At 70.1% G+C, this 52,970-nt stretch carries 58 protein-coding genes (2 of these 58 only partly in view); 28 read left to right on the plus strand and 30 right to left on the minus strand.

What is annotated here, in order from left to right:
- Both AC1D2H_RS25560 and AC1D2H_RS25565 read left to right on the plus strand, forming a co-directional pair.
- Positions 1 to 785 carry the final stretch of a hypothetical protein gene (locus AC1D2H_RS25560; protein ID WP_478012844.1) on the plus strand. It extends 829 nt beyond the left edge of the window, so only the last 785 of its 1,614 coding nucleotides appear in the window; its start codon lies beyond the left edge, outside the window; it ends in the stop codon at positions 783 to 785.
- A gap of 19 nt (positions 786 to 804) precedes the next feature.
- Positions 805 to 1,500 (plus strand): DUF6683 family protein, encoded by a 696-nt coding sequence (locus AC1D2H_RS25565; RefSeq protein ID WP_477936517.1) that lies wholly within the window; start codon positions 805 to 807, stop codon positions 1,498 to 1,500.
- On the opposite strand, the gene AC1D2H_RS25570 is transcribed toward AC1D2H_RS25565, so the two are convergent.
- The 6 genes from AC1D2H_RS25570 to AC1D2H_RS25595 all read right to left on the minus strand — a co-directional run bounded on the left by AC1D2H_RS25570 (position 1,497) and on the right by AC1D2H_RS25595 (position 7,227).
- A complete protein-coding gene (locus tag AC1D2H_RS25570) occupies positions 1,497 to 2,297 on the minus strand; it encodes a hypothetical protein (protein ID WP_477936515.1) in 801 nt (266 codons plus the stop codon). The two genes, AC1D2H_RS25565 and AC1D2H_RS25570, sit on opposite strands and share 4 nt — an antisense overlap.
- Position 2,298: 1 nt before the next feature.
- Complete coding sequence (locus AC1D2H_RS25575) at positions 2,299 to 3,912, minus strand: TIGR02594 family protein (RefSeq protein ID WP_478012845.1); 1,614 nt, start codon at positions 3,910 to 3,912, stop codon at positions 2,299 to 2,301.
- A 126-nt stretch (positions 3,913 to 4,038) separates the two neighbouring features.
- Positions 4,039 to 4,599 carry a hypothetical protein gene (locus AC1D2H_RS25580; protein WP_478012846.1) on the minus strand — a complete coding sequence of 187 codons (561 nt, stop codon included), beginning with the start codon at positions 4,597 to 4,599 and terminating at the stop codon, positions 4,039 to 4,041.
- Positions 4,600 to 4,604: 5 nt separating this feature from the next.
- Positions 4,605 to 5,258 (minus strand): hypothetical protein, encoded by a 654-nt coding sequence (locus AC1D2H_RS25585; protein WP_477936510.1) that lies wholly within the window; start codon positions 5,256 to 5,258, stop codon positions 4,605 to 4,607.
- 64 nt (positions 5,259 to 5,322) lie between these two features.
- On the minus strand, positions 5,323 to 6,441 hold the full coding sequence (locus AC1D2H_RS25590; protein WP_478012847.1) for a hypothetical protein: 1,119 nt from the start codon (positions 6,439 to 6,441) through the stop codon (positions 5,323 to 5,325).
- 12 nt (positions 6,442 to 6,453) lie between these two features.
- Positions 6,454 to 7,227: a DUF1521 domain-containing protein gene (locus AC1D2H_RS25595; protein ID WP_477936506.1), complete on the minus strand. Its 774-nt coding sequence runs from the start codon at positions 7,225 to 7,227 to the stop codon at positions 6,454 to 6,456.
- Between the two features lie 133 nt (positions 7,228 to 7,360).
- On the opposite strand from AC1D2H_RS25595, the gene AC1D2H_RS25600 reads away from it, so the two are divergent.
- The gene (locus AC1D2H_RS25600) at positions 7,361 to 7,882 is read left to right on the plus strand and encodes a DUF1697 domain-containing protein (protein WP_478012848.1); all 522 of its coding nucleotides are present in this window, start codon (positions 7,361 to 7,363) and stop codon (positions 7,880 to 7,882) included.
- An 11-nt stretch (positions 7,883 to 7,893) separates the two neighbouring features.
- Positions 7,894 to 8,301, plus strand: coding sequence for a VOC family protein (locus tag AC1D2H_RS25605; protein ID WP_478012849.1), 408 nt, complete (start codon positions 7,894 to 7,896; stop codon positions 8,299 to 8,301).
- 10 nt (positions 8,302 to 8,311) lie between these two features.
- Here the strand turns inward: AC1D2H_RS25605 and AC1D2H_RS25610 are convergent, their stop codons facing one another.
- Together AC1D2H_RS25610 and AC1D2H_RS25615 are read right to left on the minus strand one after the other, a co-directional pair.
- Positions 8,312 to 9,613 (minus strand): ABC transporter ATP-binding protein, encoded by a 1,302-nt coding sequence (locus AC1D2H_RS25610; protein ID WP_478012886.1) that lies wholly within the window; start codon positions 9,611 to 9,613, stop codon positions 8,312 to 8,314.
- Entirely contained in the window at positions 9,610 to 11,337 is a 1,728-nt protein-coding gene (locus AC1D2H_RS25615) for an ABC transporter permease (RefSeq protein WP_478012850.1), read from the minus strand. The genes AC1D2H_RS25610 and AC1D2H_RS25615 overlap by 4 nt, the downstream gene beginning before the upstream one ends.
- Positions 11,338 to 11,621: 284 nt before the next feature.
- On the opposite strand from AC1D2H_RS25615, the gene AC1D2H_RS25620 reads away from it, so the two are divergent.
- Positions 11,622 to 11,834 carry a hypothetical protein gene (locus AC1D2H_RS25620; RefSeq protein ID WP_477936494.1) on the plus strand — a complete coding sequence of 71 codons (213 nt, stop codon included), beginning with the start codon at positions 11,622 to 11,624 and terminating at the stop codon, positions 11,832 to 11,834.
- Between the two features lie 93 nt (positions 11,835 to 11,927).
- Here AC1D2H_RS25620 and ribA read toward each other — a convergent pair whose 3' ends face one another.
- Entirely contained in the window at positions 11,928 to 12,533 is a 606-nt protein-coding gene (ribA, locus tag AC1D2H_RS25625) for a GTP cyclohydrolase II (RefSeq protein ID WP_478012851.1), read from the minus strand.
- A 95-nt stretch (positions 12,534 to 12,628) separates the two neighbouring features.
- Between ribA and AC1D2H_RS25630 the strand changes: the two genes are divergently transcribed.
- Complete coding sequence (locus tag AC1D2H_RS25630) at positions 12,629 to 13,324, plus strand: dienelactone hydrolase family protein (RefSeq protein WP_478012852.1); 696 nt, start codon at positions 12,629 to 12,631, stop codon at positions 13,322 to 13,324.
- Between the two features lie 30 nt (positions 13,325 to 13,354).
- On the opposite strand, the gene AC1D2H_RS25635 is transcribed toward AC1D2H_RS25630, so the two are convergent.
- The gene (locus AC1D2H_RS25635; protein ID WP_478012853.1) at positions 13,355 to 13,885 is read right to left on the minus strand and encodes a hypothetical protein; all 531 of its coding nucleotides are present in this window, start codon (positions 13,883 to 13,885) and stop codon (positions 13,355 to 13,357) included.
- Positions 13,886 to 13,946: 61 nt separating this feature from the next.
- The gene (locus tag AC1D2H_RS25640) at positions 13,947 to 17,057 is read right to left on the minus strand and encodes a ligand-binding sensor domain-containing protein (RefSeq protein WP_478012854.1); all 3,111 of its coding nucleotides are present in this window, start codon (positions 17,055 to 17,057) and stop codon (positions 13,947 to 13,949) included.
- A gap of 130 nt (positions 17,058 to 17,187) precedes the next feature.
- On the opposite strand from AC1D2H_RS25640, the gene AC1D2H_RS25645 reads away from it, so the two are divergent.
- Both AC1D2H_RS25645 and AC1D2H_RS25650 read left to right on the plus strand, forming a co-directional pair.
- Positions 17,188 to 17,634: a GFA family protein gene (locus AC1D2H_RS25645; RefSeq protein WP_478012855.1), complete on the plus strand. Its 447-nt coding sequence runs from the start codon at positions 17,188 to 17,190 to the stop codon at positions 17,632 to 17,634.
- Positions 17,635 to 17,898: 264 nt separating this feature from the next.
- Positions 17,899 to 18,234 (plus strand): DUF3592 domain-containing protein, encoded by a 336-nt coding sequence (locus AC1D2H_RS25650; RefSeq protein ID WP_477936483.1) that lies wholly within the window; start codon positions 17,899 to 17,901, stop codon positions 18,232 to 18,234.
- A gap of 30 nt (positions 18,235 to 18,264) precedes the next feature.
- On the opposite strand, the gene AC1D2H_RS25655 is transcribed toward AC1D2H_RS25650, so the two are convergent.
- A complete protein-coding gene (locus AC1D2H_RS25655) occupies positions 18,265 to 18,735 on the minus strand; it encodes an Lrp/AsnC ligand binding domain-containing protein (protein WP_119039690.1) in 471 nt (156 codons plus the stop codon).
- An 89-nt stretch (positions 18,736 to 18,824) separates the two neighbouring features.
- Here AC1D2H_RS25655 and putA point away from each other — a divergent pair, with 89 nt between their 5' ends.
- From putA to AC1D2H_RS25670, 3 genes are all read left to right on the plus strand, one after another.
- Positions 18,825 to 22,382 (plus strand): bifunctional proline dehydrogenase/L-glutamate gamma-semialdehyde dehydrogenase PutA, encoded by a 3,558-nt coding sequence (gene putA / locus AC1D2H_RS25660; RefSeq protein ID WP_478012856.1) that lies wholly within the window; start codon positions 18,825 to 18,827, stop codon positions 22,380 to 22,382.
- A 65-nt stretch (positions 22,383 to 22,447) separates the two neighbouring features.
- Positions 22,448 to 23,347 (plus strand): hypothetical protein, encoded by a 900-nt coding sequence (locus AC1D2H_RS25665; RefSeq protein WP_478012857.1) that lies wholly within the window; start codon positions 22,448 to 22,450, stop codon positions 23,345 to 23,347.
- Between the two features lie 84 nt (positions 23,348 to 23,431).
- Positions 23,432 to 23,794, plus strand: a complete 363-nt coding sequence (locus AC1D2H_RS25670; RefSeq protein WP_477936477.1) for a hypothetical protein — start codon at positions 23,432 to 23,434, stop codon at positions 23,792 to 23,794.
- Here the strand turns inward: AC1D2H_RS25670 and AC1D2H_RS25675 are convergent.
- The 4 genes from AC1D2H_RS25675 to AC1D2H_RS25690 form a co-directional block, all read right to left on the minus strand.
- Positions 23,785 to 24,207, minus strand: a complete 423-nt coding sequence (locus AC1D2H_RS25675) for a hypothetical protein (RefSeq protein WP_478012858.1) — start codon at positions 24,205 to 24,207, stop codon at positions 23,785 to 23,787. The two genes, AC1D2H_RS25670 and AC1D2H_RS25675, sit on opposite strands and share 10 nt — an antisense overlap.
- Positions 24,200 to 24,487 (minus strand): hypothetical protein, encoded by a 288-nt coding sequence (locus AC1D2H_RS25680; RefSeq protein ID WP_478012859.1) that lies wholly within the window; start codon positions 24,485 to 24,487, stop codon positions 24,200 to 24,202. Before AC1D2H_RS25680 ends, AC1D2H_RS25675 begins: the two co-directional genes overlap by 8 nt.
- 4 nt (positions 24,488 to 24,491) lie before the next feature.
- A complete protein-coding gene (locus tag AC1D2H_RS25685) occupies positions 24,492 to 24,818 on the minus strand; it encodes a YbjQ family protein (RefSeq protein ID WP_478012860.1) in 327 nt (108 codons plus the stop codon).
- A 74-nt stretch (positions 24,819 to 24,892) separates the two neighbouring features.
- Positions 24,893 to 25,438 carry a GNAT family N-acetyltransferase gene (locus tag AC1D2H_RS25690; RefSeq protein WP_478012861.1) on the minus strand — a complete coding sequence of 182 codons (546 nt, stop codon included), beginning with the start codon at positions 25,436 to 25,438 and terminating at the stop codon, positions 24,893 to 24,895.
- A 43-nt stretch (positions 25,439 to 25,481) separates the two neighbouring features.
- On the opposite strand from AC1D2H_RS25690, the gene AC1D2H_RS25695 reads away from it, so the two are divergent.
- Positions 25,482 to 25,661, plus strand: a complete 180-nt coding sequence (locus AC1D2H_RS25695; protein ID WP_477936467.1) for an oxidoreductase-like domain-containing protein — start codon at positions 25,482 to 25,484, stop codon at positions 25,659 to 25,661.
- Here AC1D2H_RS25695 and AC1D2H_RS25700 read toward each other — a convergent pair.
- Complete coding sequence (locus tag AC1D2H_RS25700) at positions 25,658 to 26,485, minus strand: hypothetical protein (RefSeq protein WP_478012862.1); 828 nt, start codon at positions 26,483 to 26,485, stop codon at positions 25,658 to 25,660. The two genes, AC1D2H_RS25695 and AC1D2H_RS25700, sit on opposite strands and share 4 nt — an antisense overlap.
- Positions 26,486 to 26,555: 70 nt before the next feature.
- On the opposite strand from AC1D2H_RS25700, the gene AC1D2H_RS25705 reads away from it, so the two are divergent.
- The 4 genes from AC1D2H_RS25705 (at position 26,556) to AC1D2H_RS25720 (ending at position 29,660) form a co-directional block, all read left to right on the plus strand.
- Positions 26,556 to 26,834, plus strand: coding sequence for a DUF2277 domain-containing protein (locus AC1D2H_RS25705; RefSeq protein WP_477936463.1), 279 nt, complete (start codon positions 26,556 to 26,558; stop codon positions 26,832 to 26,834).
- A gap of 44 nt (positions 26,835 to 26,878) precedes the next feature.
- Positions 26,879 to 27,274, plus strand: coding sequence for an MAPEG family protein (locus AC1D2H_RS25710; RefSeq protein ID WP_478012863.1), 396 nt, complete (start codon positions 26,879 to 26,881; stop codon positions 27,272 to 27,274).
- Between the two features lie 52 nt (positions 27,275 to 27,326).
- On the plus strand, positions 27,327 to 27,752 hold the full coding sequence (locus AC1D2H_RS25715) for a hypothetical protein (RefSeq protein ID WP_477936459.1): 426 nt from the start codon (positions 27,327 to 27,329) through the stop codon (positions 27,750 to 27,752).
- Between the two features lie 72 nt (positions 27,753 to 27,824).
- Positions 27,825 to 29,660, plus strand: a complete 1,836-nt coding sequence (locus AC1D2H_RS25720; protein WP_478012887.1) for an ABC transporter ATP-binding protein — start codon at positions 27,825 to 27,827, stop codon at positions 29,658 to 29,660.
- Between the two features lie 7 nt (positions 29,661 to 29,667).
- Here AC1D2H_RS25720 and AC1D2H_RS25725 read toward each other — a convergent pair whose 3' ends face one another.
- Positions 29,668 to 30,669, minus strand: a complete 1,002-nt coding sequence (locus AC1D2H_RS25725) for a DUF1444 domain-containing protein (protein ID WP_478012864.1) — start codon at positions 30,667 to 30,669, stop codon at positions 29,668 to 29,670.
- Between the two features lie 50 nt (positions 30,670 to 30,719).
- Positions 30,720 to 31,742 (minus strand): alpha/beta hydrolase, encoded by a 1,023-nt coding sequence (locus tag AC1D2H_RS25730; RefSeq protein ID WP_478012865.1) that lies wholly within the window; start codon positions 31,740 to 31,742, stop codon positions 30,720 to 30,722.
- 81 nt (positions 31,743 to 31,823) lie between these two features.
- Between AC1D2H_RS25730 and proC the strand changes: the two genes are divergently transcribed.
- The 8 genes from proC to AC1D2H_RS25770 all read left to right on the plus strand — a co-directional run bounded on the left by proC (position 31,824) and on the right by AC1D2H_RS25770 (position 39,659).
- Positions 31,824 to 32,636: a pyrroline-5-carboxylate reductase gene (proC, locus tag AC1D2H_RS25735; protein WP_478012866.1), complete on the plus strand. Its 813-nt coding sequence runs from the start codon at positions 31,824 to 31,826 to the stop codon at positions 32,634 to 32,636.
- Positions 32,637 to 33,179 (plus strand): chorismate--pyruvate lyase family protein, encoded by a 543-nt coding sequence (locus tag AC1D2H_RS25740; protein WP_478012867.1) that lies wholly within the window; start codon positions 32,637 to 32,639, stop codon positions 33,177 to 33,179. It begins immediately after the preceding gene.
- Between the two features lie 30 nt (positions 33,180 to 33,209).
- A complete protein-coding gene (locus AC1D2H_RS25745; RefSeq protein WP_478012868.1) occupies positions 33,210 to 34,814 on the plus strand; it encodes a DUF2330 domain-containing protein in 1,605 nt (534 codons plus the stop codon).
- On the plus strand, positions 34,787 to 35,659 hold the full coding sequence (locus AC1D2H_RS25750) for an RnfABCDGE type electron transport complex subunit D (protein WP_478012869.1): 873 nt from the start codon (positions 34,787 to 34,789) through the stop codon (positions 35,657 to 35,659). The genes AC1D2H_RS25745 and AC1D2H_RS25750 overlap by 28 nt, the downstream gene beginning before the upstream one ends.
- Positions 35,660 to 35,819: 160 nt before the next feature.
- Entirely contained in the window at positions 35,820 to 36,368 is a 549-nt protein-coding gene (locus AC1D2H_RS25755) for a hypothetical protein (RefSeq protein WP_477936556.1), read from the plus strand.
- An 84-nt stretch (positions 36,369 to 36,452) separates the two neighbouring features.
- A complete protein-coding gene (locus AC1D2H_RS25760) occupies positions 36,453 to 37,604 on the plus strand; it encodes an HPP family protein (protein ID WP_478012870.1) in 1,152 nt (383 codons plus the stop codon).
- Positions 37,594 to 38,625, plus strand: a complete 1,032-nt coding sequence (locus tag AC1D2H_RS25765; protein ID WP_478012871.1) for a Gfo/Idh/MocA family protein — start codon at positions 37,594 to 37,596, stop codon at positions 38,623 to 38,625. Before AC1D2H_RS25760 ends, AC1D2H_RS25765 begins: the two co-directional genes overlap by 11 nt.
- Positions 38,626 to 38,636: 11 nt before the next feature.
- The gene (locus AC1D2H_RS25770) at positions 38,637 to 39,659 is read left to right on the plus strand and encodes a Gfo/Idh/MocA family protein (protein ID WP_478012872.1); all 1,023 of its coding nucleotides are present in this window, start codon (positions 38,637 to 38,639) and stop codon (positions 39,657 to 39,659) included.
- On the opposite strand, the gene AC1D2H_RS25775 is transcribed toward AC1D2H_RS25770, so the two are convergent.
- The 3 genes from AC1D2H_RS25775 to ubiA all read right to left on the minus strand — a co-directional run bounded on the left by AC1D2H_RS25775 (position 39,656) and on the right by ubiA (position 43,044).
- Positions 39,656 to 41,281 (minus strand): S41 family peptidase, encoded by a 1,626-nt coding sequence (locus AC1D2H_RS25775; protein WP_478012873.1) that lies wholly within the window; start codon positions 41,279 to 41,281, stop codon positions 39,656 to 39,658. The two genes, AC1D2H_RS25770 and AC1D2H_RS25775, sit on opposite strands and share 4 nt — an antisense overlap.
- A gap of 78 nt (positions 41,282 to 41,359) precedes the next feature.
- On the minus strand, positions 41,360 to 42,136 hold the full coding sequence (locus tag AC1D2H_RS25780; RefSeq protein ID WP_478012874.1) for a substrate-binding periplasmic protein: 777 nt from the start codon (positions 42,134 to 42,136) through the stop codon (positions 41,360 to 41,362).
- Between the two features lie 2 nt (positions 42,137 to 42,138).
- The gene (gene ubiA, locus AC1D2H_RS25785) at positions 42,139 to 43,044 is read right to left on the minus strand and encodes a 4-hydroxybenzoate octaprenyltransferase (RefSeq protein WP_477936568.1); all 906 of its coding nucleotides are present in this window, start codon (positions 43,042 to 43,044) and stop codon (positions 42,139 to 42,141) included.
- A 130-nt stretch (positions 43,045 to 43,174) separates the two neighbouring features.
- Between ubiA and AC1D2H_RS25790 the strand changes: the two genes are divergently transcribed.
- From AC1D2H_RS25790 to AC1D2H_RS25805, 4 genes are all read left to right on the plus strand, one after another.
- Positions 43,175 to 43,549, plus strand: coding sequence for a nuclear transport factor 2 family protein (locus tag AC1D2H_RS25790; RefSeq protein ID WP_477936569.1), 375 nt, complete (start codon positions 43,175 to 43,177; stop codon positions 43,547 to 43,549).
- Entirely contained in the window at positions 43,549 to 43,902 is a 354-nt protein-coding gene (locus AC1D2H_RS25795; RefSeq protein ID WP_478012875.1) for a hypothetical protein, read from the plus strand. The genes AC1D2H_RS25790 and AC1D2H_RS25795 overlap by 1 nt, the downstream gene beginning before the upstream one ends.
- A 51-nt stretch (positions 43,903 to 43,953) precedes the next feature.
- Positions 43,954 to 44,430, plus strand: a complete 477-nt coding sequence (locus AC1D2H_RS25800) for a hypothetical protein (RefSeq protein WP_478012876.1) — start codon at positions 43,954 to 43,956, stop codon at positions 44,428 to 44,430.
- 84 nt (positions 44,431 to 44,514) lie between these two features.
- Entirely contained in the window at positions 44,515 to 45,219 is a 705-nt protein-coding gene (locus AC1D2H_RS25805) for a glutathione binding-like protein (RefSeq protein ID WP_478012877.1), read from the plus strand.
- Between the two features lie 156 nt (positions 45,220 to 45,375).
- On the opposite strand, the gene AC1D2H_RS25810 is transcribed toward AC1D2H_RS25805, so the two are convergent.
- From AC1D2H_RS25810 to AC1D2H_RS25845, 8 genes are all read right to left on the minus strand, one after another.
- Positions 45,376 to 46,719 carry an aminotransferase class I/II-fold pyridoxal phosphate-dependent enzyme gene (locus AC1D2H_RS25810; RefSeq protein ID WP_477936577.1) on the minus strand — a complete coding sequence of 448 codons (1,344 nt, stop codon included), beginning with the start codon at positions 46,717 to 46,719 and terminating at the stop codon, positions 45,376 to 45,378.
- Positions 46,720 to 46,959: 240 nt separating this feature from the next.
- A complete protein-coding gene (locus AC1D2H_RS25815; protein WP_478012878.1) occupies positions 46,960 to 48,114 on the minus strand; it encodes a helix-turn-helix transcriptional regulator in 1,155 nt (384 codons plus the stop codon).
- A gap of 172 nt (positions 48,115 to 48,286) precedes the next feature.
- The gene (locus tag AC1D2H_RS25820) at positions 48,287 to 48,742 is read right to left on the minus strand and encodes a hypothetical protein (protein ID WP_477936581.1); all 456 of its coding nucleotides are present in this window, start codon (positions 48,740 to 48,742) and stop codon (positions 48,287 to 48,289) included.
- A gap of 10 nt (positions 48,743 to 48,752) precedes the next feature.
- Positions 48,753 to 49,634, minus strand: coding sequence for a DUF2145 domain-containing protein (locus tag AC1D2H_RS25825; RefSeq protein WP_478012879.1), 882 nt, complete (start codon positions 49,632 to 49,634; stop codon positions 48,753 to 48,755).
- A complete protein-coding gene (locus tag AC1D2H_RS25830) occupies positions 49,631 to 50,068 on the minus strand; it encodes a hypothetical protein (RefSeq protein ID WP_477936585.1) in 438 nt (145 codons plus the stop codon). Before AC1D2H_RS25830 ends, AC1D2H_RS25825 begins: the two co-directional genes overlap by 4 nt.
- A 58-nt stretch (positions 50,069 to 50,126) precedes the next feature.
- On the minus strand, positions 50,127 to 50,534 hold the full coding sequence (gene cueR, locus AC1D2H_RS25835) for a Cu(I)-responsive transcriptional regulator (RefSeq protein WP_477936587.1): 408 nt from the start codon (positions 50,532 to 50,534) through the stop codon (positions 50,127 to 50,129).
- On the minus strand, positions 50,531 to 52,696 hold the full coding sequence (locus AC1D2H_RS25840) for a heavy metal translocating P-type ATPase (protein ID WP_478012880.1): 2,166 nt from the start codon (positions 52,694 to 52,696) through the stop codon (positions 50,531 to 50,533). Before AC1D2H_RS25840 ends, cueR begins: the two co-directional genes overlap by 4 nt.
- Positions 52,697 to 52,796: 100 nt before the next feature.
- Positions 52,797 to 52,970 carry the 3' end of an MBL fold metallo-hydrolase gene (locus AC1D2H_RS25845; protein ID WP_478012881.1) on the minus strand. The gene runs 720 nt beyond the window's last position, so 174 of the gene's 894 nt are visible here — the last part of the coding sequence; its start codon lies beyond the right edge, outside the window; its stop codon occupies positions 52,797 to 52,799.

Consider the following 52,970-nt stretch of genomic DNA (forward strand, 5'->3'; position numbering starts at 1 on the left):
CGCTGGAGCGCAAGGAGGTCCTGCTGCAGCGGGTGCTGAAGGCGCCTGGGCAGGGCTTGCCCGAGAAGGACCTGGCGGCTGTCGTCATCCATGGCGAGAGCAACTTCAACAACGRCACGCACTGGGACGAAGACGTGCGCTTCCTGCTGCGCGACGGCACGGTCTACCGCCGCACCGAGATGCCGCCCGACCAGCTCAACGTCGCCGCGTCGCGCCAGCTCGAGCCGCAGCGCTGGGGTCGCTGGCGCGCCAACGGCAAGGGCTATGAGATGCAGGCCCAGGACGACAACGGCCGCCCCGCCGGCGACTGGAAGGCCGAGAAGCATCACGCCGTCAGGCCCTGGCCCAAGGACACGCGGCTGGAGGGCAGTTTCAGCCGCGGCAGCTTCAGCGGCAGCCTGGTGCTGGGCGGCACCTCGGCCACGCGCACCATCCGCTTCACGCGCGACGGCCGCTTCGAGCGCAGCCACAGCTCGTTTTCCGGCTCGGGCACGCTGGCCGCCACGCTGAACAACACCAACATCGCCGCATCGTCGTATGGCGACGGCAAAGGCAGCAGCAGCACCGGCGGCGGCGCGGTGGGCACGCCCTTCGGTACGGCTGGCGCGGTCAGCTCGCGCAAGCAGGACGACGGCGCCAGCCGCCGCGGCCGCTACCAGCTCAGCGGCCATGTGCTGCTGCTGGACTACGACGACGGCCACCAGGAGCGTCTGCTCAGCTTCCCGGTGCACGACGACAACAAGACCGTCTATGTGGGCAGCGGCAGCCTCAGCCTCGACAAATGAACTTCAGGAGATTCAAGTGATGCAACTTTCCCGCACCGTCGTCCTTGCGCTCGCCTGCGTCGCCGCTCCGGCGCTGGCCCAGGTCGCGCCTTCGCTCAGCCTGGCCGACCAGATGCGCGGCATGCTGGGCAAGCCCGCCGCGACCCCGGGCGCGCCCGCCTTCAGCCCCGCGCCGGCGGTCACCTCGGCCAGTGCCCTCGCTGCCCTCAATGCGCCCATCGTCGTCAACGGGCCGGCCCAGGTCCGCCAGTCCGCCACCGAGCTGGCGCAGCGCTTCCCAGCCCAGCACCGTGGCGCGATGACCAAGGCCTACGAGGAATCCTTCGTGTTCTGGCAGAAGCTGGAAACCCAGCTCGGCCTGACGCCCAACGACGTCGCCGCCGGCGTGGCCGCCTTCATCGCCGGCAACTACAGCGCCTTCATGCAGCAGCAGGTGCCGGACGAGGACTTCAAGTCACTGATCCTGCAGATGCAGGGCATGCTGGCGCGCAACCCCGCCTTCACGCAGAGCAGCCCGGCGGCCAGGCGCTCGATGTTCGAGCAGCTCGCCATGGTGGGCACCTTCATGGTCGTTTACCGCGAGCACCTCAACCGCCAGCCCAACGCCAACGAGGAGATCAATTTCCGCAATGCCGCCAAGGCCAACCTGGAAGTGGCGCTGGGGCTGCCGGTGGAGCGCATCCAGATCGGCCGCCAGGGGCTGGTTGCGCGCTAGCGTTCGGGACAGCTGGAAAAGACGTCGCGGCTGGCGTTGAAGCCGGCCATGCGCCAACCCTGCGGCGTCCATTTCAGGTCCATCGCGCCGGCAAAGTCGATGCGCGCCTCGCCCTTGCGCGACAGCGGCGGCATGTCCAGGCGTGGCGGCGTGTCGCCGGCGATCATGTCGCGGATCTCCAGGCGCTGCGTCGTCGCCGTGATGCGCGGCAGGCAACGCGCCGCGCGGCGCATGACCGACGCAGGCGCCTTGACGATGTCGGGCCCCTCAACGAACTCCAGTTGCGGCAGCGACAGCTGTTGCAGCAGCTCGCCGTCGCCGCGGGCCAGCGCATCGCGCAGCTGGCGCCAGAACTGCGCGAAGGCACCGTCGCGGTCCACCGACGTGGTGCAGCCCTTGGCGGTGGGCGTGAGGGTTGCCGTGGCCGGGATCTTCAGCGCGCCGCAAGCGGCCGGTTCGAAGGCAAGGGTGTAGCCCTCGCTGCCGGCGCGCTTCACGTTCACGCGCTGCTGCTGGCCCAGGGTCTCGTCCTTCCACTCGAAGCGCCAGGTGCCGTCTGCCTGTGCGGTCGGCGCGGCGGCGCTGGAAAAGTCGCATTCACGCGCGCCTGCGGCGATGCTGAAGCTGACCTGCAAAGGAGCGCCCACGGCGTCGCGGCTGAGGCGGAAGCGATGGATGCCGTCGGGGGTGCAGACGAGCTGCGTGGGCGGCGCTGGCAACGCCTGTGCTGCGAGCGGGAACACCAGTGCGAGGAAGGCGAGACGCATGGCCGGCATCATCGCCCAGGGGTCGGGCATTTCAAGGTGCGCGACGCACGCCGATGGCGGACGAGAGCGAACGATCTGAATAGGTCACGCCGTCATAGTTCTCGCCGCGCACGCCCTGGTTGCCGCCGACGACGCGCACCAGGCCGTTGTCCAGCACCTCCGACACGATGGCCACATGGCCCTGGGCAGGGTTGTTGCCGCGCGGGAAGACGATGACGTCGCCCGGCTTCACATGCGCCGCATCCTTGGGCACGGCCTGGCCCCAACTCAGCCAGCTGCGCGCCGCGGCGCTGTTCGTGCCGCGCACGCCGGCCTGCTGCATCGTCCAGTTGACGAAGGACGAGCACCAGGAGGTCTCGTCGTTCCCGGCCTTGAGGCTGGTGGCCTGGTGGTATTCGATGACGCGCGGGTTGTCGCGGCCGCCGCGGATCTCGTGGGTGCCGAGCTCGCCGCGGGCGATCTGCAGATGGCGCGGCACGCCGCCGGTCGCTGCGGACGCAGCGGCCACGGCAGCAGGCGCCTGCGCCAGCAAGCCCTGGCGCTGCAGCGCGCCTTCGACGGCATTCGTGCGGCGCAGCTGATCGGCGCGGATGACGGCTTGCACCTGGGCCTCCGTGGGTGCGCGGCCGTGCTGCTGGCGCTGCGCGATGTTGGCGAAGCCGCTGCCGGCCAGGCCGCCGCTGTCCAGGCGAAATCGCTGGCCGGTCGAAGCGTTGACGAAGCTGCGAAACCGCAGGTTGGCGATATGGGCCACGTCCAGGGGCTGGCCGCGCAGCGTCTCGAGTTGGCCGACGAAGCGCCCGGCCGCGCTGGGCGACTGGTTGAACAGGTCCAGATAGGCCGAGGCGAGGCGGGCGTCGGCGGGGTCGAGTCCGGCGCGGCGTGCGGCGGCTTCGTAGGCGGGGAGATGGTCGCGCAGGGTCTGCAGCTGGCGCCGGTCCGCGTCGGCGGGGCTGGAGGCTGCGTGCTGGTAGGAGAAGGAGCCTCGGTTGTGGGCCGCATTGCCCGGGTCGGTGTGGCCGCCATAGGCTGCCGTGAAGCCGCCATCCGGCCGGCGTGTGCCCTCGGCGGTGCCGATGACGATGGCCGCGGCGGCGTTGGACGCCAGGGCCGGGTTGGTGAACTGCTGCAGATCGAGCCAGGCCTGGCGATGCCCGGCAATGGGAGCTGCCGCCTCCTGGGTCGCCCGGTCCGCTTCAAGGCGCACGCCGAATCGCACGGCGGATTCACCCGTCCCCTGCGGCGCCGGCTTGGGACGGTGGATCAAGTCGCCGATATGCAGCAGGTCGGGGTCCTGGCCACGGCCGTGGCCGGCATGGGCGCCGAGCTTGCCGGCGTTGAACTGCGGGTTGGCGGCCAGCAGCTCCTTCACGCTGACGCCCCAGCGGTCGGCGATGCCGGCCAGGGTTTCGCCGGCGACGACCTGGTGCTCGCGCTCCAGGCCCGGCGTGGCAACGGGAATGACGAGCTGCTGGCCGACCTGCAGCCGGTCGGGGTCGTGGGCACCGCGGCCCATGCGGCCGTCGGCCTGGGCCGCGTCCATGTGATTGGCGCGCATCAGGGCCTCGGCCGACACGCCGTGGCGTTGGGCGATGCCGGTGACGGTGTCGCCGCTCTGGACGCGATAGTTCTGCACTGCGCTCATGGGGATGTCCTTCACCGCCGACGCCGGCGGGTTGACGCCCATTTCAGACGCAACGCGCGCCTCGCGCCAGCTGCGGCTGCCCGCAATTCGGGGCAGCCGCAGCTAGGGTTGGCCGCAGGCGCCGCCTCAGGTGAACATGCCGGTTGCGGACATGTGCAGCCGCCAATGCGCGTCAGCCAGCCAGTTCGATCGGCGGGCGCCGCGCAGGGCGCCGTCGGCCTGCATGCCGCGGGCCCAGGACAGCATCTCGCGGCGGGCCTCGTCGGCATCGCCGCCAAACAGCTGCTGCGTGAAGATCCAGAAATCCGCGTCGCTGAAGACCTCGGGCGCCGGGCTGCGCAGCAGCACCCGGGCCTGGGTCCAGGGCGTGGCCAAGAAGGGCCGTTCGGGGTCGAAGAGATTCTGGGGATAGGACGGACCGTCATGCCCCTGGGGCTCGCCGCGGGCATCGCCCAGGTGCGCGGCGAAGAAGGCTTTGTCCCGCTGGCGGCGCTCGCGTGCCCAGCCGGGCCGCCACCAGCGCGCGGCGGGCCGCCACGGCCAGAGCTGGTCGGGCCAGATCGGGGCTGCGTCCAGGCGGGCGGGTGCCAGCAGTGCGCGCCGCTGGGCCTCGGGGCAGCCCGGCCAGGCGCGTTGCAGCGCGGCTTGCAGTTCGGGCGGCAGGGCCTGCAGGTCCAGGTCGGGCACGACGCTCAGTTGGCGTGGTAGCCGCCGGCGATCGCGTCGGCGACCATCGTGGTCCAGGGGTCGAGGTGAACGAAGTCCACCGAGTCCGGGAAGCGGTGGGCGGCGAAGAGCAGGGCCTCGGGGTCCAGCACGGCCTCGCGGGTCTCGGGCGTCGGGTGCTTGAGATCGGCCAGCAGCACGACGCGGCGTGCCGTGGCCATGTCGTCGGCGAGATCGGTGGCGTCCAGGTTCAGTCCCCAGTGCCAGTCGGGGTTGCCGTGGCGGATGGCCTCGCCCAGGCTGGTGCCCAGGTCGCCCAGCAGGCTGTTGACGATGAAGGGGCCGCTGCGAGTGCAGTCCGGCCAGGGCTTGTGCCGGGGCAGGCGGCTGAAGGCCGGCAGCTGCGGCCAGTGGGCCTTGGCCCAGGTGTTCAAGGCCTTGGCGTAGGCGGTGCCGTGCAGGGCCTGCGGGTCGGGGCCCTGGTGGGCGACCAGCCAGTCGCGCAGCTGCCGCTGGCGCTCGCCCAGCGTGGCCTCGAACCAGTCCAGGTTGGCCTGGGCCTGGCTTTCGCTCAACGCGCGGCCGGAGCCCGTATGCGGCAGCTCCCAGGCGGGGTAGTCGCTCAGGTCCCAGGGGGCTGCTTGGTCGCCGGCAAGCCAGCGCTGGATCAGGTTCAGCATGGTCACTCGCGCAAACGAAGATGGGCGGCCTCTTGCGGCCGCCCATCAGGAACAGGCCGAAAGCTTAGAACCAGCCTTTTACCGTATCGAAGACGCCGCGCCCGGCCGCATCGCCGGCGAGGGCGCCGCCGATGCCACCGATGATGCCGCCCACCACGGTGCCGACACCCGGGAAGATGGCCGTGCCGATGGCGGCCCCCGCCGCTGCCCCGCCCCAGCCGCCCAGCGCGCCGCCGGTGATGCCGGACGCCGTGCGCCCGGTGTTCTCGCCAATGCGGCCGCCGTCGGCCTGGTAGGCCTGGCCCAGCGAGATGGCGTCCAGCACGAGGCCGACCGGCCGCGCCACCTTGCCCACGCCTTCGAGCACGCGGCCGGAGCCGCGCAGCATGCGGTTGGCGCCCAGCGCCTCGGCATCGCGCGCCACCTGGCCGCGGATCTCGCTGTCCAGGCCGGTGCGGCCGACCTTGGACTCCACCTCGATGCGCTGGCGCATGCGCGGGTCGGTGGCGGTCGGCTCGGCCACCACGTCCACGCGGCGCGCGCCGCCCAGCACCGGCACCTCGGTGCGCGCCGGCACGCCGGCCGCGCGGAAGCGGTCGGCGATGGCGTCGCGCGCCAGGGCGCCGTTGGTGTTGTTGGCCACGGCCGAGCGCACGCCCGAGCTGCTCGTCAGCGAGCCGGGCGGCGACGGGTGCACGGTATGGGCCACGTCGATGCCGTTGGCGTTCAGCAGCTCGGTCAGCCCGCGCGTGAAGCCGCCCTTGCCCGTCCACGCGCTGGTGGTCGCTTCCCAGCGCTTGACCAGGATGGGGTTGTCGGTCAACAGCTGGCTGCCCTGCCGCGCCCAGGTCTGGCCGGCGGCCCAGAGGCCACCGGGCGCATGGTCGGGCACGAGGCTGAAGGGCTGGGCCGGCTGCTCGCGAGCGGCCTGCAGCAGGTCCTGGTGGTAGTGGGCGACGTCGCCCGGGTGGCCCGACGCCAGCAAGTGCTGCTCGATGGCGGCATGGGCCGCCTCGGCGCTCTGCGGGTCGCTGCGGCGCGCGTCCACCACCCAGTGCGCGAGGCGCTGGGTGTCGACGACGCCGCTGCGCGGGTCGGTGGCGCGGGCAACGACGTCCGCGGCGGGATTGCTGGCGGGCGGCGTTGGCCGCGCGCCCGAGACTGAATCAACGGCAGCAAGCATGGCGGCCTCCCGTCAGAACTCCAGGCGCGCCACCGTCAGCGAGAACCGGTGAGCATCGCGCGAGGCGTGATCCCGGTTCTCGCCGCCGTGGTTGCCCAGGGCATGCAGGAAGGCGCCGCTCAGCGAGGCCGACAGCAGGCCCGAGAAGGCGCTGAAAACCTGCTGCAGGAAGTTGCCGGCCTGCTGCTGAGTGCTCGGGTCCAGGCCGGGGTTCTTCACCAGGTCGGTCTTGTTGATGTAGTTCTGGTCGACCTTCTGGATGGTGCCGTTGCCGTCCACGGCCAGGAAGCCTTTGCCGGCCGGGTTTTCCTGAAGCACATTGCCGTCGTCATGCACCCAGTCCAGCGTGCTGCCCCAGCCGGCGGCCTCGTTGATCTTGAGGTCGCCGACGGTGTTGGTATCCACGCCGCTGATCTCGACACCGTAGTCGCCGTTCGTGATGGCGACCTTGCTGGCGAGGGTCATGCCGTTGCCGGCATTCCAGGGCGTGGTTTCGATGGTGACCTTGGTGCCGTCCTCGAGCGCGAAGGTCGTGGTGCCCCAGAAGTCGAAGGCGTGCTGGCCGTCGATGTTGACGTGCGGGTCGCCCCAGATGTTGTAGTTCTCGCCGGTCTTCTTGTTGAAGATGTTGACGGTGTTGTTGTCACCGGCGGTGATGCGGTAGTTGTCGTTCTCGAACACGGCCTGGCCGCCTTGCATCGAGGTGCTGGCGTGGGTCGGGTTGGTGCTCGGCAGAGCGGAGGTGGCGGTCAGCGACGTGGTGCTGGCCGTCTGGATGGTGGTCATTGGGAGCTCCTCGGAAGGGGTGTTTTCAGTCGCTTGGCCATTGCATGCGGACTCGCCCGAGCCCGCTAGCTGCGGCCACCCGCAATTCGGGGCAGCCGCAGCTAGGGTCGGCCGCAAGCCATACTCCGTCCCCATGCCCCGTTATGTCGCCTTGCTGCGTGGCGTCAGCCCGATGAACGCCAAGATGCCGGAACTCAAGCGCTGCTTCGAGGCCGCCGGCTTCACCGACGTGAAGACGCTGCTGAGCAGCGGCAATGTCGTGTTCTCCACGGCCCGCTCGGCCTCGTTGGCGGCGCTGCAAAAGCGCGCCGAGAAAGCCATGCTGGACGGCCAGGGCCACAGCTTCACGACCTTCGTGCGCTCCACGGCCTATCTGCAGCAGCTGCTGGCTGCCGAGCCCTTTGCCCGCTTCAAGCTGCCGCCCGGCTCCAAGCGCGTCATCACCTTCCTGCCGGAGCCGCTGGCGGCCAGCCCGGTCGCGCTGCCGGCGCTGTGCGGCGAGGCACGCATCCTGGCCGTGGACGGCGGCGAGGTGCTGTGCAGCTATGTGCCCGAGGCCAAGGGCCCGGTCTTCATGCACCTGCTGGAGAAGACCTTCGGCAAGAACATCACCACGCGCACCTGGGACACCGTCTCCAAGTGCGCCTCGGCTTGAGGAGATTCGCCATGCCCGCCGTTCTCGACCACCTGCTGATCCCTGCCCGCGACCGCCGCGCCGCCGCCGAGCGCCTGGCCGCCATCCTCGACGTGCCCTGGTCGGCGCAGGCGGCCGTCGGCCCCTTCAGTGCCGTCTATGTGTCGGATCAGCTGACGGTGGACTTCGATCAGGTCGAGGCCGGCGCGGTGGTGCCGCTGCAGCACTACGCGTTTCGCGTCAGCGAGGCGGAGTTCGATGCGCTGCTGGCGCGGCTGCAGGCCCTGGGCATCGCCTGGCGCAGCACGCCGATCGGCCCGGACGACTTCCAGGTCAACACCTCGGTGGGCGGGCGCATCGTCTACTGGCGCGAGCCCGACGGCCACGCCTGGGAGGCGCTGACGCAGAGCTACGCGCGCGAACCCAAGGCCCCGCGCTGACGCTGCGGCCTCAGGCGGGCTCGTCCGACTCCGGCAGGTGAATCAAGCCGGTGTGGAAGTCGTACTCGAAGACCTCGCCATAGCGCGCCCACTCGATGGCCACGCGCAACACGCGCTCGGCCTCGGCGGCGTCCATGCTGTCCATCAGCAGCTTCAGGAATGGCTCCTCCTTCAGCTCGCCGTGGGCCTCCTGCTCGAGGCTGGCGCGGATGAAGGTGGCCAGCGGCACGTGGGCCAGCAGCTGCTGGCCGAAGATCTCGCGGCGGAACTCGTGGCCGCCCTCGACATAACGCTGGCCCAGCGGCGTGACGATGAGATCGCCGCCGCTGAGCTCGGCCAGGCCCAGGCGGTGCAGGGCGTCGGCCAGCGGCAGCATGGCCTCGTCGGTGAGTTCGCTCTCCTCGGCCAGTTGGGGCAGGTCGGCGCGGCCATTGAAGCGTTCGTCGGCCAGCAGCTCCAGCAGGCTTTCCATGCGGCCGACGTCGGCATCGGGCAGGCGGTCGCTGAGATGCGGCCGGGGCGCCTCCTCGACGGTGCCGGCCACGTGAGTGGCGCTCGTCATCAGCCGATAGACCTCGTCGATGAGCAGGCGCACCTCGGGGCTGTCGGCGCGGCGCGGGCGCGGCAGCGTGATGGGCAGCTCGGCGCGCACGCGGCCCGGATTGCTGGCGAAGATCAGCACGCGGTCGGCCATCATGACGGCCTCCTCGATGTTGTGCGACACGACGAGCATGGCCTGGGTGGGCATCTGGCCGCCGTCCCACAGCGCCAGGATCTCGTTGCGCAACCGCTCGCCGGTCAGCACGTCCAGCGCCGAGAAGGCCTCGTCCATCAGCAGCACCGCCGGCTGCATGACCAGGGCCCGCGCCATGCCGACGCGCTGGCGCATGCCGCCCGACAGCTCGCGCGGCAGCGCGCCCTCGAAACCGGCCAGGCCGATCAGCTCGATGGCATCGTTCGCACGGCGGGCGCGTTCCACTGCCGGCACGCCGGCGGCCTCCAGGCCCAGCTCGACGTTCTGCTGCACGGTCAGCCAGGGGAACAGCGCGAAGCTCTGGAACACCATCGCGATGCCGGCCGCCGGCCCGAACAGCGGTTGGCCGCCGTAGTGAACGTCACCGGTGTCGGCCGGGATCAGGCCCGCCATGATGCGCAACAGCGTGCTCTTGCCCGAGCCGCTCTGGCCCAGCAGCGCAACGATCTCGCCCTTGTCGAGCCGGAAGTCCACGCCCTCCAGCACCGAGCGCAGGCTGCCGTCGTTGGACTTGAAGCCTTTGGCGACGCCCTTCAGTTCGATCAGCGTGGTCATCAGAAGTGCATCCTTTCTTCAGCTATTGCGTACAGGCGCCGCCAGACCCAGTGGTTCATCGCCATGACGAAGACGCACATGACGCCGATGCCCAAGGCAATGCGCGGAAAGTCGCCCGCCGTCGTCATCTGCTGGATATAGCTGCCCAGGCCCTGGGCCTGCAGATGCGTGTCGCCCCAGCTCACGTACTCGGCCACGATGCTGGCATTCCACGACCCGCCGCTGGCCGTGATGGCGCCGGTGACAAAGCTCGGGAAGATGGCCGGCAGCAGATAGCGCCGCCAGGCCAGCCAGCCCTTCAGCCCGAGGTTCTTGGCGGCCATGCGCAGCTCGGTCGGGATGGTCGACGCGCCGGCCACGACGTTGAAGAGCAGATACCACTGCGTGCCCAGGATGATCAGCGGCGACAGCCAGAGGTCGGGGTCGAGCTTGTACTTGACGATGACGAGGACGGCGACCGGGAAGACGAGGTTGGACGGGAAGGCGGCGAGGAACTGGGCCGCCGCCTGCACGCGGCCGGCAATGCGCGGGTTCAGGCCAATCCACACGCCGATGGGCACCCAGATCAGCGAGGCCACGGCGATCAGCACCAGCACGCGCGCCAGCGTGTACAGGCCCAGCTTGAACACATGCGCCGCCTCGCCCCAGCCGACCTCGGTGTGAATGAAGCTGACCAGGCGCCAGACGGCGAACAGCACGGCCGCGGCCAGCAGCGCATCCCAGGCGCGCGTCCACAGCGGGTTGGGGGCTTGAGGTCGGGCGCGGATGGAGCGGCCGTCGTAGCTCTTCTTCAGCGGCGCGAAGCTGGCCGTGATCCAGCGCCCTGGCCACTCGCCCAGGCGCTGCAGCAGCTGGGTGCGGCGCAGCCAGGTCAGCAGCCAGGACTGCGGCGCCTGCTCGCTGCTGCCTTCCTCGAAGCGGAAGCGGTCGGCCCAGGCCAGCAGTGGCCGGAAGAACAGCTGGTCGTACAGCAGGATGCCGACCAGCATGCCCAGGATGGCCCAGGCGATGGCGCCGAGGTCGCGCGCCTCGATGGCCACGGCGATGTAGGAGCCCACGCCGGGTAGCTTGATGTCCTGGCCGGCCACGGAGATGGCCTCGGACGCGACGACGAAGAACCAGCCGCCGGACATGCTCATCATCATGTTCCACAGCAGATTGGGCATCGCAAACGGCAGCTCCAGCCGCCAGAAGCGCTGCCAGCCCGACAGCTGGAAGATGCGCGCCGCCTCCTGCAGCTCGCCCGGCACGGTGCGCAGCGACTGGTAGAGGCTGAAGGCCATGTTCCAGGCCTGCGACGTGAAGATGGCGAACAGCGCGGCCAGCTCGACGCCGAGCAGATTGCCCGGGAACAGCGCGATGAAGGGCGCGACGGCAATCGCCTGGAAACCCAGGATGGGGATGGACTGCAGGATGTCCAGCAGCGGCACCAGCACCTTCTCGGCGGCGCGCACCTTGGCCGCCAGCACGGCGAACACGCAGGCGAACACCACCGAGGCGGCCAGCGCCAGGAACATGCGCAGCGTCGTGCGCAGCAGGTAATAGGGCAGCCAGGCGACGTCCAGGCTCAGCGGCAGTGCCTCGCCAACGTGAAAGGGCCGCGCCATCGCCGCCGCGGCCATGGCCAGCAGCACCAGCACCGCCAGCACGAGGGGCAGCAGCGCCCAATCCCAGCGATTGAAGGCGGCCTCGACGGCGGGGCGGGTAAAGAAACGACGATCGGACATGGCGGGGACTGCAGGAGGGCTCGCAGGCTAGGGGAGCCATGTCTCTGGCTCGTGAAGCGCCTGTCGCCAGGCTTGCACGGGACTGGCGGCAGGCCACACGGCAGGTTGCAGTTGTAGCCGCTTGGGCGGCCCTCGTCGCCTAACGGCACAACTCGTCTCCGCGGCTTGCGATTCGGGGATGTATCCGGCGCCTTCTCCTACAGGGATCCGCCCTGTGCGGCCTAAGGTTGTGAACGCGACGGCGCAATGGGGTGCCGTCCAGGCTTCACAGTGAAGGAAAAGCCATGTCCAACCAGCAACGTCAATCCGGCAAGCAGCAACAGCAGCCCGAAAGCGGCCAGAACATCCAGCAGGGTGGTCAAAGCCGCGATCAGAGCCCGGGCCAGCAGAGCCAGTCCGGTGGTGGCAGCCAGACGCCCCAGCAGGGCGGTGGTCAGGCCAGCCGTGACCAGCAGCAAGGCAAGCCCGGCAATCAGCAGGGTTCCAAGAACCGCTGACTGCGCAAGGGCTTGCGGGTGAAGCGCCGTGAGGCGCCGACCATGATTTGACCGAACACCAGGCCAGGCGCCTCTGCAACGGCCCTGGCCTGTCTATTCGAACAAATGACCCAGGTCGTGGTGACCCATGGACTCGGCCTTGGTGCGCAGGTATTTCTCGTTGTCCGGACCCGGCTCGGTCAAGGACGCCTCGCGCTCGACGACATCGATGCCGAACTCTGCCAGCGCCGCCATCTTCAGCGGGTTGTTGGTCAGCAGCCGGATGCGGTGCACGCCCAGGGACCGCAGCATGCAGGCGGCGGCGTCGTAGCGGCGCGCGTCGATGGGCAGGCCCAACTGGGCATTGGCCTGGATGGTGTCGGCGCCGGCATCCTGCTCGGCATAGGCGCGCAGCTTCTGCACCAGGCCGATGCCGCGCCCTTCGTGGCCGCGCATATAGACGATGGCACCGCGACCCTGCGCGGCGATGAGCTTCATCGCACCCTGCAACTGCGGCCGGCAGTCGCAGCGCAGCGAGCCGAACACCTCGCCCGTCATGCATTCCGAATGCACGCGCACCAGCGGCGGCTCGTCGCCCGTCAGCTCGCCCATGCTCAGCACGACATGCTCCTGCCCGCTGTCATCCTCACGGAAGCCATGGATGGCGAACTCGCCATAGGGCGTCGGCAGGCGGGTGGAGACGATGCGTTCGATCTTCATGGTGTGGGGCGTCAAGGGGGCCATTGTCGCCCTCCCGGGGAAAACCCCGTGTCGCGCAGGTTAGGCTGTCGCCTCCACCCCCCGAGGAGACCTGCATGGCCCAGACCGTCCAGTTCACGCGCCCCGATGGCGCACAGGTGTCCGGCTATCTCGCCGAGGCCGCCCAGCCGCTTGGGGCCGTGGTCGTCATCCAGGAGTGGTGGGGCCTGAACGACCAGATCCGCGGCGTCGCCGAGCGCTTTGCCAGCGCCGGTTTCACGGCCCTGGTGCCGGACCTGTACCGCGGCAAGACCACCGTCGAGGCCGAGGAGGCCAGCCACCTGATGGGCGCCCTGAACTTTGGCGACGCGGCCGCGCAGGACGTGCGCGGCGCGGTGCACCACCTCAAGGGGCTCAGGCTCGGCAGCGGCAAGGTCGGCGTGACGGGCTACTGCATGGGCGGCGCGCTGACGGTGCTGTCCGCGACGATGGTGCCCGAGGCCGATGCCGCCGTGATCTGGTACGGCATGCCGCCGCTGGAATATGTGGACGCCAGCAAGATCAAGATGCCGCTGCAGGCCCACTGGGCCACGCAGGACGAGTCCTTCCCGATTGCCGGCGTGGACGGCCTGGAGGCCAAGCTGAGCGAGGTCGGCGTGCGCTACGAAGGCCATCGCTATCTGGCCCACCATGCCTTTGCCAATGAGACGGCGCAGGGGCCGGGGCGCATCGCCAAGACGCAATACGACGCCGTCTGGGCCCAGCAGGCCTGGGACCGGACGATGCGCTTCCTCGGCCAGCACCTGGTCTGAGCGTCTGGCGCTCAGCTTGCAGGGGCGGACTCAGTCCGCGCGATCAGGCTTGACGGCCTGGCAGCGCGCGATGAGCTCCCGGACCCGGCCGTCATAGGCCTCGCGAGCCGCCGGGGCCTGCAGCACCTGGCGGGTGAGCAGGGCCTGGCCGGCCGGCGTGGCCGCGAAGGCTTCGACGGCCTTGGACTCGGCGAGCAACAGCGCGGGTGCGGGTTCGGGCGGCGTCTCGCCCAGGGCGGTGTAGATGCCCAGCAGACCCTGGGTGGCGTATTTGCGCCCCGGCACGGAGCTGAAGAACTGCTCGGCGGCGGCGAGTTCGCTGGCGTTCAGCGACGTCGTGACCACGCGCTCGGTCGTCGCGTGGAACTCGCTGGGCTGCAGGGCCTGGATGCAGGCGTTCTGGGCCGCCGGCAGGGCGCCCTTGGCCTGGCGGTGCTTGGCCGACAGCTGCAGGCCCAGCAGCACCGATTGGGCGGTGATCTGCGCCGTCGTCGAAACCGCCTCGGCGGCGAAGCTGGTGGCCAGCAGGCAGGCCAGCAGCGCAAGGGAGCGGGGTGTCATGGGCAGTGCGGTCTTGAAAACGCGCATTGTCCGAGCCGGGGGCCGGCGGCCGACGCGCGGTTTACCCGCCCTCGGAAACCGTGACCGGTTCCCGGGCGCTGCGCTGCACCTGCAGGCGCGGCTCACGGGGCCAGGCCAGGGCGTCGGGGCCCAGCTCGTCGGGCTTCAGGCCGTCGGCACGCAAGGCGCCCACATAGCCGTCGCGGCCCTGCTTCTTGGCCGCATACAGGGCGGCATCGGCCAGGCGCAGCGTGGCGTCCCAGTCCCAGGCCCGGGGCGCTTCCGGGTCCAGCGGGAAGACGGCGAAGCCGATGGACACGGTGACGGGCAGGGTGCTGCCATCCGGCAGCGTGAAGGGCTGCTCGCGCACGCTGGCATTGAAGCGCGCCGCCAGCTCGGCCGCGCCACCGCGCGCACCGCCGCGGGCCAGGGCCAGGAATTCCTCGCCGCCCCAGCGCACCAGCACGTCGCTCTCGCGGAAGACGGTGCGCAGCCGGCGCGCGAACTCGATGAGGACCTGGTCGCCCGCGGCGTGGCCGTGGCGGTCGTTGATGCGCTTGAAGTGGTCGAGGTCCATCAGCATGACGAGCAGATCGGCCTCGTCATCGGGGTTGTGGTGGCGTGTCTCGGTGTAGTGGCGCAGGCAGAGCTGCAGGTCGGAGGCGACGCGTGAATCCAGGTAGCGGCGGTTGCGCAGGCCGGTCAGGGAGTCGGTGGTGCTGGCCTCGCGCAGCTCCGTGGTGCGTTGTTCCACCAGGGCCTGCAGCGCCATCTCGCTGCGGCGCAGCTGCGCGGTGCGCCTCGCCACGCCCCAGCGCAGCAGCACCCAGGCCAGGCCCAGCAAGGCCAGCAGCGCGGCGGCCTGGGCCCAGCGCGTCTGCCACCAGGCCGGCAGCAGCTCGATGTCGAGCAGCAGCGGCCGGTCGCCCCACAGGCCGTGGTGGTTGGTGGCATAGACCTCCAGCCGGTAGCGGCCCGGCTGCAGGCCGCCGTAGCTCGCAAAGCGGGCGCTGGCGTCGGTGAAGGTCCACTGCTGGTCCCAGCCGGCCAGCCGCATCATGTAGCGCAGCTTGGCCGGGTCGATGTAGTCCAGTGCAGCGAACTCGACGGCGAAGCTGCGCGTGCCGGCCGGCAGCTTCAGGCCTTTTTTGAGATCCTGCTCCGGCTGGAAGGGCTGGCCGTCGCGGCGCAGGCTGCTGATGACGACCGGCGGCGCATAGCGCGAGGGCATGAAGGCCGTCGGCTCGACGACGAGCAGGCCGCGGCTGCCGCTGAAGAGCAGGCGGCCATCGGGCAGGGCGGCGTCGGCGAAGAAGCGCGGCGTGCCCATGGGCGGGCCCTCGGAGCCGCTGAGCTCGTCCAGGCGCTTGGCGACGGGGTCATAGACGGACTGCTGGGTCCACACGCGACCCTTGCTGTCCTCGTGCAGATTGACGCCGAAGGGCCGGCCCGGCGCACCCATGCGCTCGCTGATGCGTTCGAAGCGTGCGCGGCCCTCGGCGTCATAGCCCTTGAGCCGGTGCAGGCCGCTGACGGCGGTGTCTACGTAGAGGCTGCCGTCGCGGGTGTGCAGCAGGCCCAGCACGGCGGGGAAGCCCAGCGTCTCGCCGGGTGCACCCTGCACCTCGACGAGGCGCTGGCCATCCCAGCGGAACAGGCCGGCCAGGGCGCCCACCCAGATCTCCTTGCCACCGGGCCCCAGGCGCAGCGCGTGCACGCCGCCGCGCAGCGGCTCGCCATCGGCGCGCTTCACGCGCTCGATGCGGCCCTGGGGCGAAGCCAGGCGGTAGAGGCCGTCCTGCATGCCGACCCAGACCTCGCCCCCGTCACCGCTGGGCAGCACCAGCACGCGGTGGGCGCGGCCGCCCTCCAGCATCCAGCTGGCGAGCAGGCGGGCGCTGCGCGGCTCGCGGCGCTCCAGGCGGCCGTTCGCCACCAGCCAGACGCTGCCGTCCGGGCCCTCGGCGAGGTTGTCCACCGGCGTGTCGGCCTCGCGCGGCCAGCGGCCGACGGTGCGCAGCTGCGCGTCCAGCAGGGCCACCGGGCCGCTGTGCGTGGCCACCATCAGCAGGCCGTCGCGGCGCGGCAGCAGGCCGCGCAAGTCGCTGCTGGCCAGCGGGCTGTTCGGATCGGCGTCGGGGCCGCGCACGGCCAGGGCCGGGTGCTGCTGGTGGCGCTGCAGGCCCACGCCATAGCCGCCTGCCCACATGGCGCCGGTCTGGTCGCGCAGCAGCACGTTGACGTCGTTGCCGGCCAGGCCGCCGGGCAGGTGGGGGTTGTGGCGCAGCTGGCGCAGCAGCGTGCCGTTGCCGCCATCCAGCCAGGCGATGCCATCGGTGAGGCCGGCCCAGACCGTGCCGTCCAGTCCTTGAGCCAGGGCCTGCACGCCGCCCTTGAAGCGGACCGCGAGCCAATGCGGCTGGCCACCGGCCTCGAGGCGGCCGACGCGGCCGTCCACGCTGCCGAACCAGAGCCGCCCATCGCGGTCTTCCAGCAGCGTGCTGATGCCGATGGCGCCGTCTTTGTCGGCGCCGGGCAAAGCCAGCGCCGTCCACTTGCCATCGGCGCCGCGGCGTGCGAGGCCGCGCCAATGGCCGGCCCACAGCGAGCCGTCGCCGCTCACGGCCAGGGCCAGCACGCGGCGTTCGGCCTCGCCATCGACCAGCAGCGGCTCGGTCTCGAAGCGGCCGGTCCTGGGTTCATAGCGCAGCAGGCCCTGGCCCAGCGTGCCCACCCAGACGTGGCCGGCGCCGTCCTCCGCCAGCGCGCGGATGGGCGTGGCGCGCTCGCTGCCGCTGCCAAGCATCTGCACGCGGTCGAAGGCGGGTTCGTAGCGGGCCAGGCCGTTGACCTCGGTGCCAATCCACATGCCGCCGTCGGCCGCTGCCGCCAGTGAGCGCACCCAGCCCAGGTTGCGCTGCACCGGCGTGGCGCCTTCGCGTTCGATGGGGCGCAGGCGGTAGCCGTCGAAGCGCGCCAGGCCGTCGCTGGTGCCTATCCAGATCAGGCCCTGCCGGTCCTGGGCCAGGCTGCCCACGACGTCACGCGGCACGGCCACGGTCGCGAACTGCGGCTCCAGCGCACTCGGCACCGGCGGTGCCGGCTGCGCCATGGCCGCCCGGGCCAGGACGACCAGCAGGCAGGCGGTCAGCGCAGGGAGGCGGGGGATCATGGGCGACGCGGTCTTGAAAGCGCGCATTTTCCGAGCCAGACCCGGGGCGCTCGCGCCATGTTTACCCGCCCTCAAAGCGGCAGCGCCGTCGGCGGCGGCGAGTTGGCGAGGTGCTAGATTGCAGCGGGATATGCCTTCACCGACCCCACCCTCCGCCCCGCGAGAAATCAACCAAGTTCGCGGGCGCTGCGCCTGCGGCCAGCTTCGCTATGAAGTCGCCGGCCCTCCCTTGCAGGTGGTGGCCTGCCACTGCGATCTTTGCAAGCGCATGAGCGGTGGCCCGTTCTCCGTCTATGTCGTGGTACGGGAAAAAGACTTCCGCCTCGCCGCCGGAGAAACCAGCAGCTACAGGGCCACCGATCGCACCACCAAGCACTTCTGTGCTTCATGTGGCACGCCGGTTTTCAATGCCAACCCGGCCACCTACAAAGGCCTGGCCATGCTCTACCTCGGCACGACCGAGCACCCCGAGAGCTACGAGCCCAGGATGAACATCTTTTGCGAGAGCAAGCTGGAATGGGTCACGCCCAACGTTGGCAGCCAGCTGTTCAGCCGGTCGCCCGGTGAGGGCCCCTAAGCTGGATTGAGCCGGCGAGCTGCGGCGTCAGATCGGCAGCGCGCTGATGGACAGCGAGTAAAAATGCAAGTCCGGACTCGGGCCGATCAGCGTCACGGCATGGCTTGGGCCCGAAACAGGGCGGCAGAAGTTCCTTTCCATCTGCGGCTGGATACGCAAATCCAGACAGCGGATGAAAAGGCGAAGGCAGCTGCGGCCCATCGTGAGATTGCGCCCGACTGCATCTAACCGCCGGCGAGCGCCAACGCCAAGAAGTGGCCTGCTGTGGACTATCGAATCTGGTTCCCTCTCATCGGTCTCGCCGTGCTCTCAGTCCTTGCGGGATTGCACCGTGCCGGCAGGGCCGCTGCGAACAAACGAATTCTTGAAAGAGGCCTGAAGGTAGAAGGGCAAATAGTGGAAAACCGTCGGGACGGACGAGTGACTACCGTCGTGTATCGCTATCAGCCCGAAGGTGCTTCACTGCCCATCACCGTGGAGCGCCGAATGAGCGGAATGGTGAACTTGGTCTCGGGCCAACGTGTACACGTCTGCTACCTGCCGTTGCACCCGCAGGTCTCCATCCTGGTCGACTTCGCGCACCTGCACGACGCTTCTTGACGCCATCAATCGGCCCAGTCTGCCTCGCTGTCAGATCGGCAGCGCATTCGTCGACTTCACCTCCTCCATCACCGCATATGTCCGCGTCTCCCTCACCCCCGGCAGCGTCCAGATGACGCTGCCGATGAACTCGCGGTAGGCGCCCATGTCGCGCACCCGGGTCTTGAGCAGGTAGTCGAAGCCGCCGGCCACCAGATGGCATTCCAGGATCTCGGCGCGGGCCTGGACGGCGGCCTTGAAGTTGTCCATCACGTCCATCACCGTGCGGTCCAGGTGCACCTCGATGAAGACCAGCATGGCGGCACCCAGCTTGGCAGGGTTCAGCCGCGCCTCGTAGCCGAGGATGAAGCCGTCGCGCGTCAGGCGCTTGACGCGCTCCAGCACGGCCGTGGGCGACAGGTGCACCGTTTCCGCCAGCTTGAGGTTGGAAATCCGCCCATCGGCCTGCAGCACGCGCAAGATGCGCTCGTCGATCTTGTCGAGTTTGGTTTCGTCGTCCATCTGGATTTTTGTCGGCTGCTCTTGCAATCCTTGGAATTTAATCCAAGTCGAGCGTCGATAAAGTGCAGATCCTCACCAGGAGACCCGCCATGCCCACGCCCTTCGCTGCCCCGACCGAACAGCCCCGCCTGCCCGATCCCTACCGGGCCGAGCATGGCGTCGTGCAGGCCCTGGCCGAGCGCGTCGGCGGCGCGCTGGACTGGCCCGGCGTCATCGCCATGGCCGCGCCCTGGGTCGATCAGGTGCGCAAGAACCCGGCGCCCTTCTGGGCGATGGAATCGCTGCTGCGCGAATACCCCATCACCAGCGCCGAAGGCCTGGCCCTGATGCGCCTGGCCGAGGCCCTGCTGCGCGTGCCGGATGCGCCCACGGCCATCGCGCTGACGGCCGACCAACTCGGCCGCGCCGACTTCGACGGCGCCAGCGAGGGCAGCCCGCACAAGATGCTGGCCGCGCTGTCGGCCTCGGCCATCTCGATGTCCAAGCGCTTCCTGCCGGGCGGCGAGGACGACAACGGCCTGTTCAAGCGCCTGGGCGCGCAGACGGTCGTCGCCGCCACCGTGCGCGCCATCCAGCTGCTGGGCCGCCAGTTCGTGCTGGGCCGCAATATCGGCGAGGCCATGAGCGAGGCCGACAGCGCCCGCAAGGCGCAGAAGCAATTGCGCTTCAGCTACGACATGCTGGGCGAAGGCGCCCGCACCGAGGACGACGCGCGCCGCTACCAGGCCGCCTATGTCGGCGCCATCAAGGCCATCGCCGCCGGCCAGCGTGCGGACTCGCCGGAAGCCTCCGACGGCATCTCCATCAAGCTCAGCGCGCTGTTCAGCCGCTACGAGGTGCTGCAGCGCGAGCGCGTGTTCGCCGAACTGCTGCCGCGCGTCTGGGCCCTCATCGAGCTGGCCGCCAGCGCCAACATCAACCTGACCATCGATGCCGAGGAGGTCGACCGCCTGGAGCTGTCGCTGGACGTGCTGGACACGCTGGCCGCCAAGATCGCCGTCGTCTACCCGCAGTGGCGCGGCTTCGGCCTGGCCGTGCAGGCTTACCAGAGCCGGGCGCTGGCCGTCGTCGACGAAGTGGCGGCCATCGCGCGCAAGCATGGCCTGCGCTTCATGGTGCGCCTGGTCAAGGGCGCCTATTGGGATGGCGAGATCAAGCGCGCCCAGGAGCTGGGCCTGGCCGATTACCCGGTGTTCACGCACAAGCAGCACACCGATGTGAGCTACCTGGCCTGCGCCCGCGCGCTGATCCAGCATGCCGACGTCATCTACCCGCAGTTCGCCAGCCACAACGCCGGCACCATCGCGGCCATCGTGCAGATGGCCCGCGCCACCGGCGCCCCCTTCGAGATGCAGCGCCTGCACGGCATGGGCGAGGGCGTCTACCGCGAAGTGCTGAAGGACGGCAGCATCCCCTGCCGCGTCTACGCCCCGGTCGGCGAGCATCGCGACCTGCTGGCCTATCTGGTTCGCCGTCTGCTGGAGAACGGCGCCAATTCCTCCTTCGTGCATCAACTGGCCGACCCCAGCGTGCAGGTGCCCGAGCTGCTGGGCTCGCCGCTGGCCGAGGTGCGCAACACCAGCGCCTTGCCGTTGCCGCCGGCCCTCTACCTGGACAGCGAAGGCCGCGGCCGCGCCAATTCCACCGGTGCCGACCTGACGGCCCCGGCCCAGCGCGCACCGTTGCAGGCGGCACTGGAAACGACGCCCGTGCATGCCGTGCCCGAGGCGTCGGCAGCTGAAGTCGATGCCGCCGTGCAGCGCCTGCACGCCGRCTTCCCGGCCTGGAACGGCACGTCCGTCGCCCAGCGTGCCGCCATCCTGCGCCGCGCCGCCGACGACCTCGACGCCCGCCTGGCCGAGTTCTGCGCCCTGCTCGTCAAGGAGGCTTTCAAGACGCAAGCCGACTGCGTCGCCGAGGTGCGCGAGGCCGTCGACTTCCTGCGCTATTACGCCGACCAGGCCGAGAGCGACGCCACACTGATGCAGGGCCGCGGCGTGTTCGTCTGCATCAGCCCGTGGAACTTCCCGCTGGCCATCTTTGCCGGCCAGGTCGTTGCCGCGCTGGTCGCCGGCAATGCCGTTGCCGCCAAGCCCGCCGAGCAGACGCCCTATGTCGCGTTGAAGTTCGTCGAGCTGCTGCACGCCGCCGGCGTGCCGGCCGATGCGCTGGCGCTGTTGCACGGCCCCGGCGAAACCGTCGGCGCTGGCCTGGTCGCCCATGCTCACACGGCCGGTGTCTGCTTCACCGGCTCCACGGCCGTCGCGCAGATCATCAACAAGGCGCTGGCGGCCAAGCCCAACTCGCCCGTCCCCCTCATTGCCGAGACCGGCGGCCTGAATGCGATGGTGGTGGACTCGACGGCCCTGCCCGAGCAGGTCATCGACGCCGTCGTGCAGAGTGCCTTCCGCTCGGCCGGCCAGCGCTGCTCGGCACTGCGCCTGCTGTGCGTGCAGTCCAGCATTGCCGAGGGCGTCATCGAGATGCTCAAGGGTGCGCTGCAGCAGCTGCACGTCGGCCAGCCGGCCCATCTGGCCACCGACGTCGGCCCCGTCATCGACGACGAGGCCCACGCCAGCATCAGCAAGCATGTCGAACGCCTCAAGCGCGATGCCAAGCTGCTGGCCGAGGCGCCCGTGGCCGAGCCCATGCCGCGCCAGATCCGCCCGGTCGCCTTCGAGCTGCCGCGCATCGCCCACCTGGGCGAGGAGATCTTCGGCCCGGTGCTGCACGTGGTGCGCTTCGAGGACTCGGTCGACGACGTCATCAAGGAAATCAACGCGCTGGGCTATGGCCTGACGCTGGGCATCCAGACGCGCATCGACAGCCGCGCCCAGCGCCTGGCCGAGGAGGCCCGCATCGGCAACGTCTACGTCAACCGCAACATCATTGGCGCGGTGGTGGGCGTGCAGCCCTTTGGCGGCGAAGGCCTGTCGGGCACCGGCCCCAAGGCCGGTGGCCCCGACTATCTGCGCCGCTTCTGCGCCGAGCCGCAGATCGACGCACCGCTGCCGACGCTGGCCATGGATGGCCGCAGCGAGGCGCTCGCCGTGGCCGCTGACGCGGGCTGGCGCGACACGCCGCTGGCCGAGCGCATCGCCACGCTGCGCCGCGCCGCCGACACGCTGGACGCGCCCGCGTCGCTGACGCTGCGCGGCCTCTTCACCGCCGCGCAGACGCAGCTCGCGGATGTGGTCCTGCCGGGGCCCACCGGTGAGAGCAACACCTTGCGCCACCATGCCCGCGGCGTCTTTGTCGTGATCGGCCGCGACGAGGCGGGGCTCGCCGCCGTCGTCAGTGCCTTGCTGGCGGGTAACAGCGCCATCTGGCTCGGCGGCGACGAACGCGCCCGCCAGGCCCTGCTGCGTGCCGGCCTGCCCACCAGCGCGCTGACCCTGCTGCCCGACGCGACCTTGACGGGCCTGCTCGCCGCGCCCCAGCTGGCCGGCGTCGCGCTGGCGTCGTCTGACGCTGCGGCCGCCCATGTGCTCGCCAAGAGTCTGGCCACGCGCTCTGGCGCCATCCTGCCGCTGGTGACCGCGGCGGGCCATGTGCGCCAGCTCTATCGCTTCACGGCCGAGCAGACGCTGACGGTCAACACGGCGGCGGCGGGCGGGAACGCAGCCCTGCTCGCGGGCGTTCACTGAGGTGCCGGTGCTCAGGGCGGGCTTATCCTCGGCGGCACACCCGCCCCGAGAGAAGAGGCCCGTCGTTGAGTGCCCTGTCCGTCCCCGCCAATTGCTTGTTTGACGAAGCCCGGCTCGGGCGCCGCGGCCTGCTGGGTCTGACGGCCGGTGCCCTGCTGCCCGCCTGGGCGGCGGCCGAGCCGCTGCTGCCGGCCCTGATCCCCGACGATGTGCTGCGGGACTACCAGGCCTTCCTCGCCGGCCGCGACCCGGTGGCCGTCACCGACTACGGCGGTCCGCTGTCGCGGCGCGACGTCGTCGAAGTGGTGCTCATCCACCAGGCCCTGGCCCGGCAGGACCGCAAGCTGCGCCTGAGCATGTCTCCCATGCCCACCAGCCAGCGGCTGCAGACGGAGTTGCGCATCGGCCATGCCGCCTGCAGCGCCACCACCTACTGGCGCGAAGACTTCCCCCAACCTGACGGCCTGTTGTTCAGCGAACCACTGCTGCTGGAAGGCGAGTTCGAGGCCGGGCTCTACACCACGCCCGGCAATGCGCAGGCGCTGGCAGCCCGCCAGCTGCGTGATGTGCAGCAGCTGCGCGTGCTCAGCAACAACACCTGGCGCGTGGACTGGCTGACGCTGGAGCAGCTGGGCATCGCCAACCTGCAGCATGTGGCCAGCTGGAACCTGATGCCGCGCATGCTGCAGCAGGGGCGTGCAGATGTGCTGCTGGCGCCCTTCCAGCCCACGCCCGACCTGTCCCTGCTGGTGGACGGCGTGCGCCTGGTGCCCATCCCGGGGTTGARGGTCAGCATGAAGGGCACGCGGCATTTCCTCGTGTCCGCCACCCACGCGCTGGGGCCGCGGCTGCGCGACCAGCTCAACGCCGGCCTGGGCTGGCTGCGCCAGCAGGGGCTGGTGCGGCGGGCCTATGAGCAGAGCGGGTTCTTCAATGCCAAGGTGGCGGGGTGGACGAGGCTCTGACGCCGCAGGGTTAACTTGCTGGCTTCCCGGGTGTGAGCCACGATGCCGCCAGGCGCTCGCTGTCAGGGCGCTTGGGAGGACARGATGTTTCCATGGTTCTGGCTCTGGGCGCCCCAGTTGCGCCTGCCCTTCAGCGGCGACGTGATGCAGGACATCGAGCCGCGGCTGGACTGGTTCTTTGCGGGCATCAAACCGCAGGCCGGCAATGCGCGCATCGAGGCCCGCGCCTTCGATGTCGCCACCTATGGCGACCAACTCGGCGTCATCACCAAGCTGTTGATCGAAATGGCCGAGCGCCAGCCGGCCGAAGTGCAGGCGGCATCTCAACCCCTGCAAGAGTTGCGCGGCATCCGCGACCGCATCGAGGCCATCAAGGACGAGGAATGCGAGCGTGAGCTGGCCATGCTGGAGGCGCGGGTGCAGCGCCTGCGCGAACGTCAGAAATAGCCGTCCAGGAAGGCAGCCGTCTCGTCACTGAGGCCGACGATCTTGTTCGTCGCCTGCCGGTAGAACTTGAAGTTGAGCTCCGTCTCGGGCCGGCCGTCATCCCAGTTGGCAAAGGGCTTGAGTTCGGCGCGGCCGAGGCGGCGCTGCGCCGAGGCCGTGCGCTTGACGGTGATGCTGACGCGCGGCGTCTGCCTCTCCACGTCCGGCAACCGTGGCGTGTCCTCAGCCGACGTGACGACGCCGCGCGCCACCAGGCCGGTGCCGCCCTCGTTCTCGCTGGCGAAGAGGTAGATCACGTCGCCCACGGCGATGCGTTTGCCGTCGTACATGGTCTTCTGCGCGGCAAAGGCCCAGCCGCCGGCCCGCGGGTCGGCGATCTCGGTCTTGATGGCATAGCTGGAACGCTCAGGCATGCGGGTCGGGTTCGTAGCGGCGCTCGCCGGTGCGTGGGTTGTACAAGACCTGGACCGTCTGTCCAGACTCCGGATCGACAAAGCGCTCCTCGGTCTTCTGCCAGTCACCACTTTCCTTCGCGTTGCGTGACCGATAACGCCAGCGCTCCACCAGCACGGCCGCGGCGATGAAGCAGCCCCAGATGGCAAAGGGCGCCGCGTCGCGGTACCCGGCCAGGCGGGCGCCCGCGCCGATCAGGCCGATGGCCAGGGCCACGACGAAGAGCAGCTTGCGCAGCATGGCCTCAGCCCGGCAGCTTCTCGACCACCACGGCCGTGCCGTAGGCCACGATCTCGCTCATGGTCTGGCCCATCTCCGACGAGTCGAAGCGCATCATGACCACGGCATTGCCGCCCATCAGGCTGGCGTTCTTGACCATGCGGTCGATGGCATGGCGGCGCGCCTCTTCCAGCAGCTGGGTGTATTCCGTGATCTCGCCGCCGATGATGGACCTCAGCCCGGCCAGGATGTTGCCGGCCAGGCCGCGGCTGCGCACGACGACGCCGAAGACCTGGCCCTTGACCTCGGTGACGCGGTGGCCGGCGAGGTTCTCGGTGGTGACGATGAGCACGGGGCTCTCCTTCTGAATGGGGTGGCGTGATCCTCGGCTCGCGGGCATCAGGAAAACATAAGTGCAGCCCGGTATCACGCCACGGCCGCACCGGGCGGCACGACATGGGCAAACATCCAGAAGTCGCCGGGCCGGCCCCCGACCAGGCGGTAGCTGTGCAGCAGGCCCTCGCGCTGGAAGCCGCAGCGCTCCAGCACCCTCATGGAACGCGCGTTGGAAACCAGCGCCGTCGCCTGCACGCGCAGAACGCCGACATGGCCATGCGCCCAGTCGACCATCGTGCGGGCCATGTGGCTGGCAATGCCCTGGCCCCAGACGGTGGGCGAGAGGTCGTAGGCCAGCTCGGCCGTGCGGTTCTCGGGCGAGACGGTGTGAAAGCCCATCGAGCCGACCATCTGCCCCGTGGCGCGGTCCGCGATGGCCAGGCGCAACACGGAAGCCGGCGTGTGGGCGGGCTGGGCGTGATGCGCCAGCTCGGCCACCGCCTGCGGCCGCCAGCTCGTGTGCTCGTGGACGAGGGGCAGGGACAGATAGCCGAGCCAGACCGGGAGGTCGGCCGCCGCTATCGGGCGAAGCATCACGAACGGGTGATCGGATTCGGGCAGGGTGGTGAACTGCATGGGGGCATTCTGCTCACCCGCACAATGGCTGGCGATGCTGCCGATGACACCGCCCCCCGTGCCCAACGCGGACCCCAGGCCCGAGCCGCCGCCGGAGCCCGATTTCGATGCCTGCTGCGGCAACGGCTGCGATCCCTGCATCTTCGACCTGCACGACCTCGCGATGGACGACTACCGCCAGAAGCTGCGCGCCTGGCGTGAGCGGCATCCCGAGGCCGTCTAGATGTCGTGCGTCGGGTTGCGCCCGCTCAGCACCTCGTAGCCCGAGCCGCGGCGGCGCAGGACCAGGGTTTCGTCGACGAGCCTGACCGCCGGCTTGCCGGTGCGGGCGGCCACCGCGGCCTCGCGGCCGCTGAAGCGCACCACGACATCGGCCGTTTTCCGCCTCGTGGGCGTCGCGAGATGCCAGCGGCCGGCGACCCGGTAGCAGAACTCCGCGTCATAGCGTTCGGACAGGGCCCGCAGCCGACCCGCCAGCCAGTCCCGGCATTCCTCGGTTGCGATCGTCGAGTCGGAGCGGATCATCAGCTGCAGGACCGATCGCGCCCCTTGGGGCGTGACGGCGTAGAGCCCCAGCCATTCGCCGCAGACCCCTTGCCAGCAGCTGCCGTTCTCGACGGCCAGACCGGCCTGGCCCGGTCCGAGCTTGACCGCACGCAGCGCGCCCACCTCGCCCGAGAACCCGGTCCAGGCCACCGAATCCTGGGCGCTGGTCCTGACCCAGCGTTCGCCCCGGCGCGTGAAGCCGTAGAGGCCCAGGTTGCCCGCGGCGGCATGCCCGGCCGATTCGGTCTTCGTGCCGTTGTTGGGCACGCCGCTGACGACAAGGCTGCGGTGCCGATCATCCAGCTGGAGCACGAGGCGCGGCGTCACCGCGATGCGCACCGGGCGCGAGTCGCTGTCCGTCACGGTGATCGCATGGAACTGGCCTGGCGCCCAGCCCGGCAGGGCTTCGCGCGCCAGCGCCTCCAGGCTGTCATCGGAGGCGCCCGAGGCCCAGGCCATCGAGGTCGACACGAGGAGGAGTGAGGCCAGGGTGCGCTTCATGCCAACACGATAGCGGCAGTCGCGCGGGTGCATCGTTAGGATGGATCGCCCACCGCTTCCTCGCCACGCCATGTGCCGCAACATCCGTACCCTCTTCAACTTCGAGCCCCCGGCCACCGAGGTCGAGATCCGCGACGCGGCGCTGCAGTTCGTGCGCAAGCTCAGCGGCTTCAATGTGCCGTCGCAGGCCAATGCGGCCGCCTTCGACCATGCCGTCGCGGCGATTGCGGATGAGGCGCGGGCGCTGATTGCGTCGCTGGTGACGACGGCCGAGCCCAAGAATCGTGAGGTCGAAGCCGAGAAGGCGCGGGTTCGCTCGCAGGCGCGTTTCGGCCAACCGGGCGGATGATGCGCCGCGCGTCGAGTTGACGCCGCCACTTCGGAGGAGATCCCATGCCCAAGCTGCTGTCCCTCGTCGTCTGCATGACCCTGCTCACCTGGCTGACCGTGCTCGCGGCAAGCCTGGTCCGCGCCCAGGCCTGGACGCCCAAAGGGCTGATGCTGGCCTTTGGCAACCGCGACAACCTGCCCGAGGCGACGCCGCTGGCCTGTCGCCTGCAGCGCGCGGCGGCCAACAGCCTGGAGAACCTGGTGTTCTTCGCGGCGCTCGCCCTGGTTGCCCAGGTCGCGGGGGCGACCAACGAACGCGTGCTGCTCGGCGCCCAGGTCTTCCTGTGGGCCCGTCTCGTCTATGTGCCGATCTATGTGATGGGCATCCCCTTCGCGCGCACCGGCGTCTGGGCGGTCAGCATCGTCGGCCTGGCCATGATGCTGATGGGCATGCTTTGAGCGACCTCTGCCTGACGCACAATCGCCGCGCCCCGGCTTCCCTGACACCGCCATGCGCTTGAAGCTCTCCCTGTTCTTCGTCGCCCTGCTGCTGCTCGTCGCGGCCTGGTTCGCCTTTGCCTGGCACTGGAGCTACTCCGACGGCGAGCGCGCCGGCTGGGTGCAGAAGTTCTCGCGCAAGGGCTGGGTCTGCAAGACCTGGGAGGGCGAGCAGGCGCTGGTGTCGCTGCCGGGCACGGCCAGCGTCGAGAAGTTCTACTTCACCGTGCACGACGAAGCCACGGCCCTGGCCATCAACAAGGTCATGGGCCGGCGCGTCAACCTGCACTACGAGGAGAAGGTCGGCCTGCCGGGCTCCTGTTTCGGCGAGACGCGCTACTTCGTCACCGGCGTCACGCTGGTCGACGAGATCTCGCTGTCGCCCGGTGTCGTCGTGCCGGTTCCGCCGCCTTCGCCGGCCTCCGCAGCCAGCCAGTAAGCGCGAGGCTGTTGCCACGCCTTGGCAGCGTTGTCAGGCGAAACTAGCGGGATGGCTTCGCTGTTCCAACCGCTGGTGGCTCGCTTCGAGCGCCTCGTCGACCCTTATCCCGAGACTGCCGGCACCGCCCCGCCGACACGCTTCTTCGCCTTCCTGTGGCGCTGCGCCGATGGCGTGCGCCGGCATCTGTTCGCCGTCACGCTGTTCACGGCCGGCATCGCGGCGGCCGAGGCGCTGCTGTTCAGCCTGATGGCCTCGCTGGTGGACTGGCTGTCCACCATCAAGCCGGCCGAGCTGTGGGCCAAGCCCCAGCCCGTCGTGCTGATGCTGCTGGGCGTGCTCGCGGTCAGCATCGTGCTCGCCTCGGCCCAGGCGCTGCTGAAGTACCAGGGCGTGTTCGGCAACTTCCCGATGCGGCTGCGCTGGATCTTCCACCGCCGCATGCTGTCGCAGAGCCTCGCCTTTTTCGGCGACGAGTTCGCCGGCCGCATCGCCACCAAGGTCATGCAGACGGCCCTGGCCGTGCGCGACACCTGGCTCATCGTCGTCGACATCCTCGTCTACGTGGCCGTCTACTTCGGCACGCTGGTCGCCATCGTGGCGAGCTTCAACGCCTGGCTGATCGCCCCCTTCGCCGGCTGGCTGGCTCTCTATCTGCTGGCGCTGCGCTACTTCGTGCCGCGCCTGGGCAAGATCGCCCAGGCCCAGGCCGACGCGCGCAGCCTGATGACGGGCCGCATCACCGACGCCTACACCAACATCGCCACCGTCAAGCTGTTCGCCCACGGCCGCCGCGAGGCCAGCTATGCCAAGTCGGCGATGCAGGACTTCATGCTGACGGCCTATGGCCAGATGCGCCTGGTCACCGGTTTCGAGGTCGTCAACACGCTGCTGTCGGCGCTGCTCGTCGGCAGCACGGCGATGTTGTCGCTGTGGCTGTGGGGCGTGTCGGCCATCGGGGTCGGCGCCGTCGCGGCGGCCACCGCGATGGGCATGCGCCTGAACGGCATCTCGCACTGGGTGATGTGGGAGATGGCCTCGCTGTTCGAGCACATCGGCACCGTGCAGGACGGCCTGGCCACGCTGTCCAAGCCGCAGACGATTGCCGATGCGGCCGGCGCGACGGAGCTGACCGTGCCGCGCGGGGAAGTGCGCTTCGAGAACATGCGCTTCGCCTACCCCAACGGCAAGGTCGTCGTCGACGAGCTGAACCTGACCATCAAGCCCGGCGAGAAGATTGGCCTGGTGGGACGCAGCGGCGCGGGCAAGAGCACGCTGGTGAACCTGATGCTGCGCCTGTACGACCTGCCCGCCGATGGCGGCCGCATCACCATCGATGGCCAGGACATCGCCAGCGTCACGCAGGACTCGCTGCGCCGCCACATCGGCATGGTCACGCAGGACACCTCGCTGCTGCACCGCTCCGTGTCCGAGAACATCCTCTACGGCCGCCCCGACGCGAGCGCGGACGACATGCAGCGCGCCGCCGTGCGCGCGCATGCCGACGAGTTCATCGCGACGCTGTCCGACCCCAAGGGCCGCACCGGCTTCGAGGCCTTCGTCGGCGAGCGTGGCGTCAAGCTGTCGGGCGGCCAGCGCCAGCGCATCGCCATCGCCCGCGTCATGCTGAAGGACGCGCCCATCCTGCTGCTGGACGAAGCCACCAGCGCGCTGGACAGCGAGGTCGAAGCGGCCATCCAGCAAAGCCTGTACACGCTGATGGAAGGCAAGACCGTCGTCGCCATCGCGCACCGGCTCTCCACCATCGCGGCGCTGGACCGCCTCGTCGTCATGGACGCCGGCCGCATCGTCGAGCAGGGCACGCACGCCGAGCTGCTGGCGGCGGGCGGCATCTATGCGCGGCTCTGGGCGCACCAGAGCGGCGGCTTCCTGGGGCTGGAAGACTAGAGGGCGCTCATTCCAGGACGGTCCAGCGCCCGTCGCGCCGGCGCAGCAGCTGCTGGGTGATGGCCCCCTTGGCATCGGGCCCGATGCGCCGGCTGGCCTCGCRCAGTGCGGCGATGCCCGCGGCCGAGTTCGCGTCGCAGAAGGCCAGCACGTCGCGCGACGGGATGGAGACGACGGCGCCGTTGGGTGTCTTGTCGGCGAACAGGTGGTCCCACAGGCCGTCCAGCAGCACCAGGCAGGCCTCGTGGTCGCCGTCCAGCAACAGGCCGTAGTAGGGCGGGTGCTCCACGAGGCGCAGGCCCGGCTGGCCCTTGACCAGCGTCATCAGGTTGGACAGGGCTTGGCGGTGCAGCACGTTCAGGTTCATGCCCGCCGCGCGCATCTCGTCGCGGCCGACCGACACCCAGTGCGAGCCGGCGTCAACGTGGTAGCCCACGACGAAGACGCCGGCCGAAGCCCGCGTCGGCGGCAGCATGCCGGGGTCGTTGGGGATGTCGGGCGGCAGCTGGCCAGGGACGATCTGCATGCGCACTTCCTCACCCTCGGCCCAGTTGCCGTTGGCCACGCCGCGCAAGACCGGCAGGGCCTGCTGGACCGGCGCCCGGGTCGGGGCGGGTGCGTCGGCCGGGGCAGGCGCTGCCGGTCCCGCACGGCGCTCGCGCAGCTGGGCCTGGCGGATTTGGACCTCCAGGCTGGCGCGCGTGCCGCGCGCGGCCAGCAGCAGATAGATGGGCGCCACCAGGCTCACAAAGGGCAGGGCGCAGCTCAGGAAGAGCGGGTATTTGACGAGGGGCGAGGTGCCCAGCAGCGGCGCCGCGCGGCTGATGACGTGGGTGCCGATCAGCCAGCTGCCCATCCAGCCGACGACGGCCAGCGCGGCAACCTGCCCGACAAAGCCCACCATGGCCGCAATCGTCAGCCCGAACAGCAGCCAGATGCGCCCGTTCAGCGCCTTGAGTGCCTCGTCGACCAGCAGCAGCTCATCGAGGTCGGCCGTCGTCGCGTCCATGCAGGTTCTCCCGGTTTTGCGGCGGGAGTGTAGGCAGGCCGCCCGCGGGCTCAGCGGGGCGTCAGCAGCGCACTCGTCGGCATGGCCGCGCCGCGCAGGCGGGCATCCAGGAAGGCGGCGCTGAGCCGCATCGCTTCGTGCAGATCGGCCTGGGCCGCCTCGGTGGCGCTGCCGCTGCGCGGCCCGCGCGGCGCACCGCCGGCCGGCCCGTGCGGGGCCTGGCCGCCCTGGCCACCGCCTTGGCCGCCGCGCTGCGTCACCGGGGCGTCGCGCCCGCGGTGCTGGTCCTGCACATGCCAGCCCTCGGGCGCCAGCGTGCCGGACAGCGCCGCATGCGAGGTGCCGGGCAGGTTCAGCAGCCAGCCGGCACCCGGGCGCAGCGTGTCGAAGGCGCGGCGCCGCTCGGCCGGGCGGGCGACCAGGCCGAGGGCGTCGCCATCGTTGTCGCTGGTGATCAGCAGGGCCGGCGGCACGGCGGCCTGCGCGTCCATCGCAGGCGGGCTGATCGCGATGACCGCCTGGGGCCGCCAGCCGGCGTCGTCGCCGCCGAGGTCCAGCGCCGTCTGCGCACCGATCTCATAGCCAGCCACGGCCGTGCGCTGCCAGTCCAGGGCCACGCCGAGGGTGGCCTGGCCGCGCAGCGCCGTGGCGAGGCGCTGCAGCGCCGCCAGGCGGTCGGCCCGCATCGCGTCGCCATAGTGCAGCAGGCCCAGCTCGCGGAATTCACCGCTGCGTGCCAGGTTGGAGCGCCAGGCGGCGGCATCCTCCTCCAGCGGCTGCACGGCCAGCACCGCATAGCCGGCCTGGGCCCAGGTGGCGGCCCAGCGCTGGCCGGTCTCGCCGCCCTGGCCGAGGCCCGGCAGATAGATGACGACGGGCAGTGGCCCCGCTGCACCGGCGCTGCGCGTCAGGGTCACGCGCCGGCCCTGCAGCTCGAAGCTGCTCAGCGACAGGTTCAGCTCGCGCGTGGCCGTCTCGGCCCAGGGCTTGGGCGCTGGCGGGCCGCCCGCGCAACCGGCCAGGGCGAGGGCACACAGGAGCAGCAGGCGGCGGTGGGGGCGTGGAAGGCTCATGAGCCGCAACGATAGCCTTAGCGCGTCGCTGCTTTGTTTCTCGTCAGCCTTCAGAAAAACCCGCCCTTAGACTTGCGCTCCATGAGTGCAGAAACGATCGCTTTCATCGGCGGCGGCAATATGGCCAGCGCCATCATCGGCGGGCTGCTGCGAGCCGGCATGAAGCCCGCCCAGTTCATCGTCGTCGAACCCTATGCGCCGCAGCGCGAGAAGCTGGTCGGCGAGTTCGGCGTCGCGGCGCTGGCCGCGGGGGATGCGGGCCTGGGCCAGGCCGCCACCATCGTCTGGGCCGTCAAGCCCCAGCTCTTCGGCGCCGCCGCCGAGCCGATCAAGGCCTGGCTGGGCGGGGCCCTGCACCTGTCGGTCATGGCCGGCATCCGCTCGGAGTCCCTCGTGGCCGCCACCGGCAGCGAGCGCGTCGTGCGCTCCATGCCCAACACGCCCGCGCTGATCGGCAAGGGCATCGCCGGCCTGTTCGCACGCCCCGCGGTATCGGGCGAGGAGCGCGCCACCGTCGAGCGCCTGCTCAAGCCGACCGGCCAGACGCTGTGGGTCGAGCGCGAAGACGACCTCGATGCCGTGACCGCGCTGTCGGGCTCCGGCCCGGCCTATTTCTTCTTCTTCGTCGAGGCCATGATGGCCGCGGCCGTCGACATGGGCCTCACGGCCGAGCAAGGCCGGCGCCTGGCGCTGGCGACCTGCGCCGGCGCGGCCGGCCTGGGCCTGGCCTCCGACGAGTCGCCGACGACGCTGCGCGAACGCGTGACGAGCAAGGGTGGCACGACGCATGCGGCCATCACATCGATGCAGGCGGATGCCGTTGACGCCRCGATCCGGCGCGCAGTGTTGGCCGCGCAGAAGCGCGCCGCCGAGCTGGGCCGTGAATTCGGCTGAATGGGCATCGCGACCAGAGACAGCCTGCGCGACTGGCTGCGGGCGCCGGGCTCGTTGAGCCGCCGCCTGGCCCGCCTGGGTAAGCGCTTCGAGGTGCAGGTGCTGCGCCAGGGCGTCGCGCCGTTCCGGGCGCCGGAGCGTGCGGCCCTGGGCCTGCCGCCGCGCGGCCTGACCGTCGTGCGCGAGGTCATCCTGCGGGTCGACGGCGAGCCGCTGGTCTGGGCGCGCTCTGCCGTGCACCAGCGCGCCACCACCGGCCCCTGGCGGGCGCTCAAGGGCCTGGGCACCAAGCCGCTGGCGCATCTGCTCTACGACGACTACCGCATCCACCGCAGCGAGCTGCAGCCACGCCGCCTGTCCCGCCATGGCCATACGCGCCGCCATGCCGAGCGGCAGTGGCTGGCGGCCACCGGCGAGCCCATGTCGCCGCAAATGCTGTGGTCGCGCAACTCGGTGTTCAGCCGCAGCGGCGCCCAGCTGCGGGTGATGGAACTGTTCGATCCGGGTTTGGCCGGACAACGCCCCGGGCGGCGCGGCCGCTAGAGTCGCCAGCACAACACCGGGGAGCCCTTCATGCGCCGTTTCGTCTGCGCCGCCGTGCTGGCGTTGCTGAGCCTGTCCGCCCAGGCCTTCTGCGGCTTCTACGCCGGCAAGGCCGACGCCTCGCTGTTCAACGAGGCCAGCCAGGTCGTCATCGCCCGCGACGGCCCGCGCACCGTGCTGACCATGGTCAACGACTACAAGGGCGCGCTGACGGAGTTTGCCCTCGTCGTGCCGACGCCCCAGGTCATCCGGCAGGGCCAGGTGAGGGTGGTGGACAAGGCCGTCGTCGAGCACCTGGATGCCTTCTCGGCGCCACGGCTGGCGGAGTACCACGATCCCGATCCCTGCCAGTTTCATTTCAGCTGGGGCGAGAAGATCTATCCGCCCATGCAGCCTATGCCCGTCATGGCAATGTCGGCCATGCCCGCTGCCGTCCGCGACGCCGCTCTCGGCGTCACCGTCGAGGCCGCCTACACGCTGGAGGAATACGACATCGTCAGCCTGTCGGCCACGCAGTCCGACGGCCTGGAAACCTGGCTGACCGAGAACGGCTACCGCATCCCCAAGGGCGCCAGCGCGGCGCTCAAGCCCTATATCAATCAGGGCATGAAGTTCTTCGTCGCCAAGGTCAACCTGAAGAACCAGGCCCAGACCGGCTACACCCTGCTGCGCCCGCTGCAGTTCGCCTTCGAGAGCGAGAAGTTCATGCTGCCCATGCGCCTGGGGCTGCTGAACGCGCCGCCCGACAAGCCGCAGGACCTCATCGTCTACACGCTGACACGCCAGGGCCGCGTCGAGAGCAGCAGCTACCGCACCGCCCGCCTGCCCACCGGCGTCAACATCCCCTTCTTCGCCAAGCCGGTGTTCAAGCAGGTCTACCAGGACATGTTCAGCGAGCAGGCGCGTCACGAGGACTACCGCGTCGTCTTCACCGAATATTTCTGGAACATGGGTTTCTGCGACCCCTGCGCGGCCGATCCGCTGACGGTGGAGGAGCAGCGCAAGCTTGGCGCCTTCTGGGTCGGCGGCGGCGATCCGGTGCAGAACTTCAAGGCCCTGGTCACGCCGGGTGCGGAGGCCGGCAAGATGGACGCGGCGCTGATGAACCGCCGCGGCGGCTGGGGCGGCTCGCCCGTCATGGTCACGCGGCTGCATCTGCGCTACACGGCCAGCAGCTTCCCCGAGGACTTGATGCTGACGCAGACCTCCGACCAGCAGAACTGGCAGGTGCGTCAGGTCGTCCAGCAGCCTTATGAGGGCACGCTGGGCGCCTGCTTCGCCAGCCTCAACGGCCAGGACTGCACGGCGCTGTGCAAGCCCAAGGTCGCCAGCTGGCTGCGCGACAAGGGCACAGGCCGCATCAAGCCCGGCGTGGATTCCAGCGACCCCACCGTGCTGCAGCGCGACTGCGAGTCGGTTTGCACCGCGGCCAAGCAGGCCGGCCTGCAGGCCGCCGGCAACTACTACCAGCGCGAACTGCCCGAGCGCCTGCAGCGCGAGAAGCTGGCGCTGGCCCAGCTGACCGGCTGGAGCCTGGCGCGCATCGACGCCCTGCCCGATGCGCAGCGCTACAGCAGCAGCCCGGCGCCCGCCGCCGAGAAGTCGTGGTGGCAGCGCCTCTTCGGCACGCGCTGATGCGCATCGACGCCCGCTGGCTGCAGATTGCCTTCCTGGCCAGCTTCCTGACGCTGGGCGCGTTGGCGCGCGACTTCGCCATCGGCCCGGCCCAGGTCGTGCTCTGCTTTGGCGCCGCCCTGCTGGCCCAGGCCGCCTGGCAATGGGGCCTGGGCCTGCCGCAGCGCCGCCGCTGGGGCGGCTATCTGAGTGCCCTGGTCTCGTCCTTCGGCATCTGCATCCTGGTGCGTGCCGAGAACCTCTGGGCCCATCCGCTGCTGGCCGCCGTCGCGATGAGCAGCAAATACCTGCTGCGTGCCGGCCGCGGCGAGGTGCGCAGCCATGTCTTCAACCCCGCCAACCTGGCGGCCTTCGCCGCCTGGGCCTGGCTGCCCGGCGCCTGGCTGAGCCCGGGCCAGTGGGGTGCGCAGACGCTGGCGGCGCTGTGGTTCATTGCGCTGGGTCTTGTTGTCACGCGCCAGGCGCAGCGCTGGGATGTCAGCCTGGTCTTCCTGGTCAGCTGGGCGGCCCTGCTGGCCGGCCGCCTCGTCTGGCTGGGCTATGCCTGGGACCCGGGCGCGGCGATGTGGCTGCAGCAGATCGGCAATGGCGCCGTGCTGCTGTTCGCCTTCTTCATGATCTCCGACCCGATGACGACGCCGCAGCGCCGCAGTGCGCGCCTGGCCTATGCCGTCGCGGTGGCGGTGGGCGCCTTCAGCTGGCAATACCTGTGGTTCCGGCCGCATGGCCTCATCGTGGTGCTCTTCGTGGCCAGCCTGGGTGTGCCGCTGATCAACCACTTCTGGCCACAGCGCCGTTTTTCCTGGGGATCCACCCTAGGTGAAACCGCGCAGACGGCCGCTTAGCTGTCATTGAGCTGACGCGCTTTTGATGAAACTGTTTTCATGGCGTCATAAATTCGCACCGCGCCCATAAACCCCCATAAACTCAGTCCGTATCAGAGGGGCGTTAGTAGACCCACCGCGCAATGACGCAACAGGTGGGCTGATGACACTGGGGGCAGTGATGAATACGCGTGATGTGGTGATCTTCAGCGGCGAGCACTTTGTCGTGCCGCAATGCATTCAAAGAATCGACCATTTGTCGACCCATGGCTGGCAGCTGCGCTACGGCGGCACCAAGCTGTTCTCCGACCACAGCCAGGACGGCAGCGGTGCGCGGCGGGCGCTGGCCATGGCCACCAAGGAGCTGCTCAAGCGCATCGCGACGCTGCCGGCGCCTTCGCGCCTGCGCCGCACGCCCAGCCGCAAGAAGCAGAGCGACCTGCCCTCGGGCATCTCCGGCCCCATCGTGCGCCAGCGCGCCGGCAGCCGTGTCCGTGATTGCAGCTTCGCTGTGACCCTGCCCCGCTTCGGCGAGACGCCGCTGGCGCGCAGCGTCTACATCGGCACCGAGAACACCTACACGGTCGAGCGCTACCAGGAAGCCCTGGAGCGAGCCGTGGCTCTGCGCGAAAAGGCCGAAGCCGCCTACCAGCGCGCCGCGACCAAGGAGCGCCGCGCCCAGGCCCTGGTGCTGAAGGTGAAGATGACCGGCCTGCTCGCCAAGGCCTGACGAGTTATCTGAAACCTGATTGAACCGGCGCGAGCGCCGGCGGCGGACACAATCGGCGGCCTTGGCTATTCAGCCCCGCCGCCCATGTCCGCTGTCGCCTCTTTGCCTGACCGTGTCCTCGCCCTGCTGAACGCGCTGCGGCCCGCGCCGCAAGCCGTCAATGCGCGCGAGCGCCTGCGCGTCGTGCTCGGGGCTGGCCTCGGCCTGCTGCTGGCCGGCTTGTTGAGCCACCTGGCCATGGCGCCCGGCCTGCCCTGGCTGGTCGCGCCGCTGGGTGCCAGCGCCGTGCTCGTCTTCGGCGTGCCGGCCAGCCCGCTGGCCCAGCCCTGGGCCGTGTTTGGCGGCAACACGCTGTCGGCCCTGGTCGGCATCGCCTGCATGCTCTGGCTGCCGTTGCCGCCGCTGGGGGTGGCGGCCGTCGCCGTGGCGCTGGCCATCGCCGCGATGTTCTTGCTGCGCTGCCTGCATCCGCCCGGCGGCGCGGCCAGCCTGCTGATGGTGCTGACGGCCACCCACGACTGGCAGTTCGCCTTCGTGCCGGTGGCTTTGAACTCGCTGCTGCTGGTGCTGGCCGGCATGGTCTACAACACCCTCACCGGCCGCCGCTACCCGCATGCCCAGCATGTCACGGCGCCACCGCCCGCCACCGGCGCCAGCGTCGCGCCGCCGCGCTTTGGCGATGCCGAGCTGGACGCCGTGCTGGCCCGCTACAACCAGGTGCTGGACGTGCCGCGCGACGACCTCGCCGACCTGCTGCACGAGGCCGAGCTGCTGAGCTATCGCAACCGCCTGGGTGGCCTGCGCTGCGCCGACATCATGTCCAGCCCCGTCGTCACGGTCGAGTTCGGCACGTCGCTGGCCGAGGCCTGGGCCTTGCTGCAGCAGCACCGCATCAAGGCCCTGCCGGTGGTGGACCGCGTGCAGCGCATCGTCGGCATCGTCACGCGGGCCGACTTCATGCGCGCGGCCGAAGGCCAGCAGCGCGAGGGCCTGGCCGGCCGGCTGCAGACGCTGCTGAAGCCGTCGCCCGCCACGCATTCCACCAAGCCCGAGGTGGTGGGCCAGATCATGAGCCGCCAGGTGCGCGTGGCCAGCGCCGAGCGCGCCATCGCCGAACTGGTGCCGCTGTTCTCGGCCACCGGCCATCACCACATTCCCATCGTCGGCGAGCAGGCAAGGCTCGTCGGCATCCTCACGCAATCCGACCTCGTGAAAGCCCTCAGCCATGGCCCATGACAACGACATCTTCCGCTGGGGCGTGATCGGCCCCGGCGGCATCGCCAACCGCTTTGCCGGCGCCCTCGCGGCCGTGCCCGGTGCCCGCCTCGCCGCCGTGTTCGCCCGCGACGCGACCAAGGGCGAGGCCTATGCGACGCAGTGGCAGCGTGAAGGCGAGGCGCCCGCGCGCGTGACGACAGCGCTGCCAGACCTGCTGGCCGACCCGTCCATTGACGCCGTCTACATCGCCACGCCCCACTCCAACCATGGCGAATACATCCGCGCCGCGCTGGAAGCGGGCAAGGCCGTGCTGTGCGAGAAGCCGCTCGTGACGACGCGTGCCGAAGGCCAGAGCCTGATCGACCTGGCCCGCGCCCGCGGCGTGTTCCTGATGGAGGCGCTATGGACGCGTTTCCTGCCCGCCTATGACCTGGCCGGCCGCTGGCTGCGCGACGGCGCCATCGGCGAGCTGCGCGCGATGCAATCGAGCTTCTGCTTCGCGGCCAACTACGACCCCCTGCACCGCCAGTGGAACCCGGCGCTGGCCGGCGGCTCGCTGTGGGACATCGGCATCTACAACCTGGCCGTGACGCGCTGGGTGCTGCAGCAGATGAACAGTGGCGTCTGCCCCGAGCCGGAGTCCATCGACGTGCACGCCAAGCTGGCACCGACCGGCGTGGACGCGGCCGTCAACGTGACGCTGCACTTCCCCGGCGGCGTGACCTCGCAGTTCCGCTGCGGCTTCGACGCCGCCTCGGTGAATGCCTTCGAGGCCCTGGGCTCCAAGGCCGGTCTGCGCTTCCCGCTGGACTTCTGGCAGGCCGAGGCCGTCGAGCTCGTCACGCGCAAGGCACCGGCCGAGCGCGTCGAGGCGCCCTTCGTCATCAACGGCTTCGAGGGCGAGATCGCCGAGGCCCAGGCCTGCATCCGCCAGGGCCTGGTCGAGAGCCCGCGCATGCCGCACGCCGAGACGCTGGGCCTGCTGGGCTGGATGGACGCCATCCGTGCCCGCTTCCCCGGCGGCGTCAACCAGGCTTGAAGCCCTCGGCGATGGCTGGCGACGACGACGTCTTCCGCTGGGCCGTGATCGGCCCCGGCGGCATCGCCAACCACTTTGCCGCCGCCTTGGCCGCCGTGCCCGGCGCTCGCCTCGCCGCCGTGTTCGCACGCGACGCAGTCAAGGGCCGGGCCTACGCCGCGCAATGGCAGCGCGAAGGCGAGGCGCCGGCGCGCGTGACAACGGCGCTGCCCGAGCTGCTGGCCGACGCGTCTGTCGATGCCGTCTACATCGCCACACCCCATGCCCACCATGGCGAATACATCCGTGCCGCGCTGCAGGCCGGCAAGGCCGTGCTGTGCGAAAAGCCGCTGGTGACGACGCGCGCCGAGGGTCAGGCCCTGGTGGACCTCGCGCGCCGGCAGGGCGTCTTCCTGATGGAGGCGCTGTGCACGCGTTTCCTGCCCGCCTATGACATCGCCGGCCGCTGGCTGCGCGAGGGTGCCATCGGCGAGCTGCGTGCCATGCAATCGAGCTTCTGCTTCGCGGCCGACTACGACCCTCGGCATCGGCTGTGGAACCCGGCGCTGGCCGGTGGCGCCCTGTGGGATATCGGCATCTACAACCTCGCCGTGACGCGCTGGGTGCTGCAGCAGATGAATGGGGGTGTCTGCCCCGAGCCCGAAGCCATGGACGTGCACGCCAAGCTGGCGCCGACCGGCGTCGACGCGGCCGTCAACGTGACGCTGCACTTCCCTGGCGGCGTCACGTCGCAGTTCCGCTGCGGCTTCGACGCCGCGTCGGCGAATGCCTTCGAGGTGCTGGGCAGCCGGGCGGCGCTGCGCTTTCCGCGGGGTTTCTCGTCTGCCGAAGTGGTGGAACTCGACGCGCACCCGTCGCGGCCGGAGCGCGTCCACGCCCCCTTCGTCATCAACGGCTTCGAGGGCGAGATTGCCGAGGCTCAGAGCTGCATCCGTGCCGGCCTGCTGGAGAGCCCACGCATGCCGCACGAAGAGACGCTGGCCCTGCTGGGCTGGATGGATGCCATAAGAGCCCGTTTCCTGCAGGCGGCCTAACGTGCCACCAACAAGCGGTTGCTGCGCGCCGGGTGGCGTTGCAGCGTCATCGGTGCGCCGTCGCCGCGGACTGCGCTCTGGGCCCGCGCGCTGGTCGATGCCGGGCAGACGCCGGTATCGATGTGGCGCAGGGCCGCGGACAGCATGGCCTCGGACGTGTCACCCAGCGCGTGCAGCGTGTCATCGGCCACCTGGCAGCCCTTGACGAAGCGCGTGCCGGCCGTGCCGCTGGCGGTGGGCTCGAAGCCGTCGGCATAGTCGCCGAAGCCCTGCGCATTGACGCCGGCGAACTCGATGGGGAAATAGCTGATGCCGCAGTTGTCCCTGGCCGTGAAGCCATAGGGCTTGCCGCAGGTCTTGCCGCCGACCAGCACGACCTCCACGCCCACGCCGCGCAGACCGTTGATGACGGCCTCGCTGGCCGAGCAGGTGCCCGACTGGGCCAGCACATAGATGCGCGTCAGGTTCAGCGCCGGCAGCGGCTGCTCCTGGGTGCAGCGGTTGCCGACGAGGATGCAGGAGGTGTTGAAGAAGGGTGTGGCCTCGTTCTCGCTGCTGCGCCTGGCGCTGAACTTCAGCGTCTCGAAGGCCTGGCCGGCGGTGCGCGTGGTGCCGGCGATCATGGTCGCCAGCTCGCTGGCGATGTAGAGATAGCCGCCGCCGTTGTAGCGCAGGTCCAGCACCAGCTCGCGCAGGCCCTGGGCCTGGAAGCCCTGCATCGCCGTGATCAGCTGGCCTTCAGCGGGCGCGATGTGGTCGTTGAACAGCAGATAGCCGGCACGCGTGCCCAGCGGCGTGGTCACGACGCGGGTGATGGGCACCGGCGTCTTGGTGAGGGTCGCGCTGGTCAGGCCTTGCCTGAGGGTGGTACCGCCACGCGTGAAGACGAAGTCGTGCTGCGCATCGGCAAAGTCGGGAAAGAGGGCGGCGTTCAGCGCGTCGACACCGAATGCGTCGCCCACGTCGGCGCTGACGCTGTCCACGCTGACGAGCTGGTCGCCGCGCTTCAGGCCCGCGCGAGCGGCGGGGCTGCCGGGTTCGACATAGGCGATCTGGATCTGCCGCGGCGGCCGCGGGTTGGTCAGCTTCCACTCGATGCCATAGCCGGCCTCGATGGCGTTCTGGGCCAGCGCCGTCCATTGGGCGGTCGGATAGGTGAAGCTGAACCGGTCGCGCGGCTGGCCGGTGTCGGTGGTCTGGGTCGTCTTCAGTGCCTCGAAGTAGGCGTCCATGGCCGCATGGGCATCGGCGCCGCTGTAGGCCGGCTGCGCAGGATTCACCTGCGGAACCTGGTCGCGCCAGAGGTAGGCCTCGTCGAAGTAGGCGCGCAGCCATTTCTTCTCGGTCTCCAGCGTCGACGTGCGCAGACTGCCGGCCGCCAGCGTGTTGTTGGCCGCGCATTGCTGGGCGAAGCTGGCCGAGGGACCGGCGGGATCGGGGGAGGCGTTGCCGCTGCTGCCGGGGGCGCTGCCCGACGAACCTGAAGGGCCCGACGAACTCGGAGCGCCCGAGCCGGTTGCCGGCCCGAGGAGGGGCGTGCCCGCCTGCCCGCCACCGCCGCCGCAGGCTGCCAGCAGCAAAAGGACGGCCAACGCGGCGGCGCCGCGGAACGGATAGGACATGAACAAACTCCCTGAATGAACGCAAGCGGTCTTGGCCGCTTCGGGCCGGCAGTCTAGGGCCTAGGCAGCCCAGGCGGCCTAGCGCACGTAGCGCTTCTCGATGCGCGTGATGCTTCCGTCACGCTGCATGCTCGCCAGCCCCATGTCCATGGCAGCGAGCGCGGCCATGCTGCGCGGGCTGTTCTTGGAGAAGCCCATGAAGGTGGGCTCCGGGTTGAAGTGCTGCAGCGGCTGGCGGTCCAGCCGGCTGACGAGGCCGAGATGGTGCACCTCCCACAAGCCCACCAGCGCCGTCACGATGACGACGTCGGCGCGTTCGCGCTCCACCAGTTGTACTGCGGTGCTGACGTCGCGCGCGTACTCCACGTGGCCGTCCACCTGCTCGAGCACCGCTTTCGGATAGATGTAACCCGCACTGACCGCCAGCCTCAGGCCGCGCAGGTCCTGCAGCCGTTCCAGCTTCAGGCCCGAGCCGCTGCGCGTGTAGAAGTGATAGTTCTTGCCGGCCCGGTAGCTGACGCTCCAGCGCAGGAAGCGGTCACGCTCGGTGCTGTAGTTCACCGTCGTCGTGAAGTCCGCCGTGCCGCGCTCCAGCATGAAGAGAGCGCGCTTCCAGGGCACCCACTGGATCTCGATGGCGCCGGCATGGCCACCGCGCTTCAAGGCCTCGCGGGCGATCTCGATGTCGATGCCTTCGCCGCTGGCATGGCCCTGGGGGTTCACCAGCGGCGGGTAGACGGCGTTGACCAGCACCAGCGTGCCGCCGGCCGGTGCGGACGCGGGGGCTTCAGCGCGCGCCCAGCCCGGTGCCAGCGCGGCGGCGCCGAGGGTCAGGAGGCGGCGCCGGGTGTCCATGATCAGCGCAGGGCCAGATCCACGACGGTGCCGGCAAAGACCGCGAAGCCCAGCCAGTGGTTGGAGCGGAAGGCGGTGAAGCAGCCCGCGCGGCTGCGCCGGCGGATCAGCGTGTAGTGCCAGGCCGCCTGGGCCGCGGCCACCGCGACGCCGAGCAGGAACCAGCGACCCAGGCCCAGGCGCAGGCCCAGGCCGGCCCACATCGCGAGGTAGGCGGCGTAGAAGATCATGATGCCGGGCACATCCCAGCGGCCCAGCGCGATGGCCGAGGAGCGCAGGCCGATCTTCAGGTCGTCGTCGCGATCCACCATGGCGTACTCGGTGTCATAGGCCAGCACCCAGAAAAGGTTGGCGATGAGCAGGGCCCAGGCCGACAGCGGCACCGCGTGCAGGTTCCACTCCATACCGCCCAGGGCCGCGGCAAAGGCCATCGGGATGCCGAAGGAGAAGGCGACGCCCAGCACCGCCTGGGGCATGGCCAGCACGCGCTTGGCAAAGGGGTAGGCAATGGCCACGGCCAGGGCCGCGAAGCTCAGCAGGATGGCTGGCGGGTTGGTGGTCAGCACCAGGCCGAAGGACACGAGCGACAGCACGGCGCCGAGGATCAAAGCTGCCTTCACCGACACCGCGCCCGTCGTCACGGGGCGGCCGGCCGTGCGCTGCACGTGGCGGTCGAAGTCGCGGTCGGCCACATCGTTGACGCAGCAGCCGGCCGAGCGCATCAGCACCGTGCCCAGCGTGAACACGGCCAGCAGATGCCAGCCCGGCCAGCCGTCCGCAGCGATCCACAGCGCCGACAGCGTCGGCCACAGCAGCAGCAGCCAGCCGGCGGGGCGGTCCCAGCGGATCAGCTGCAGATAGAGCGCGAGCCGCGAGGGCGGCCTGGCGGCGGGGGCGATGGTGGACATGGCGGCATTTTCACGCGATGCGGGGGTCGCGCACGAATCCCCACGGGGGCATAGTCCTACCGCCTGCCCTGGCTGTCTCGCGTTGATTTGAAATGAAGGCTGAAGGACGTCCACTGAACAGGAGCCGCCGATGAGCATCTCCACCCGTGACCTCGTGCTGCTGCACTGGCAGCTCGCCAACGCCCAGGACTGGACGGCCCTGGGCGGTTTGCTGCACCCCGATCTGCTCTACGAGGCCCCGCAAAGCCGCGAGCGCATCCGCAGCGCGCTGGGCTATGTGGACTTCTTCGCCACCTGGCCCCAACCTTGGCGGGTCGAGGTGCTGAGGTGCATCGCCGACGACAGCAGCGCGATGACCCAGATCAGCTTCATCAGCAGTGCGCCGCCCATGATGGGCCTGACCCTGTTCGACGTGAAGGACGGCCTCATCCTGCGCGTGACCGACTACTGGCCTGACCCCTATGAGCCGGGGCCGCGGGCGTCGGCGCATGTGGAGCGGTATTGATGGTCATGAGCCGGGCGGCGGCAGCGCTGTTTTTCTGGGTCTCACTGGCGGCCTGGGCCGCGCCGGCGCCGCTGCCCAAGGAGGTCCAGACCTTCGTCGACGCTCGCGAGGCCTGTGACCACTACCGCGGCCAACGCGGGTTCGACGCCGAGCGCCAGAAGGACATCGACTGGTCGGTCTGCCAGAGCTGCCCCGGCACCGACGCCGAGCTGGCCCGACTGAAGCAGAAATACAAGGGCAACGCCCGCGTGACGGATGCCCTGGCGGGGTTCGAGCAGCGCGTCGAACCCGAGGACAAGGCCGCGCAGGCGCGCTTTTGCCAGGCCACGCGCAAGCCGGCCGGGGTGCGCTGAGCGCGCCACGGCCTACGCTCGTCCCAGCATGTAGAGCGCTGCTGACCGCCGATGCCCATCACCCCTTTCCATTTCGGCCCCGGCGCCGCGCTGCAGGCTGTCGCGCCGCGGCAGGTCAGCTTTCTTGCCTTTTGCGTGGCCAATGTCTTCATCGACGTGGAGTCCCTCTACAACCTGGTCCACCATCGCGAGCCGGTGCATGCCTTCCTGCACACCTATGTCGGCGCGACCTTGGTCTGGCTCGGGCTGACCGCGCTGTTCTGGCTGGCGCTGCGCCTGCCCCCCATCGCGACCCGGCTGCGATTGACGCTGCGCCAGGTCGCTCTCGGCGCGCTGCTCGGCGCCTGGTCGCATGTGCTGCTGGACAGCGCCATGCATGCCGACATCCAGCCCTTGCAGCCGTTTTCGGCCGCCAACGGCCTGCACCGCATCGTGTCCCTGTCGGCGCTGCACTGGGGTTGCGTCGCGGCAGGTGCGCTTGCGTTGCTGATCATCGGCGTCAGGCAGCTGCTGGCGGCGCGGCGCTGACGCATTTCCCAATTCCCTGGCCGACGCACGGCCATCCGAGGCGCCCCTAAAGTCGCCCGACTCCGTTCGCCCCCTGACCCCACCATGACCGACCTCAGCCACTTCCCCATCACCAAGAAATGGCCCGCGGCCCACCCGGACCGCCTGCAGCTCTATTCCCTGCCCACGCCCAATGGCGTCAAGGTCGCCATCGCGCTGGAGGAAATCGGCCTGGCCTATGAGCCCCATCTGGTGAAGTTCGACACCAACGACCAGCTCAGCGCCGAGTTCCTGTCGCTGAACCCGAACAACAAGATCCCGGCCATCATCGACCCCAACGGTCCGGGCGGTCAGCCGCTGCCGCTGTTCGAGAGCGGCGCCATCCTGATCTACCTGGCCGACAAGACCGGCCAGCTGCTGCCCAAGGACGCGGCCCGCCGCTATGAAGCCATCCAGTGGCTGATGTTCCAGATGGGCGGCGTCGGGCCGATGTTTGGCCAGGTCGGCTTCTTCCACAAGTTCGCCGGCAAGGACTACGAGGACAAGCGCCCGCGCGACCGCTACATCGCCGAGTCCAGGCGCCTGCTCAATGTGCTGAATGTGCAGCTGAAAGGCCACGACTGGCTGGTCGGTGACGAGTACACGATCGCCGACATCGCCACCTGGCCCTGGGTCAACAACCTGGTGGGTTTCTACGGTGCCGGCGAGCTGGTGGGCTTCGACGACTTCACCGAAGTCAAGCGCGTGCTGCAGGCCTTCCTGGCCCGGCCGGCCGTGCAGCGCGGATCGAAGATCCCCGCACGCGACTGATCCTCTGCGTTTCGTATTCGGGCCGAGCGCTGGGCCGCTCCCGAGCCGGCCCGTCATGGCGATGTGCTTGCGGCTCAATGCCGCAAGCATCGCCGTCCCCTCGGGGGACCGGTCAGACTTGCCGGCGTGCAGCCGAGCAAGGCTGGACGAGGGGCTTCAGTGCACCTCGCCCGTCACCACACGGGCGCGCTGCAGTGAGTCCGCGACGATGCGCGCAGCGGTCTGCGCCAATGCCGGTGTGTGGTCAGCCATGACCTGCATGCGCAGCCGGGCGCTGTTCAGCGACACGGCCGGGTACTCGACGAGGTTGGCCAGCAGGCCGGCCTCGGCCATCTCGCGGCTGGCCACGCGGGCCGTCGCGTCATGCCCCAGCATGACGGGCACGATGGGCGAGGGATGGCCCAGCACGACGATGCCCTGTTCGGTCAGCGCGCCGCGCAGGCCGACGATGGCGCGCATCAGCCGCCCGCGCCGGTCCACGCCCTCGCTGGAGCGCACGATGCCCACGCAGGCGCGGATGATGGCCACCTGCACCGGCGACAGCGCGTTGGAGAAGGTGTTGGGCGCGGCATAGAAGCGCAGGTACTCCTTGATCGCGCGGTCGTGGCTGGCCACGAAGCCGCCGTTGGACGCGAAGGTCTTGGAGAAGGAACCCATCACCAGGTCGACCTTGCCGAGCATGCCCTGCATCTCGAGCTGGCCGCCGCCGCTGGCGCCCATGCAGCCCAGGTCATGCGCCACGTCCACCATCAGCAGGGCCCCGTACTCGTGCGCCAGGGCCTGCAGGCGCGCGATGTCCGGCGAGTCGGCGTCCATCGAGAAGCAGCCCTCGGTGACGACGAGGATGCCGTTGTGCGGATCGCGCTGGCGCACCCGCTTGAGCAGGCGCTCGACGTGGTCGACATCCAGATGGCGATGCAGGTGGACGTTGGGCGTCGACGCCCGCGCGCCCTCGTGCAGGCAGTTGTGGGCGAGCTGGTCGATGATGATGTGATCGGCCTCGCGCACCAGGCCCTTGATGGCGCCGAAACCCGCGGCCCAGCCGGTCGGGAACAGCAGCACCTCGGGCGTGCGCAGCAGCTCGCCCAGCTCGGCCTCCAGCGCGACGGCTTCCTCGACATTGCCGGCCAGTGCCGTGGAGCCGGCGCTGTGCACGCCGTAGCGCTCCATCGCCGTCTGGGCCGCCGCGCAGATCTTGGGGTGGCGGGCCAGCGACAGGTATTCCTGCGACGAGAAGTTCAGCCCCGCATGGCGCCTGCCATCCAGCAGCGTCAGCTCGGCGGTGGCGCCAGGCCGGCCGCCCAGGCGCTTGGCATAGGGAAAGACGCCGTGCGCCACACGGTTGCTCGCCCAGGCATGGAAGGCCTGGGCCTTGGCGGCCAGGCTGACGCCGGGCTGCGTCAGGTAGTCGAAGGACGAACCTCGCAGTTCGGCCCCGTCGTTGCTGGAGTCCTCCTCCCTCGCCGTGGTTTCCACGACCCGTTCCATCAATTCGTCCATAGCGGCCCCCCGAGAAAAGCTGGTTGTGTTGTGTGATGGACTGTGCGCACGGTCGGTGCGGTTGACATCCGCACTTCTGTCGAATTCGCCATCGGGAGCTGCAACTCGGGACCGCGCGTCAGGCCATCGTGAGCGTGCGACTCTAGGGAGAAGGCTTTTGCTCGACCTCACCCATTTGGATGAGTCGCGCACGATGCCCCCTGGAGAGGGGGTAGTTGGCAAGGCCTGGCCCCGCGGCCTTCAGTCCCGTGCCAGGAAATAGGCGGGGCTGGCCAGCAGCAGCGAGACGAGGTCGGCCTGGCGGCTGGTGCCGGTCTTGGTGAAGACGCTTTTCAACTGCGTCCTGATCGTGTTGATGGAGGTTCCGCGCTCGGCGGCCAGCTCGTCCAGGGTGCGGCCCGAGCACAGGGCGGCGGCCACCTCGGCCTCCCGCTGGCTGAGGCCGAACAACTGGCGCACCGTGTCCACCGTGACGCTGGGCGTGGCCTCGGGGTCGAAGACGAACAGCAGCGCCGCGCCCTGCAGGCGTGCCTCGTCCTTGAGCCGCATCGGCGTCAGCATCAGCACCAGCGGCACCTGGCCGCGCCGCGGCAGGGACACCACGCTGCTCAAGGCCGACGCCTGGCCCTGGCTGGCGCGCAGGACCTTGGTCAGCTCGAGGTTGAGATTGCGCGTCGCCTCGGCATCCCGGGTCACCAGGTGCCCATGCTGCACCCAGAGCGCCTGCCGGCTCGCGAGCAGGGCGTCGGCGCTGCGATTGCTGTGGGCCAGGCGGCCGAACTCGTCGAACAGCAGCGTCGGCATGGCCAGCACGTCGAGGCTGCTGGCCAGCAGGTTCTGGCCCAGCTGCATGTCGGTGAAGCGCTGCCGCATCTGGAAGGCACGCTGCATATGCGGCACCAGGCGGTCGAACACCTCGATCTCGTCCCGGCTGAACGGCGGCTGGCTCGGTGCGCGCTGCAGGAACATCTGGGTCAGCCAGGGGCCCTCGCGCAGGATGTTGCTCGCCGCGGCATAGGCGACGCCTTGCGGCACTATCCATTCGCGGTAGAAGCGCGACTCCGGAAAGCGCTCGGGGTGGGGAATGTCCAGGTTGCTGGCGTAGAAGGCGGCGATGGGCAGTTGGGCCATCCGCAGCGACAGCAGGTCCTCGGGCGCGTATTCGAGGGCATAGCTGTCCAGCCAGCGGCGCTCGAAACCGTGGGTCCACAAGAAGCGGGCCTCCTGCGTCTCGGCGTGGCGGACGAAGACGAGGACGGCCTTGAGATTGAAGGACTGGCAACAGGCCTCGATGAAGGCCTGGAAGCCCTCGGGCGCCAGCACGGCTTCATAGAGAAGGCCGAGCAGCCGGTCGAAGCCGGCCAGCGAGGTGTCTGCCGAAGTGTTGGCTTTCATCGAAGCGGACCGTTCTTTGTCGGTTTGCCAGGACATGCCGGGCTGACGGTCCGTTGGCAACGGCGTCGCCGGCATGCGCCCCCCTGGCTCCCTCCCCATGGGCGGCCGCATGGTAGGCAGCGTGCCGCTGCCTGTGATCATCATTTCTGGTGATCCAGGCCCGCGACCCCCTTCAAAGGGGGCGTCGGGCCCGCCGCTGGGTCGCCACGGACTTGACGAGGGTCTGCAACGGTGGCGCGGCGGCGAAGTCGGGCTCGTGCGGGGCCAGGGCCAGGTCCAGCAGGCGGCGCACGGCGGGGCGGTCGAGGTCGGCGGGCGACTGCAGGCGGATGCTGCGCACCCTGACGCCCTCGCCCTGGAGCAAGCCTTCCGGATCGGGCAGGCCCTTGCCGTACAGAAAGAACAGGGTCACCCAGCGCGGGTAGCCGGCGATGGACACCAGGCAGGCCGAGGCCTTGTCGGCCCAGGCATAGCCGATGGCCAGCGCGTTGTAGTTGTCGTAGACGAGTTCGAAGCCCTTGGGGACGCGCGCGCAGAGCTTGCGCCGGCAGGCCGTGATCGCCTCCGCCATCTCGGGCGTGTAGCGGGCGATGAGGTCGGCGACCTGGCGGGCGGTGGCGTCGGGCATCGTGGCGGCTTCAGTTCAGGGCCGTGACGCGGTCGCCCGGCTGCGGCACGCAGCCCGTCGCGAGTGCCGGGCCGCTCTCGCGCTGCACGACGCCCTGGGGCCCGTGGCACAGCTCCACGTGTCGCGCCGTCGGCCAGCGGCGCCGCGCGAACGCCTCCAGGCTGTCGGGCAGGCTGGTCTGCACCATGCCGGCGTTCAGGGCCTCGTCCGGATGGTCGTTGAAATGCAGCCATGGCACGAAGCGGCCGGCCAGCATCAGCCAGGCCGACACCTGCACGGGTTCGGGCGCATAGCCCTCGCGCTTGAGCCAGGCCTGGGCCTCCTCGCGCGTGAGGGGGCCGGCGCTGGCGGCCGCGAGCAGCTCGGCCACCCACTGGTTGCAGTTCTGGTAGCGGGTGCTGAAGGGGTAGGCGTTGGCGCTGTAGCTGGCGTTCAGCAGGCCCAGGGCCAGCGGCTTGTCCAGCGTGGCGGCGGCCACCGCCGCGGCGGCTTCGGGAGGCAGCAGCAGCAGGCTCACATAGCCGACGTCGGTGTTGTCGCTGCCGGCCACGAAACCGGCGAGGCCCTGGTCGAAGAGGCGGGGCTGGCCTTCGGCGCAGGCGTAGTAGAGCTGGCGCACGGCCCAGGGCGTGTCCAGGCCGTCGGCCAGCGCGACGGCGGCGTGGGAATAGCGCAGGCCGAAGCGTGACAGGTCGGTGCCGGAACGCGAGATCAGCGCCGCCTGGGTGCCGGACTCGGCCAGCACCTGGCGGATGACGGCCGTGAAGCGCAGCAGCCGATCCTGCTGGGCGGCGGTGATGTGGCGGCCCGGGTCGCAGCCCCGGGGCGGCAGGCCGGCCCGGGCGGTGGCCGCCGTCAGCAGCAGCAGCGCCGCGACGGCGGTCCGGATCAAGGCTTGACGACGCGCGCCGCCAGCTCACGCGCCCAGGCGTCTTCCAGCACGAGGAAGAAGGCCTGGCCGGTGTCGGCATGGGCGAAGGCGATGCCATAGGGCTGGGGCGTGGCCTGCACCTCGTCGCCGACGGTGACGGCGCGCGCGGCCAGGGCCTGCTGGGGCAGGGTCAGCTCGACGGGCGCGGCGCCCTCGCGCTCCAGCTTCAGGCGCAGCTTGCCGGCGGTGTCGGCCTGGGCCACTTCGGTGACGCGGTAGCGGCCTTCGGCACGGCGTTCGCCGCCGCTGCTGCTGTTGGACGAGCCCCTGAAGGAGTCGGACACGCTGCCCGATGCTGACGAACCGGCGTCTGCCGCGGAGGAGGTCGCGGTGGACGCCGCCTGGGCGGCGTGCGCGGCCAGGGCCAGGGAGGCGAGAAGGATGAGAAGGCGCATCGTGGGCTCGCGGTCTGATGAGGATGGGCAACGATAGCGCGGATGTGTCAGCGCTTTGTTACCGCGAGCCGTCTTCCAGCCCGCCTTCCAGCGTGTCGAGGATGGGGCAGTCGGGGCGCTCGTCGCCGTGGCAGCTGCGCACCAGCTGCTGCAGCGTCGACTTCATCGCCTGCAGCTCGGCGAGCTTGGCTTCCACCTCGTCCAGATGCTGCTGGGCTAGCGCGCGCACCTCACGGCTGGGGCGTTCGCGGTCCTGCCAGAGGCCGAGCAGCGCGCGGATCTGTGCCAGCGAGAAGCCCAGGTCGCGCGAGTGGCGGATGAAGCGCAGCAGGTGCACCTCGCGCTCGCCGTAGACGCGGTAGCTCGCCTCGCTGCGTGCCGGCGGCGGCACGAGGCCGATGCTCTCGTAGTGCCGGATCATCTTGGCCGACACGCCGCTGGCGCGCGCTGCGTCGCCGATGTTCATCGCGCGGCCGCCGTGGCGCGGCCGCGCCAGCGCTTCAGGGTCAGTGCATTGGCGACGACGCTGACGCTGCTGAAGGCCATGGCCGCGCCGGCGATGACCGGGTTCAGCAGGCCCAGCGCCGCGAGCGGGATGCCGACGACGTTGTAGGCAAACGCCCAGAACAGTCCCTGGCGGATCTTGGCGGAGGTGCGGCGCGAGATGTCCAGCGCATCGGCCACCAGGCGGGGGTCGCCGCGCATCAGCGTGACGCCGGCGGCCTCGGTCGCCACATCGGCGCCACCGGCCATCGCGAAGCCCACCGATGCAGCGGCGAGCGCGGGGCCGTCGTTGAGACCATCACCGACGAAGGCGACGACGTCACCCCCGTCGCGCAGGGCCTGGACGGCGGCGGCCTTGTCGCCGGGCAGCACCTCGGCGTGGACCTCGGTGATGCCGAGCTGGCGCGCGACGCCGGCCGCCGCGCCGCGGCTGTCGCCGGTCAGCATGACGGTGCGGATGCCGCGCGAGTGCAGCTCGGCGATGGCCGCCGCAGCGGTGTCTTTCACGCGATCACCAAAGGCCAGCAGACCCAGCAGACGGTCGCCTTCGACCAGCCAGGAGACGGTGTGGCCCTGGGCTTCCAGCTGCTGCGCCTCGGTGGAGGCCTTGACACCCAGCTCCTGCGCGAGACGTGCGCTGCCAAGCGCAAGCCGGCGCCCCTGCACGAGGCCCTCGACACCGCGACCCGGCAGGGCGCGTGCCTGCTCGATGGGCAGGGCAACCAGCCCTTTCGCCTCAGCCAACACAGCCAGGGCCAGCGGGTGGCTGCTTGAGCGCTGCAGCGCGGCGGCGAATTGCAGCAGCGCTTCGCGGCTGACACCTTCGGCCGGCAGGGCGGCGGTCAAGGTCGGCCGGCCGACCGTCAAGGTGCCCGTCTTGTCGAAGGCGACGACGGTCACCGCGTGGGCCAGCTCCAGCGCCTCGGCGTCCTTGATGAGGATGCCCTGGCGCGCGGCGACACCGGTGCCGGCCATCAGCGTCGTCGGCGTGGCCAGACCCAGGGCGCAGGGGCAGGCGATGACGAGGACGGCGACCGCGTTGACGAGGGCCTGTTCGGCGTCGCCCGCCTGCAGCCACCAGCCGACGAAGGTCAGCGCTGCAATCACCAGCACGATGGGCACGAACACGGCGCTGACGCGGTCGACGATGCGCTGGATGGGCGCCTTGGCGGCCTGGGCCGACTCGACCATGCGGATGATGCGGGCCAGCGCCGTCTCGGCGCCGATGGCCGTCGTGCGCACCGACAGCGCGCCTTCGGCATTGATGGCGCCGCCGGTCACCCGCTGGCCTTCTGACTTGGCGACGGGCAGGCTTTCGCCGGTGATCAGCGATTCGTCGACATGGCTGCGGCCCGAGACGATCTCGCCGTCCACCGGGATGCGGTCGCCCGGTCGCACGGCGACGAGGTCACCCACGCGCACCTCGGCCACCGGCACTTCCACTTCAGCCTCGCCACGCAACACGCGCGCCGTCGCCGGCCGCAGGGCGTTGAGGGCGCGGATGGCGTCGGTCGTCTGGCGCTTGGCGCGCTGCTCGAGGAATTTGCCGAGCAGCACCAGCGTGATGACGGCCGCCGAGGCCTCGAAGTAGAGGTGGGTATGGCCGGGATGGCGTGCCAGCAGATAGACCGACAGGCCATAGGCCGCCGAGGTGCCCAGCGCCACCAGCAGGTCCATATTGCCGCTGCCGGCGCGCAAGGCGCCCCAGCCGGCGCGGTAGAAGCGGGCGCCGAGGATGAACTGCACGGGCGTGGCCAGCAGCAGTTGCAGCCAGCCGGGCAGCATCACGCCGAGCAGCATGGGCAGCAGCAGCGGCAGGCTCAGCGCCGCGCCCACGGCGACCGGCCACCAGGCGGGCAGGGCGCTGCGGGCTTGCTGCACCGGCGGCGCGGCGGCCTCGACGGCCGTGGCCGGATAGCCCGCCTTGCCCAGGGCCGCCGTCAGCAAGGCGATCGGCACATTCGGCAGGGCCTTGATGCTGGCCTTCTCGGTGGCCAGGTTGACGCTGGCCTGTTGCACGCCGGGGACGGCCTGCAGGGCCTTTTCGACGCGGCGCACGCAGGACGCGCAGCTCATGCCGCTGACTTGCAGCGTCACGTCGTTGAGAGCGGAGGAGGGGGTCATGGTGGGCATTCCGGTGAGGATGTGTTGCCATCCTCAGCCTTCCCATCGTGGGAAGGTCAACAGTGTCCGCCGAAAGCCCCCACCTCGCGGCGGGCGGGGCTTACCAGGGCATCTCGCCCTTGTTGACCTTGGCGCCGATGTCCAGCGCGATGCCGAGGCCCGCCTGCGGGTAGGCCTGCCGCATCGTTGCGATCAGCGCGCTGGCGTTGGCCGCCTTGGGCAGCTCGGTCTCGAAGCGCTGCAGATAGGCCTGCGTGTAGCGGATGGCGCCTTC

It is taken from the genome of Roseateles sp. P1_C1_2 (assembly GCF_056406535.1).

Excerpts from the sequence above, each read along its gene's own strand:
- AC1D2H_RS25590 (WP_478012847.1), bottom strand. The coding sequence starts at position 6,441 with ATGCTTGCTGCCGTTGATTCAGTCTCGGGCGCGCGGCCAACGCCGCCC.
- AC1D2H_RS25575 (WP_478012845.1), bottom strand. The coding sequence starts at position 3,912 with ATGAGCGCAGTGCAGAACTATCGCGTCCAGAGCGGCGACACCGTCACC.
- AC1D2H_RS25600 (WP_478012848.1), top strand. The coding sequence starts at position 7,361 with ATGCCCCGTTATGTCGCCTTGCTGCGTGGCGTCAGCCCGATGAACGCC.
- AC1D2H_RS25700 (WP_478012862.1), bottom strand. The coding sequence starts at position 26,485 with ATGAAGCGCACCCTGGCCTCACTCCTCCTCGTGTCGACCTCGATGGCC.
- AC1D2H_RS25570 (WP_477936515.1), bottom strand. The coding sequence starts at position 2,297 with ATGCCCGACCCCTGGGCGATGATGCCGGCCATGCGTCTCGCCTTCCTC.
- AC1D2H_RS25780 (WP_478012874.1), bottom strand. The coding sequence starts at position 42,136 with ATGGACACCCGGCGCCGCCTCCTGACCCTCGGCGCCGCCGCGCTGGCA.
- ubiA (WP_477936568.1), bottom strand. The coding sequence starts at position 43,044 with ATGTCCACCATCGCCCCCGCCGCCAGGCCGCCCTCGCGGCTCGCGCTC.
- AC1D2H_RS25745 (WP_478012868.1), top strand. The coding sequence starts at position 33,210 with ATGCGCCGTTTCGTCTGCGCCGCCGTGCTGGCGTTGCTGAGCCTGTCC.
- AC1D2H_RS25630 (WP_478012852.1), top strand. The coding sequence starts at position 12,629 with ATGGCCCAGACCGTCCAGTTCACGCGCCCCGATGGCGCACAGGTGTCC.
- AC1D2H_RS25675 (WP_478012858.1), bottom strand. The coding sequence starts at position 24,207 with ATGCCTGAGCGTTCCAGCTATGCCATCAAGACCGAGATCGCCGACCCG.
- AC1D2H_RS25695 (WP_477936467.1), top strand. The coding sequence starts at position 25,482 with ATGACACCGCCCCCCGTGCCCAACGCGGACCCCAGGCCCGAGCCGCCG.
- AC1D2H_RS25615 (WP_478012850.1), bottom strand. The coding sequence starts at position 11,337 with ATGTCCGATCGTCGTTTCTTTACCCGCCCCGCCGTCGAGGCCGCCTTC.
- AC1D2H_RS25715 (WP_477936459.1), top strand. The coding sequence starts at position 27,327 with ATGCGCTTGAAGCTCTCCCTGTTCTTCGTCGCCCTGCTGCTGCTCGTC.
- AC1D2H_RS25740 (WP_478012867.1), top strand. The coding sequence starts at position 32,637 with ATGGGCATCGCGACCAGAGACAGCCTGCGCGACTGGCTGCGGGCGCCG.
- AC1D2H_RS25655 (WP_119039690.1), bottom strand. The coding sequence starts at position 18,735 with ATGGACGACGAAACCAAACTCGACAAGATCGACGAGCGCATCTTGCGC.
- AC1D2H_RS25640 (WP_478012854.1), bottom strand. The coding sequence starts at position 17,057 with ATGATCCCCCGCCTCCCTGCGCTGACCGCCTGCCTGCTGGTCGTCCTG.
- AC1D2H_RS25830 (WP_477936585.1), bottom strand. The coding sequence starts at position 50,068 with ATGCGCCTTCTCATCCTTCTCGCCTCCCTGGCCCTGGCCGCGCACGCC.
- AC1D2H_RS25565 (WP_477936517.1), top strand. The coding sequence starts at position 805 with ATGCAACTTTCCCGCACCGTCGTCCTTGCGCTCGCCTGCGTCGCCGCT.
- AC1D2H_RS25800 (WP_478012876.1), top strand. The coding sequence starts at position 43,954 with ATGCCCATCACCCCTTTCCATTTCGGCCCCGGCGCCGCGCTGCAGGCT.
- AC1D2H_RS25690 (WP_478012861.1), bottom strand. The coding sequence starts at position 25,438 with ATGCAGTTCACCACCCTGCCCGAATCCGATCACCCGTTCGTGATGCTT.
- AC1D2H_RS25770 (WP_478012872.1), top strand. The coding sequence starts at position 38,637 with ATGGCTGGCGACGACGACGTCTTCCGCTGGGCCGTGATCGGCCCCGGC.
- AC1D2H_RS25805 (WP_478012877.1), top strand. The coding sequence starts at position 44,515 with ATGACCGACCTCAGCCACTTCCCCATCACCAAGAAATGGCCCGCGGCC.
- AC1D2H_RS25820 (WP_477936581.1), bottom strand. The coding sequence starts at position 48,742 with ATGCCCGACGCCACCGCCCGCCAGGTCGCCGACCTCATCGCCCGCTAC.
- AC1D2H_RS25795 (WP_478012875.1), top strand. The coding sequence starts at position 43,549 with ATGGTCATGAGCCGGGCGGCGGCAGCGCTGTTTTTCTGGGTCTCACTG.
- AC1D2H_RS25730 (WP_478012865.1), bottom strand. The coding sequence starts at position 31,742 with ATGAGCCTTCCACGCCCCCACCGCCGCCTGCTGCTCCTGTGTGCCCTC.
- AC1D2H_RS25680 (WP_478012859.1), bottom strand. The coding sequence starts at position 24,487 with ATGCTGCGCAAGCTGCTCTTCGTCGTGGCCCTGGCCATCGGCCTGATC.
- AC1D2H_RS25585 (WP_477936510.1), bottom strand. The coding sequence starts at position 5,258 with ATGCTGAACCTGATCCAGCGCTGGCTTGCCGGCGACCAAGCAGCCCCC.
- AC1D2H_RS25635 (WP_478012853.1), bottom strand. The coding sequence starts at position 13,885 with ATGACACCCCGCTCCCTTGCGCTGCTGGCCTGCCTGCTGGCCACCAGC.
- AC1D2H_RS25595 (WP_477936506.1), bottom strand. The coding sequence starts at position 7,227 with ATGACCACCATCCAGACGGCCAGCACCACGTCGCTGACCGCCACCTCC.
- cueR (WP_477936587.1), bottom strand. The coding sequence starts at position 50,534 with ATGAACATCGGCGACGCAGCGCGCGCCAGCGGCGTGTCGGCCAAGATG.
- AC1D2H_RS25620 (WP_477936494.1), top strand. The coding sequence starts at position 11,622 with ATGTCCAACCAGCAACGTCAATCCGGCAAGCAGCAACAGCAGCCCGAA.
- AC1D2H_RS25705 (WP_477936463.1), top strand. The coding sequence starts at position 26,556 with ATGTGCCGCAACATCCGTACCCTCTTCAACTTCGAGCCCCCGGCCACC.
- AC1D2H_RS25765 (WP_478012871.1), top strand. The coding sequence starts at position 37,594 with ATGGCCCATGACAACGACATCTTCCGCTGGGGCGTGATCGGCCCCGGC.
- AC1D2H_RS25840 (WP_478012880.1), bottom strand. The coding sequence starts at position 52,696 with ATGACCCCCTCCTCCGCTCTCAACGACGTGACGCTGCAAGTCAGCGGC.
- AC1D2H_RS25755 (WP_477936556.1), top strand. The coding sequence starts at position 35,820 with ATGAATACGCGTGATGTGGTGATCTTCAGCGGCGAGCACTTTGTCGTG.
- AC1D2H_RS25605 (WP_478012849.1), top strand. The coding sequence starts at position 7,894 with ATGCCCGCCGTTCTCGACCACCTGCTGATCCCTGCCCGCGACCGCCGC.
- AC1D2H_RS25775 (WP_478012873.1), bottom strand. The coding sequence starts at position 41,281 with ATGTCCTATCCGTTCCGCGGCGCCGCCGCGTTGGCCGTCCTTTTGCTG.
- AC1D2H_RS25790 (WP_477936569.1), top strand. The coding sequence starts at position 43,175 with ATGAGCATCTCCACCCGTGACCTCGTGCTGCTGCACTGGCAGCTCGCC.
- AC1D2H_RS25810 (WP_477936577.1), bottom strand. The coding sequence starts at position 46,719 with ATGGACGAATTGATGGAACGGGTCGTGGAAACCACGGCGAGGGAGGAG.
- ribA (WP_478012851.1), bottom strand. The coding sequence starts at position 12,533 with ATGAAGATCGAACGCATCGTCTCCACCCGCCTGCCGACGCCCTATGGC.
- AC1D2H_RS25710 (WP_478012863.1), top strand. The coding sequence starts at position 26,879 with ATGCCCAAGCTGCTGTCCCTCGTCGTCTGCATGACCCTGCTCACCTGG.
- AC1D2H_RS25645 (WP_478012855.1), top strand. The coding sequence starts at position 17,188 with ATGCCTTCACCGACCCCACCCTCCGCCCCGCGAGAAATCAACCAAGTT.
- AC1D2H_RS25670 (WP_477936477.1), top strand. The coding sequence starts at position 23,432 with ATGTTTCCATGGTTCTGGCTCTGGGCGCCCCAGTTGCGCCTGCCCTTC.
- AC1D2H_RS25815 (WP_478012878.1), bottom strand. The coding sequence starts at position 48,114 with ATGAAAGCCAACACTTCGGCAGACACCTCGCTGGCCGGCTTCGACCGG.
- AC1D2H_RS25760 (WP_478012870.1), top strand. The coding sequence starts at position 36,453 with ATGTCCGCTGTCGCCTCTTTGCCTGACCGTGTCCTCGCCCTGCTGAAC.